The sequence below is a fragment of the Paracoccus homiensis genome, from assembly GCF_900111675.1.
Taxonomy (GTDB): Bacteria; Pseudomonadota; Alphaproteobacteria; order Rhodobacterales; family Rhodobacteraceae; genus Paracoccus; species Paracoccus homiensis.
The window spans coordinates 1-57,122 of record NZ_FOHO01000018.1 but is presented as its reverse complement, the minus strand read 5'-3'; the positions used below and the strand labels follow the sequence as shown (position 1 = coordinate 57,122).

At 62.3% G+C, this 57,122-nt stretch carries 49 protein-coding genes and 5 pseudogenes; 23 read left to right on the top strand and 31 right to left on the bottom strand.

Going from position 1 to position 57,122, the window contains the following annotated elements; all coding sequences use genetic code 11:
* Positions 1-291, top strand: a 291-nt coding sequence (locus BMX67_RS16925; protein ID WP_139206556.1) for an integrase core domain-containing protein, incomplete at its 5' end; no start/stop codon positions are given.
* Positions 292-905: 614 nt separating this feature from the next.
* Here BMX67_RS16925 and BMX67_RS16920 read toward each other — a convergent pair.
* A complete protein-coding gene (locus BMX67_RS16920; protein ID WP_090737493.1) occupies positions 906-3,461 on the bottom strand; it encodes an Rne/Rng family ribonuclease in 2,556 nt (851 codons plus the stop codon).
* Positions 3,462-4,155: 694 nt separating this feature from the next.
* On the opposite strand from BMX67_RS16920, the gene BMX67_RS16915 reads away from it, so the two are divergent.
* On the top strand, positions 4,156-5,052 hold the full coding sequence (locus BMX67_RS16915; protein ID WP_090737491.1) for an alpha/beta fold hydrolase: 897 nt from the start codon (positions 4,156-4,158) through the stop codon (positions 5,050-5,052).
* Here BMX67_RS16915 and BMX67_RS16910 read toward each other — a convergent pair.
* The 3 genes from BMX67_RS16910 to BMX67_RS16900 are packed head-to-tail and all read right to left on the bottom strand — an operon-like array spanning position 5,049 to position 7,565.
* Complete coding sequence (locus BMX67_RS16910) at positions 5,049-5,663, bottom strand: inner membrane-spanning protein YciB (protein WP_090737489.1); 615 nt, start codon at positions 5,661-5,663, stop codon at positions 5,049-5,051. The genes BMX67_RS16915 and BMX67_RS16910 overlap by 4 nt on opposite strands.
* Positions 5,664-5,675: 12 nt before the next feature.
* The gene (locus tag BMX67_RS16905; protein WP_090737486.1) at positions 5,676-6,575 is read right to left on the bottom strand and encodes a DMT family transporter; all 900 of its coding nucleotides are present in this window, start codon (positions 6,573-6,575) and stop codon (positions 5,676-5,678) included.
* A gap of 48 nt (positions 6,576-6,623) precedes the next feature.
* A complete protein-coding gene (locus BMX67_RS16900) occupies positions 6,624-7,565 on the bottom strand; it encodes a DUF1223 domain-containing protein (RefSeq protein WP_175479955.1) in 942 nt (313 codons plus the stop codon).
* 281 nt (positions 7,566-7,846) lie between these two features.
* Between BMX67_RS16900 and acnA the strand changes: the two genes are divergently transcribed.
* Complete coding sequence (gene acnA, locus BMX67_RS16895; protein ID WP_090737482.1) at positions 7,847-10,618, top strand: aconitate hydratase AcnA; 2,772 nt, start codon at positions 7,847-7,849, stop codon at positions 10,616-10,618.
* Positions 10,619-10,714: 96 nt separating this feature from the next.
* On the opposite strand, the gene BMX67_RS16890 is transcribed toward acnA, so the two are convergent.
* Both BMX67_RS16890 and BMX67_RS16885 read right to left on the bottom strand, forming a co-directional pair.
* On the bottom strand, positions 10,715-12,043 hold the full coding sequence (locus BMX67_RS16890) for an aspartate aminotransferase family protein (protein ID WP_090737480.1): 1,329 nt from the start codon (positions 12,041-12,043) through the stop codon (positions 10,715-10,717).
* Positions 12,043-12,810: a beta-keto acid cleavage family enzyme gene (locus BMX67_RS16885; RefSeq protein WP_090737478.1), complete on the bottom strand. Its 768-nt coding sequence runs from the start codon at positions 12,808-12,810 to the stop codon at positions 12,043-12,045. The genes BMX67_RS16890 and BMX67_RS16885 overlap by 1 nt, the downstream gene beginning before the upstream one ends.
* 101 nt (positions 12,811-12,911) lie before the next feature.
* On the opposite strand from BMX67_RS16885, the gene BMX67_RS16880 reads away from it, so the two are divergent.
* The 5 genes from BMX67_RS16880 to BMX67_RS16860 all read left to right on the top strand — a co-directional run bounded on the left by BMX67_RS16880 (position 12,912) and on the right by BMX67_RS16860 (position 17,504).
* Positions 12,912-13,799, top strand: coding sequence for a MurR/RpiR family transcriptional regulator (locus tag BMX67_RS16880; RefSeq protein WP_090737476.1), 888 nt, complete (start codon positions 12,912-12,914; stop codon positions 13,797-13,799).
* Positions 13,800-13,933: 134 nt separating this feature from the next.
* Positions 13,934-14,839, top strand: coding sequence for a siderophore ABC transporter substrate-binding protein (locus BMX67_RS16875; RefSeq protein WP_090737474.1), 906 nt, complete (start codon positions 13,934-13,936; stop codon positions 14,837-14,839).
* A 7-nt stretch (positions 14,840-14,846) separates the two neighbouring features.
* Entirely contained in the window at positions 14,847-15,800 is a 954-nt protein-coding gene (locus tag BMX67_RS16870) for an ABC transporter permease (protein ID WP_090737472.1), read from the top strand.
* The gene (locus BMX67_RS16865; RefSeq protein ID WP_217645899.1) at positions 15,790-16,749 is read left to right on the top strand and encodes an iron chelate uptake ABC transporter family permease subunit; all 960 of its coding nucleotides are present in this window, start codon (positions 15,790-15,792) and stop codon (positions 16,747-16,749) included. The genes BMX67_RS16870 and BMX67_RS16865 overlap by 11 nt, the downstream gene beginning before the upstream one ends.
* Positions 16,746-17,504 (top strand): iron ABC transporter ATP-binding protein, encoded by a 759-nt coding sequence (locus BMX67_RS16860; RefSeq protein ID WP_090737470.1) that lies wholly within the window; start codon positions 16,746-16,748, stop codon positions 17,502-17,504. Before BMX67_RS16865 ends, BMX67_RS16860 begins: the two co-directional genes overlap by 4 nt.
* Positions 17,505-17,565: 61 nt before the next feature.
* Here the strand turns inward: BMX67_RS16860 and BMX67_RS16855 are convergent, their stop codons facing one another.
* Complete coding sequence (locus BMX67_RS16855; protein ID WP_090737468.1) at positions 17,566-18,021, bottom strand: Phasin; 456 nt, start codon at positions 18,019-18,021, stop codon at positions 17,566-17,568.
* Positions 18,022-18,210: 189 nt separating this feature from the next.
* On the bottom strand, positions 18,211-19,989 hold the full coding sequence (gene phaC, locus BMX67_RS16850; protein WP_245739504.1) for a class I poly(R)-hydroxyalkanoic acid synthase: 1,779 nt from the start codon (positions 19,987-19,989) through the stop codon (positions 18,211-18,213).
* A gap of 494 nt (positions 19,990-20,483) precedes the next feature.
* On the opposite strand from phaC, the gene phaZ reads away from it, so the two are divergent.
* Both phaZ and BMX67_RS16840 read left to right on the top strand, forming a co-directional pair.
* Positions 20,484-21,830: a polyhydroxyalkanoate depolymerase gene (gene phaZ / locus BMX67_RS16845; protein WP_425438987.1), complete on the top strand. Its 1,347-nt coding sequence runs from the start codon at positions 20,484-20,486 to the stop codon at positions 21,828-21,830.
* Positions 21,831-21,903: 73 nt separating this feature from the next.
* Entirely contained in the window at positions 21,904-22,377 is a 474-nt protein-coding gene (locus BMX67_RS16840; RefSeq protein ID WP_090737464.1) for a pyridoxamine 5'-phosphate oxidase family protein, read from the top strand.
* Between the two features lie 147 nt (positions 22,378-22,524).
* On the opposite strand, the gene BMX67_RS16835 is transcribed toward BMX67_RS16840, so the two are convergent.
* The gene (locus BMX67_RS16835; protein WP_090737497.1) at positions 22,525-22,869 is read right to left on the bottom strand and encodes a DUF1636 family protein; all 345 of its coding nucleotides are present in this window, start codon (positions 22,867-22,869) and stop codon (positions 22,525-22,527) included.
* Positions 22,870-23,430: 561 nt separating this feature from the next.
* Here BMX67_RS16835 and BMX67_RS16830 point away from each other — a divergent pair.
* Positions 23,431-24,039: an SH3-like domain-containing protein gene (locus BMX67_RS16830; protein WP_090737462.1), complete on the top strand. Its 609-nt coding sequence runs from the start codon at positions 23,431-23,433 to the stop codon at positions 24,037-24,039.
* A 47-nt stretch (positions 24,040-24,086) separates the two neighbouring features.
* On the opposite strand, the pseudogene BMX67_RS19925 reads toward BMX67_RS16830, so the two are convergent.
* Positions 24,087-24,581 (bottom strand): annotated as a pseudogene (locus tag BMX67_RS19925) (transposase); the annotation flags it as partial.
* 778 nt (positions 24,582-25,359) lie between these two features.
* Between BMX67_RS19925 and BMX67_RS19805 the strand changes: the two are divergent.
* Positions 25,360-25,560: pseudogene (locus BMX67_RS19805) on the top strand (ATP-binding protein); the annotation flags it as partial.
* A gap of 78 nt (positions 25,561-25,638) precedes the next feature.
* On the opposite strand, the gene BMX67_RS16810 reads toward BMX67_RS19805, so the two are convergent.
* From BMX67_RS16810 to BMX67_RS16785, 6 genes are all read right to left on the bottom strand, one after another.
* Positions 25,639-26,556: a LysR family transcriptional regulator gene (locus BMX67_RS16810; RefSeq protein WP_090737456.1), complete on the bottom strand. Its 918-nt coding sequence runs from the start codon at positions 26,554-26,556 to the stop codon at positions 25,639-25,641.
* A gap of 35 nt (positions 26,557-26,591) precedes the next feature.
* Positions 26,592-28,370, bottom strand: coding sequence for a SulP family inorganic anion transporter (locus tag BMX67_RS16805; RefSeq protein ID WP_245739502.1), 1,779 nt, complete (start codon positions 28,368-28,370; stop codon positions 26,592-26,594).
* A 33-nt stretch (positions 28,371-28,403) separates the two neighbouring features.
* A complete protein-coding gene (locus BMX67_RS16800) occupies positions 28,404-29,870 on the bottom strand; it encodes a tripartite tricarboxylate transporter permease (RefSeq protein WP_090737451.1) in 1,467 nt (488 codons plus the stop codon).
* A 9-nt stretch (positions 29,871-29,879) separates the two neighbouring features.
* Positions 29,880-30,401, bottom strand: a complete 522-nt coding sequence (locus tag BMX67_RS16795; RefSeq protein WP_090737449.1) for a tripartite tricarboxylate transporter TctB family protein — start codon at positions 30,399-30,401, stop codon at positions 29,880-29,882.
* 29 nt (positions 30,402-30,430) lie between these two features.
* Positions 30,431-31,999: a sulfatase family protein gene (locus tag BMX67_RS16790; protein WP_090737447.1), complete on the bottom strand. Its 1,569-nt coding sequence runs from the start codon at positions 31,997-31,999 to the stop codon at positions 30,431-30,433.
* 111 nt (positions 32,000-32,110) lie between these two features.
* Entirely contained in the window at positions 32,111-33,058 is a 948-nt protein-coding gene (locus tag BMX67_RS16785) for a Bug family tripartite tricarboxylate transporter substrate binding protein (RefSeq protein ID WP_090737445.1), read from the bottom strand.
* A 260-nt stretch (positions 33,059-33,318) separates the two neighbouring features.
* On the opposite strand from BMX67_RS16785, the pseudogene BMX67_RS16780 reads away from it, so the two are divergent.
* Together BMX67_RS16780 and BMX67_RS16775 are read left to right on the top strand one after the other, a co-directional pair.
* Positions 33,319-34,101 (top strand): annotated as a pseudogene (locus BMX67_RS16780) (recombinase family protein); the annotation flags it as partial.
* 47 nt (positions 34,102-34,148) lie between these two features.
* Positions 34,149-34,562 carry a hypothetical protein gene (locus tag BMX67_RS16775; protein WP_342707928.1) on the top strand — a complete coding sequence of 138 codons (414 nt, stop codon included), beginning with the start codon at positions 34,149-34,151 and terminating at the stop codon, positions 34,560-34,562.
* A 264-nt stretch (positions 34,563-34,826) separates the two neighbouring features.
* Here the strand turns inward: BMX67_RS16775 and BMX67_RS16770 are convergent, their stop codons facing one another.
* On the bottom strand, positions 34,827-35,255 hold the full coding sequence (locus BMX67_RS16770) for an FKBP-type peptidyl-prolyl cis-trans isomerase (RefSeq protein WP_090737440.1): 429 nt from the start codon (positions 35,253-35,255) through the stop codon (positions 34,827-34,829).
* A gap of 386 nt (positions 35,256-35,641) precedes the next feature.
* On the opposite strand from BMX67_RS16770, the pseudogene BMX67_RS16765 reads away from it, so the two are divergent.
* Both BMX67_RS16765 and BMX67_RS16760 read left to right on the top strand, forming a co-directional pair.
* Positions 35,642-35,997 (top strand): annotated as a pseudogene (locus tag BMX67_RS16765) (IS110 family transposase); the annotation flags it as partial.
* 90 nt (positions 35,998-36,087) lie between these two features.
* Positions 36,088-36,549, top strand: coding sequence for a hypothetical protein (locus BMX67_RS16760; protein WP_090737438.1), 462 nt, complete (start codon positions 36,088-36,090; stop codon positions 36,547-36,549).
* 849 nt (positions 36,550-37,398) lie between these two features.
* Here the strand turns inward: BMX67_RS16760 and BMX67_RS16755 are convergent.
* From BMX67_RS16755 to BMX67_RS16710, 10 genes are all read right to left on the bottom strand, one after another.
* Positions 37,399-37,878: a hypothetical protein gene (locus BMX67_RS16755; protein WP_090737436.1), complete on the bottom strand. Its 480-nt coding sequence runs from the start codon at positions 37,876-37,878 to the stop codon at positions 37,399-37,401.
* Between the two features lie 3 nt (positions 37,879-37,881).
* Positions 37,882-38,652, bottom strand: a complete 771-nt coding sequence (locus tag BMX67_RS16750; protein WP_245739503.1) for a DUF3100 domain-containing protein — start codon at positions 38,650-38,652, stop codon at positions 37,882-37,884.
* 142 nt (positions 38,653-38,794) lie between these two features.
* Entirely contained in the window at positions 38,795-40,330 is a 1,536-nt protein-coding gene (locus BMX67_RS16745; RefSeq protein WP_090737431.1) for an aldehyde dehydrogenase family protein, read from the bottom strand.
* A complete protein-coding gene (locus BMX67_RS16740; RefSeq protein WP_090737429.1) occupies positions 40,330-41,241 on the bottom strand; it encodes an NAD(P)-dependent oxidoreductase in 912 nt (303 codons plus the stop codon). Before BMX67_RS16740 ends, BMX67_RS16745 begins: the two co-directional genes overlap by 1 nt.
* Before the next feature lie 128 nt (positions 41,242-41,369).
* A complete protein-coding gene (locus BMX67_RS16735) occupies positions 41,370-42,278 on the bottom strand; it encodes a LysR family transcriptional regulator (RefSeq protein ID WP_090737426.1) in 909 nt (302 codons plus the stop codon).
* Positions 42,278-43,417, bottom strand: a complete 1,140-nt coding sequence (locus BMX67_RS16730) for an amidohydrolase (RefSeq protein WP_090737424.1) — start codon at positions 43,415-43,417, stop codon at positions 42,278-42,280. Before BMX67_RS16730 ends, BMX67_RS16735 begins: the two co-directional genes overlap by 1 nt.
* A gap of 40 nt (positions 43,418-43,457) precedes the next feature.
* Positions 43,458-44,354, bottom strand: a complete 897-nt coding sequence (locus BMX67_RS16725) for a VOC family protein (RefSeq protein WP_090737421.1) — start codon at positions 44,352-44,354, stop codon at positions 43,458-43,460.
* Positions 44,355-44,433: 79 nt separating this feature from the next.
* Positions 44,434-45,132, bottom strand: a complete 699-nt coding sequence (locus tag BMX67_RS16720; RefSeq protein ID WP_245739500.1) for a serine O-acetyltransferase — start codon at positions 45,130-45,132, stop codon at positions 44,434-44,436.
* Positions 45,133-45,456: 324 nt separating this feature from the next.
* Entirely contained in the window at positions 45,457-46,089 is a 633-nt protein-coding gene (locus tag BMX67_RS16715) for a tyrosine-type recombinase/integrase (RefSeq protein WP_090737419.1), read from the bottom strand.
* Between the two features lie 336 nt (positions 46,090-46,425).
* Positions 46,426-47,187 carry a class I SAM-dependent methyltransferase gene (locus BMX67_RS16710; protein WP_090737417.1) on the bottom strand — a complete coding sequence of 254 codons (762 nt, stop codon included), beginning with the start codon at positions 47,185-47,187 and terminating at the stop codon, positions 46,426-46,428.
* 150 nt (positions 47,188-47,337) lie between these two features.
* On the opposite strand from BMX67_RS16710, the gene BMX67_RS16705 reads away from it, so the two are divergent.
* From BMX67_RS16705 to BMX67_RS16695, 3 genes are read left to right on the top strand one after another with little or no spacing between them, the layout of a single operon-like run.
* Positions 47,338-48,474, top strand: a complete 1,137-nt coding sequence (locus BMX67_RS16705; protein ID WP_090737415.1) for an ABC transporter substrate-binding protein — start codon at positions 47,338-47,340, stop codon at positions 48,472-48,474.
* A gap of 43 nt (positions 48,475-48,517) precedes the next feature.
* Positions 48,518-49,579, top strand: a complete 1,062-nt coding sequence (locus tag BMX67_RS16700; protein WP_090737413.1) for a FecCD family ABC transporter permease — start codon at positions 48,518-48,520, stop codon at positions 49,577-49,579.
* Positions 49,573-50,340: an ABC transporter ATP-binding protein gene (locus BMX67_RS16695; protein ID WP_090737411.1), complete on the top strand. Its 768-nt coding sequence runs from the start codon at positions 49,573-49,575 to the stop codon at positions 50,338-50,340. The genes BMX67_RS16700 and BMX67_RS16695 overlap by 7 nt, the downstream gene beginning before the upstream one ends.
* Before the next feature lie 270 nt (positions 50,341-50,610).
* Here BMX67_RS16695 and BMX67_RS16690 read toward each other — a convergent pair whose 3' ends face one another.
* Positions 50,611-51,108 carry a GNAT family N-acetyltransferase gene (locus BMX67_RS16690; protein WP_090737409.1) on the bottom strand — a complete coding sequence of 166 codons (498 nt, stop codon included), beginning with the start codon at positions 51,106-51,108 and terminating at the stop codon, positions 50,611-50,613.
* 178 nt (positions 51,109-51,286) lie between these two features.
* Between BMX67_RS16690 and BMX67_RS16685 the strand changes: the two genes are divergently transcribed.
* The 3 genes from BMX67_RS16685 to BMX67_RS16675 all read left to right on the top strand — a co-directional run bounded on the left by BMX67_RS16685 (position 51,287) and on the right by BMX67_RS16675 (position 53,394).
* Positions 51,287-51,919 carry a tyrosine-type recombinase/integrase gene (locus tag BMX67_RS16685; RefSeq protein WP_090737495.1) on the top strand — a complete coding sequence of 211 codons (633 nt, stop codon included), beginning with the start codon at positions 51,287-51,289 and terminating at the stop codon, positions 51,917-51,919.
* 289 nt (positions 51,920-52,208) lie between these two features.
* On the top strand, positions 52,209-53,147 hold the full coding sequence (locus BMX67_RS16680) for a DMT family transporter (RefSeq protein ID WP_217645897.1): 939 nt from the start codon (positions 52,209-52,211) through the stop codon (positions 53,145-53,147).
* 1 nt (position 53,148) lies between these two features.
* Complete coding sequence (locus BMX67_RS16675; RefSeq protein WP_090737405.1) at positions 53,149-53,394, top strand: Ada metal-binding domain-containing protein; 246 nt, start codon at positions 53,149-53,151, stop codon at positions 53,392-53,394.
* Positions 53,395-53,607: 213 nt separating this feature from the next.
* On the opposite strand, the gene BMX67_RS16670 is transcribed toward BMX67_RS16675, so the two are convergent.
* Entirely contained in the window at positions 53,608-54,546 is a 939-nt protein-coding gene (locus BMX67_RS16670; protein WP_090737403.1) for an alpha/beta hydrolase family protein, read from the bottom strand.
* Positions 54,547-54,586: 40 nt separating this feature from the next.
* A complete protein-coding gene (locus BMX67_RS16665) occupies positions 54,587-55,345 on the bottom strand; it encodes an SDR family oxidoreductase (protein ID WP_090737402.1) in 759 nt (252 codons plus the stop codon).
* A gap of 97 nt (positions 55,346-55,442) precedes the next feature.
* On the opposite strand from BMX67_RS16665, the gene BMX67_RS16660 reads away from it, so the two are divergent.
* Positions 55,443-56,354, top strand: a complete 912-nt coding sequence (locus tag BMX67_RS16660; protein ID WP_090737400.1) for an AraC family transcriptional regulator — start codon at positions 55,443-55,445, stop codon at positions 56,352-56,354.
* Positions 56,355-56,784: 430 nt separating this feature from the next.
* Here the strand turns inward: BMX67_RS16660 and BMX67_RS16655 are convergent.
* A pseudogene (locus tag BMX67_RS16655) lies at positions 56,785-57,122 on the bottom strand (transposase); the annotation flags it as partial.

The window sequence follows — 57,122 nt, the reverse complement described above, 5'->3', positions numbered from 1 at the left end:
AGGATTCGAGTCGACAACGGCCCGGAATACGTCAGTGGCACCCTCATGGAATGGGCCGACAACCGGGGCATTGCCTTGGCATACATCCAGCCCGGAAAGCCTCAGCAGAACGCCTATGTCGAGCGCTACAACCGGACGGTCCGGCACGAATGGCTGGACTTATACATTTTCGAAAGCATCGAAGAGGTCCAGAAGATTGCCACCGAGTGGCTCTGGTCCTACAACCATGAACGCCCGAACATGGGCAACGGCGGGATGACACCTGCACAGAAACTGAAGATGGCCGCATAAATTTTACGACCAAGCCCCCGCAAAAACGGGGGGATTACCCCTAGCCACCTACGAACTGCGCGATCTTTCCCGCATGAAGATCGAAGACCATCGGCATCGGTTTTTTGATAGCGCTCGCCCCTCCTGGCGCACGATCACAGACCGACTTGGGAAAAAGGTCGTTCCTCGGGAATGGTTCTATGTTCTGCCTGAACATGTGGCAAAGGCGGTAAGGCTCATAGAGGCCGTCACACTGCACCTCTGCCGCTACGACCCATCGGTCCAAAAGATCGTGTCGATAGGGGACCAACCGACAGCCCCAAAAACCTCGACAAAGGTTCGAAGAATTCGTCGATATGGCGCTGTCCGGCATTCTTTTGGCGCCGGCGCCACATTTTGTTGGGGAATCCCTCCGCCCAAAAACAGCATGTGGGTGCGACTTTGTCGTCGCCTCCCTCTCAAGTGAATGGCCCGCCATCTGGCGGGCCGTTTTCTTTTGGCGACCATGACGCGGCGGATAAGGCCACGTTCACGGCATCGGGCATGGAAAAACCCGGCCAGACGGATCCGGCCGGGTTTCAGGGATGGACATGCGGGGCACCTGGCCCCGCACCATCATGGATCAGGCGTTGCGTTCAGCTGCCAAAGCTCCACCAGCCGCGCCGCTTGGGCCGGGCGCTGTCATTGGCGGTGTCGGCGGTTTCGGGCTGACGCGGGCTTTCCTTGACAGGTTCCGGCGCAGGCTGGGAGGTCGTGACCGGTGCGACCTCTTCCGCCACATCTTCTTTTGCCACGTCTGCTTCTGCCACGGGGGCGTCAGCTGCGGCATCGGCCTTGGGCTGTTCCGCGACGAGTTCTGGGGCGGTTTCCGCAACAGGCTCGGCAACCTCGGCGGGCGAGGTGGCTTCGGGCCGTTCGTTCACACCCGGCAGTTCTTCGGCGCGGGCATCGTCCTTGCTGTCGCGCAGATCGACCACCTCGGGCAGGCCCTTCTCTTCGGTGTTCGCCTTGCGACGATTGCGCGAACGCGAGCGGCGCGCAGGCTTGGCCTCCTCTTCCACCGGGGCTTCGGCCTCGACAGGCGCGGCTTCCGGCTCTGCGGGGGCTTCTTGCCCGGCTGCCTCGTCGCCGCTGTCCTGTGCCTCGGACGCGGTGTCCTCACCGGCGCCATCCTCGGCCCGGTCGCCCGATTTCCGGCGACGACGGCGACGGCGACGACGCGAGCGTCCCCCTTCACCCCCGTCATCATCCGTTTCCGGCGCCTTTTCCTCGGCCTTGGTCTGGCTTTCGGTCTGATCCTCGACCGCGTCCAGATCGATGTCGATCTCGTCGCCCTCATCGTCGATCTGTGCCATCAGGTCCGCATCGACCGACAGCGCCGCGTGCGGCACCTCGGCCACGACGCGGGTCGCGGTCTTGAACTTCTCGATCGCGTAATCCGGCGAGATCAGCGTCGGATCAGCCTCGACCCGGACCGACAGGCCGTAACGCGCCTCGATGCCAGCGATATGTTCGCGCTTGGCGTTGATCAGGAAGTTCGTCACGGCAACGGGTGCCTTGACCAGAACCTCGCGCGAGCGTTTGCGCGTGCCCTCTTCCTCGATCGCACGCAGGATGGTCAGCGCAAGGCTGTCATCGCTGCGGATCAGGCCGGTGCCGTGGCAATGCGGGCAAGGCTGGGTGGTGCTTTCCAGCATACCGGGGCGCAGACGCTGGCGCGACATCTCCATCAGGCCAAAGCCCGAGATGCGGCCGACCTGAATACGCGCGCGGTCCGATTTCAGCCGGTCTTTCATCCGCTTTTCAACGGCGGCGTTGTTCTTGCGCTCTTCCATGTCGATGAAGTCGATCACGATCAGACCGGCAAGGTCGCGCAGGCGCAACTGGCGGGCCACCTCGTCGGCGGCCTCGAGATTGGTCTTCAGCGCCGTGTCCTCGATCGAGCCTTCCTTGGTGGCGCGGCCCGAGTTCACGTCGATGGCAACCAGCGCCTCGGTCACGCCGATCACGATATAGCCGCCCGATTTCAGCTGCACGACCGGGTTGAACATGCCCGCCAGATAGCTTTCGACCTGATAGCGCGCATAAAGCGGCATCGGATCGGCATAGTTCTTCACGTTCTTGGCGTGGGACGGCATGATCATCTTCATGAAGTCCTTGGCCACGCGATAGCCACGCTCGCCCTCGACCAGCACTTCGTCGATCTCTTTGGAATACAGATCGCGGATCGTGCGCTTGATCAGATCGCCTTCTTCGTAGATCGGCGCGGGGGCGACCGACTTGAAGGTCACTTCGCGGATCTGTTCCCACAGGCGCAGCAGGTATTCGTAATCGCGGCGGATCTCGGTCCGGGTGCGCTGGCTGCCTGCCGTGCGAATGATCAGGCCGGCGCCCTGCGGAACGTCAAGTTCCGACGCGATGTCCTTCAGTTTCTTGCGGTCGGCGGCATTGGTGATCTTGCGGCTGATCCCACCGCCACGCGCGGTGTTCGGCATCAGGACGCAATAGCGGCCGGCCAGCGACAGATAGGTGGTCAGCGCGGCGCCCTTGTTGCCACGCTCTTCCTTGACCACCTGCACCAGCATGATCTGGCGAACCTTGATCACTTCCTGGATCTTGTAGCGACGCGGACGCGGCTTTTTGGGAACGCGGATTTCCTCGCTGACATCTTCCTCGGCGACGGATTCGATATCCTCGTCCTTGTCGTTGCCTTCGTCAGCGGTGTCATCGCCCTCGGCGGTGTCTGCCTCGGCGGTCGGGGCGTCGGCATCCTCGGCCTTGGGCTGCGCGTCATCATCCGATGCCGCCTCTTCCGAAACAGCCTCGTCGCTGACGGTCTTTTCGGCCTTGGGGGCGCGGCGCTTCTTGGCGCGGGCGTTATCCTCGGCTTCCTGGGCTTCGGCATAGGCCCGCTCTTCGGCGATCAGCGCCTCGCGGTCGGCTGCCGGGATCTGATAATAATCCGGGTGAATTTCGGCGAATGCCAGAAATCCGTGGCGGTTTCCGCCGTAATCCACGAAGGCCGCCTGCAACGAGGGTTCAACCCGCGTCACCTTGGCCAGATAGATATTTCCCGATATCTGCCGCTTGTTTACAGTCTCGAAATCAAATTCTTCGACCTTGGTTCCGTCGACCACGACCACCCGAGTTTCCTCGGCATGGGTGGCGTCGATCAGCATTTTCTTTGCCATTTATGTAACTTTCGCACAGCCCACGGCCGGGCGGCGCCAAGGGCGTGCCCGGTGTCTGGACGGTGCATGATTGGGGCGCGAGGCGTTGGGCGGCGATGGCAGATGGGACGTGCAGGCTGTTCGCCCGCCCCGTCCCGTTCCTTGCCTTCACCGCGCGCGTCATCGCGTCTGTTCCTTGATGGGACCATAACCCTTGCGAGGCAGGCCCGTGAGTGACATCGCCCCGGCATGTTGCGCCAAGGGGCGGGGGTTTTCCGCGTGGCACATGCCGCCCGAATTATGGGGACCAGAGGTGCCGCGCTGCGAAACTGTGGGCGCCGTCGCATCCCTGTGCGGGATCTTTCAGCGCATGGTTCCAACATAGAGAGGTTCGCACCATAAATTCAATGGTGAAAAGCGGATGACGGGCAGGTGACGGTCCCTGCGTCGCATTTTCGGCGGTTTTTCGGTTGCGGTAACGGAAATTCGCGCCCCACGTTCATTCGCGCGGCCACATACGTTGCAGGGGTTGCGCGCGTCTTTCAGGCCGCGGGTTTCCGAAAATTTTAAATGCGCCCGACAAACCCTTGTTTCCGCAATCTTTACGCCCTTCGCCGGCACCCGGCCCCGGTTTCACGCAGATTTAACGCTTCTTTCACGGGAGTGTCGCAACATCGACCTATCCACAACGCAAGGACTGGACAGGAGGCGAAACATGCCGGTCGTCAGGGTCGATGCAGGAAAGGCTGCGCCGCAGTCCCTTTGGGACGCGACCGATGCCATGACTGACGCCGCCCCGATTGTCGTGATGATCCACGGCTATCGCTATTCGCCGTCGCGCCCGTCCCACGACCCCCATCGCCACATCCTGTCGCTTAGCCCCGATCAAAGCTGCCGCCGCGCCCTGTCATGGCCGCGCGCGCTTGGCTTCGGGACCGGGACTGCCGACGAGGGGCTGGCGGTCGCCTTTGGCTGGGAAGCGCGGGGCACATTGGGCGGTGCCTATCGCCGCGCCGAGGATACGGGCCGCGCCCTTGCCAATCTGGTTGACCGCCTGTCGGATCGCACTGGCCGCCCGGTCGCGTTGATCGGACATTCGCTTGGCGGTCGGGTCGCGCTGCAATCCCTGCGATTTGCGCCTGCGGGCAGCGTCGGGCGGGTGTGCCTGCTGACCGCCGCCGAATTCCGCGATCAGGCCGCGCAGGCATTGGACAGCCCCGCCGGCCACCGCGCCGAGGTGCTGAACATCACCTCGCGCGAAAATGACCTGTTCGACTTCGCGATGGAGCTGTGGCTGGGTCGCGGGCGGCGTCAGGCATTGGGGTTCGGGCTGGACCACCCGGCACGCAACTGGATCGACGTGCAGATCGACGATGGGCCGACGCTGGACATGCTGGCCCAGATGGGCTTTCCGGTTGAACGCAACCCGCTGCGCCTGTCGCATTGGACGCCCTATCTGCGCGGCGGATTGTTCGATTTCTATCGCACCGCGCTGAAGCAGCCCTGGGCGCTGCCGATGCCGGTGCTGCGCGCCCGCCTGCCCGGCCGGATCGCGCCGCGCTGGTCACGGTTGCTGGACGGGCTGCCCGAACAGGGGCTTGCGCGGGGTTAGCCCTGGTCCTTGCCGTCCTTCTGCAACGCGTGATCGCGATACAGCCGCGCATTCGCCATCAGGAACAGGAACAGGATCAGCGGCAGACCAAAGGTCTTGAAATAGACCCAACTGGTTTCCGACATGGTCCGCCAGACAACTTCATTGGCCAGCGCCAGCCCAACAAACAGCAGCGTCATCCGCAGGGTCAGCTTGCGCCAACCCTCGGCATCCATGGGCAGCGCCTCGGACAGGACCAGTTGCAGCCAGTTCTTGCGGGCGAGCAGGCTGAAACCCAGCAGCGCCGCGAACAGCAGATAGATCATCGTCGGCTTCATCTTGAAAAAGCGCGGATCGTTCAGCCAGATCGACAGCCCGCCAAAGACAACGACCAGAACCAGCGTCGCGATCTGCATCGGCGCCAGCTTGCCGGTCAGCCACCACTGAACCGCCGTCGCCACGATCAGGACCGGCACGAAGATCAGCGTGGCAAAGACAAAGCCGCTATAGTCCTGACCGAACAGCTGCACGGTATCACCCCGGAACAGCATGAAACTGGCAAAGAATATCAGCACCGGGCCCAGTTCCAGCGCGCTTTTGACCCACGGTTTCATGTCGTTCTTCGGCGGCATCGTCCTGTCACCCTATGCTGCGAATTCCACGATCACCGCGCCCGCGGCGATCAGCGCCATCAGGATCGCCCTGACCGGCCCCACCTTTTCGCCCAGGATCAGCCAGCCGACAAGGGCCGCGAACACGGTCGAGGTTTCCCGCAGGACGGCCGCCCGGCCGACATCGTCGATCCGGGTGGCCAGCATGATCGACCCGAAACTCGCAAAGGCGACCAGCGCCCCCAGCACGCCGCGACGGGCAAGCGGCATCACCTCGGCGCGTGGCAGCGCGATCAGGCGGCGCAGGTTCCACAGCGGCATGAACAGCGAATCCAGCACGAAAAACCAGGCCAGAAAGGTGAATGGGTCGGCGGCAAGCCGGATCCCCCAGGCATCATAGGTCGTATACAGCGCGACCAGCGCCCCCGTCAGGACCGCATAGCCAAGCGCAGGCAACAGGGTCTCGCGCCCGAGGACCAGCCGCCGCAGGTTATAGCCGGCAAGCCCGAAGATGCTGCCCGTCAGCAGCAGGACCCCCAGCCACTGGACCAGATTGAAATGTTCGTGAAAGACCAGCCCGGCGGCGATGACCGCGAATAACGGCGCAGAGCCGCGCACCACCGGATAGACCACGGTATAGGCCCCGCGCTGATAGGTCAGCGCCTGCGCGACCTTGTAGGCAATGTGGATCGCCATCGCACCCAGCAACGCCAGCCACAGATCCGGCGTCGGCCAAGGCACGACGAACAGCGCGATCGGCAGCGCCATCAGGCCATAGGACAGGTCGATCGCGGCCCGCGACAGCCAGGGATCGTGCCGCCCCTTCTGCAGGGCACCGAACAGCGCGTGAAGAAAAGCCGCCGACAGCGCCAGCATCGAGGCGATGCGCGCGCCTTCAGGCGTTCCGGCAATCGAAGTGACCCATTCGCTCATGCGCCGGACATTGCGCCCCTTTGCAGAAACTGCAAGGGCGAAACGCGATCAGTCCAGTCCGATCGCCGCCAGAATGGGCCCGGGCAAGCCCTTGGGCCCCATCTCGCGCTGCACAAGGATCACGTGGCGCGTATCGGCCGGAAAACGGTCGTCGGGGATGCCTTCGGGGCTGATCGTCAGGCGCAGCGGCGCGCGGCCATCCCAATCGGCAAGATGGTTCAGCGACAGGACGACATTGGTATAGGTCATCGCGCGGCCGCGGTTTTCCCCCTCTTCGATCTGGACCCGGCGTTCCGGCGCATAGCGGACCAGCAGCACATCGACCGGGCCACCCAGGTCGGACAGCGGCAGCACCTCGACCTGATCGCCGCGCGGGGTATCCTCGCGCTGAATGTTGACCAGCGCGGGAGACACGCGATTCGCGTCGATCAGCCCCATCAACTGCGCCGGTCCGGGTGCGACGGCGGTATCCTGCCCGTCGACGATCATCTGCGGCGTATAGACACCACGTTCACCCGCGACCTTGGCATAGCCCTGTTGGCGACGGCTGAATTCGGGCCGGGCAAAACTGTCGGGCCAGCCCAGGTAATCCCAGTAATCGACATGGAAGGACAGCGGCAGAACATCGGGTTGCTGTGCCAGACGGCCCAGCATGGCATCGGCGGGCGGGCAGGATGAACAGCCCTGCGAGGTGAACAGCTCGACCACCACGGGCGAAAAGTTTGGCGCCAGATCATCCGGCGGCGGCGGCATGTCGCCTGCGGAAAACCCGTTAAAGCTGGGCCGGGTGAATTCCTCGAAACGGTCCGCCTCGGTCGGCGCGGTGCGGCTGGGTTCGTCCGGTGCCGCGATCACCGGGGCCTGCACATCGTCGAAGGTCTTCAGCGACTCGGTCACGACATCGCCCGGATCATAGCTTTGCCCGAAGGCGGCGCCCGACAGACAGAACGCCAGCACAGGCCCCAGCATCCCTGCCGTCATCCTGGTCATCGCCGGTCTCGTTCCGTCCATGTGTCGGGCCGCTGTCATCATCGCCGTCTCGCGTTGCTTCGCCTTTCATCATGCATATCGGCTGGATGCGGACAGGAACAATCAACGCTTTGTTAGCCGGGCCGTGAATGGGGCACCGTGCCACTTGAGCCACAGTGCCGGCTATGGTATGCCATTGCATACAAACCACGACAGATGCCCTTGCACATGCCCCGTCATATAGGGCACATCAGAATGACGGACGCCCGACCCCATCCAATCTTGCAGACAGGGAGGCCCTGATGCCCATTCAGACCGGATCCGATACCGCAAAGACCCGCCGCACGCTTGAGGTCGGCGGTCAGAAGGTCGATTATTATTCCATCGATGCCGCGACCGAAGCCGGTCTTGGCGATTTTTCCAAGCTGCCCGCCGCGCTGAAGGTGGTGCTGGAAAACATGCTGCGTTTTGAAGATGACGGTCGCACCGTCAGCACCAAGGACATCAAGGCATTCGCGGAATGGGCGGAAAAGGGCGGCCAGAACCCGCGCGAAATCGCCTATCGCCCCGCCCGCGTCCTGATGCAGGACTTCACCGGCGTTCCCGCCGTGGTCGATCTTGCCGCCATGCGTGACGGCATCAAGTCCCTGGGCGGCGATGCGCAAAAGATCAACCCGCTGAACCCGGTCGATCTGGTCATCGACCACAGCGTGATGATCGACGAATTCGGCAATCCCCGCGCCTTCCAGTTCAATGTCGAACGCGAATATGAACGCAATCTTGAACGCTATACCTTCCTGAAATGGGGCCAGAAGGCGTTCCGCAATTTTCGCGTCGTTCCGCCCGGCACCGGCATCTGCCATCAGGTGAACCTGGAATATTTGGCCCAGACCGTCTGGACCGACACCGACCAGAACGGCACCGAAGTCGCCTATCCCGACACGCTGGTCGGCACCGACAGCCACACCACCATGGTCAACGGTCTGGCCGTTCTGGGCTGGGGCGTCGGCGGGATCGAGGCCGAGGCCGCGATGCTGGGTCAGCCGATCTCGATGCTGATCCCGGATGTGGTCGGTTTCAAGATCACCGGCGCGATGAAGGAAGGCGTGACCGCCACCGACCTTGTGCTGAAGGTGGTGGCGATGTTGCGTGCCCACGGCGTCGTCAGCAAGTTCGTCGAATTCTATGGCGACGGTCTGGACAACATGCCGCTGGCCGATCGCGCGACCATCGCCAACATGGCCCCCGAATACGGCGCCACCTGCGGCTTCTTCCCGATCGATCAGGAAACCCTGCGCTATCTGGAACAGACCGGCCGCGACAAGGACCGCATCGCGCTGGTCGAAGCCTATGCCAAGGCCAACGGCCTTTGGCGCGACGCCGATTACGCACCGGTCTATACCAGCACGCTGGAACTGGATCTGGCCGATGTCGTGCCCGCGATTTCCGGCCCCAAGCGCCCGCAGGACCACACGCCGCTGAACGAGTCCGCCGATGCGTTCCTGAAGATGGTGCGCGGCGTCCGCTTTCCCGACGTTCCGGAATCCGAGGAAACCGACTGGCGCGAAGAGGGTGGCGCACGCGAACCGGGCTATGTACCGGGTGGCCGCCACAAGGGCTTTTCCGAAGGCGAGGTCGAGGGCGAGGGTTACAAGCTGCATGACGGCAGCATCGTGATCGCCTCGATCACCTCGTGCACCAACACCTCGAATCCCTATGTGATGATCGCTGCCGGTCTGGTGGCGCGCAAGGCGCGGGAACTGGGTCTGGATCGCAAGCCCTGGGTGAAAACCTCGCTGGCGCCGGGGTCGCAGGTGGTCAGCGAATATCTGAACGCCGCCGGCCTGCAGGACGATCTGGACGCGATCGGGTTCAACCTTGTCGGCTATGGCTGCACCACCTGCATCGGCAATTCCGGCCCGTTGGAGCCCGCGATCTCGAAGTCGATCAACGACAATGACCTGATCGCCGTGTCGGTCCTGTCGGGCAACCGCAACTTCGAAGGCCGGATCAGCCCGGATGTGCGCGCGAACTATCTGGCCTCGCCGCCGCTGGTGGTGGCCTATGCGCTGGCGGGCGACATGAATATCGACCTGACCCGCGATCCGCTTGGTACCGACAAGGACGGCAACCCGGTCTATCTGAAGGACATCTGGCCATCGTCGCAGGAAGTGTCGGACATGGTCCACAGCGTCGTCACCCGCGAGATGTTCCAGTCGAAATACGCCGATGTCTTCAAGGGCGACGCACGCTGGCAGGGGGTCGAGGTCACTGACAGCGAAACCTATGACTGGCCGTCCAGCTCGACCTATATCCAGAACCCGCCCTATTTCCAGGGCATGTCGCAGGAACCGGGCACGATCAGCGATATCAAGGGCGCACGCGTTCTGGCACTGCTGGGCGACATGATCACCACCGACCACATCAGCCCCGCCGGGTCGTTCAAGGAAACCACCCCGGCAGGGAAATACCTGACCGATCGGCAGGTGCCGCCGCGCGAATTCAACAGCTATGGCTCGCGTCGCGGCAACCACGAGGTGATGATGCGCGGCACCTTCGCCAATATCCGCATCAAGAACGAGATGCTGGATGGCGTCGAGGGCGGCTATTCGAAGGATGTGAACGGTCAGCAGGCCTCGATCTATGATGCGGCCATGTCCTATCAGGATCAGGGCACCCCGCTGGTCATCGTGGGCGGTGCCGAATATGGCGCGGGGTCGTCGCGCGACTGGGCGGCCAAGGGCACCAACCTGCTGGGCATCAAGGCCGTGATCGCCGAAAGCTTTGAACGGATCCACCGTTCGAACCTGGTCGGCATGGGCGTGATCCCGTTCGAGTTCACCGAAGGCGCGACCCGCAAGACGCTGAACCTGACCGGCGACGAGGTCATTTCGATCGAGGGGCTGGAAGGCGACTTCAAGCCGCTGGCGCTGGTCGATGCGACGATCAAATATGCCGATGGCACCGAAAAGGCGATCAAGCTGAAGGCCCGCGTCGATACCGAGGTCGAGATCGAATACCTCAAGAACGGCGGCGTTCTGCACTATGTGCTGCGCAATCTTGCCGCGTCCTGATCGCGGGCGGGCGACGCCTGCCTGACGTGACAGACATCACAGCCGCCGGGGTGATCCGGCGGCTGTTTTCATGTCGGTGCTGTCCGTCGCGCCGGGCTACAGCGCCCCTATCACGCCATCGACCGCGCGGCCCAGACGGTCGACCATCAGATCCAGCTCCGCCTCGGAGGCGATGAAGGGCGGGGCCAGCAGGACGTGATCGCCGTTGCGCCCATCGCGGGTGCCGGGCATCGGGTAGCAGACAAGCCCCTCGGCAAAGGCGGCCTTTTTCAGCCGCCCCGCCAGCCCAAACGCCGGATCGAAGCTTTGCTTGCTGGCCCGGTCGGCGACCAGTTCCACCCCCAGGAACAGCCCGCGCCCGCGAATATCCCCGATATGGGCATGCTGCCCGAAACGCGCCTGCAACGCCGCCCGCGCATGATCGCCGCGCTGACGGACCTGGGCGATCAGGTCCTGTTCCAAAATCTCTTGCAGCACGGCCAGTCCGGCCGCCGCCGCGACCGGATGCCCGACATAGGTATGCCCATGCTGAAAAAAGCCGGTGCCCTGCGCGATGCTGTCATAGATGCCCGCGCTGCACAGCATGGCGCCGATGGGCTGATAGCCGGCGCCCAGCCCCTTGGCGATGCACAGGATATCCGGCGCGACCCCGTCGGCGTCGCAGGCGAACAGATGGCCCGTCCGCCCCATGCCGCACATCACCTCGTCAAGGATCAGCAGGACGCCATACCGGTCACAGATCTCGCGAACGCGCCTGAAATATCCGGGCACGGCGGGCACCGCGCCCAGTGTCGCGCCCACGACCGGCTCGGCGATGAAGGCCATCACGCTGTCCTCGCCCAGACGCAGGATTTCGGCCTCCAACTCATTCGCGACGCGCTGGCCATACGTCTCGGGTGTTTCGTCGTCCCGACGTTCCGCATAGTCATAGCAGGGGGCGATATGGCTCATCTCGACCAGCAAGGGGCCGAATTGCTGCCGCCGCCACGCATTGCCGCCCGCCGACAACGCGCCGATCGTATTGCCGTGATAGCTTTGGCGGCGGGCGATCAGGTGGCGGCGCTGGGGCTGGCCGCGTTCGACATGATATTGCCGCGCCAGCTTGATCGCGCTTTCGACGGCCTCGGACCCGCCGGACACGAAATAGACCCGATCCAGATCGCCCGGCGCCTGAGAGATCAGCAGATCGGCCAGACGTTCCGCAGGATCGGATGTGAAGAAACCGGTATGCGCGAAGGCCAGTTGGTCGACCTGCGCCTTGACCGCCTCGCGCACGCGGATGTTGGAATGTCCCAGGCAGGACACTGCCGCGCCGCCCGATCCGTCGAAATAGCGTTTGCCGTCGCTGTCGATCAGAAAGCAGCCCTCGCCGCCAACGGCGGTGGGCAGCGTGGCGTGACAGTGGCGGGGGAATACATGGCTCATCACGGTTGCCTTTCAAGCAAGGATCGCAGCGCGGCGACCGAGGCCGCGTTGTCGGGATAAGGGGTGCCGTCGGCATCCGTCAGGCTGTTCTCGAAACCGACGCGCAGTTGGCCGCCCTGCGTGGCCGCCGCCGCTAGGCAGGCATGTTCGCGGGTGCCAAAGGCACAGACCATCCAGTCGCGCGCATCGGGCAGCGCGGCACGGAACGGAGCCAGATCGGCCGGGCTGGATTGCTGATTTTCGCGGTAACGGCCCAGAACGAACAGAACCTGATCCTGTTCGGGCGCAATGATGCCCGCATCCCGCCACGCAACCATCTGCGCGATATCGGCGGTGTCATACAGGATATGCTGGACGCGAATGCCCTGATCGGCGCACAGACCATAAACCTGCCCCGCCAGTTCCGGCGCCCGCGCGATTTCCCGGACCGAGACCGAGGCCCAGTGCGGCCGCAGATCGCGCAGGCAGGCCAGCTGGGCCGCGACATCAAAGACGCCCGCGGCCTCGGTCGTGATCTGTACCGTCATCTGCGGCACATGCGCGGCGATTTCGGCCAGCGCCTCGCGATAGCGTCCGGCATCCAGACTGTGCCCGCCTTGCCCGTCACGCACATGCAGGTGCAGCGCATCGGCCCCCGCGCGATGACAGGCGACCGCTGTAAGGGCGATCTGATCGCTGGTCACCGGCAGGGCGGGATGATCCCCCCTGCCCCGGCGTGCGCCATTTGGCGCGACCATGATGAAGGGCCGATTGACGGGATGGGTCATGTCGCGATGTCGCTTCCGGCTGCTGAAAGATCGTATAACCGTTGCGAAAATAACTTAAACCGTCAATACAGGCACAAAATAACAGATGTTATGAAAATGTGATGGACCCTTCCCTGCGCATCCGCACCCTTGCCCGCCTGAAAGAGGCGATGCCCGACCTGTCGCGTAGCCTGCAACAGGCGGCGAAATACGTGATCGACAACCCGTCCGATTTCGGGCTGGATTCCATCCGTGACACTGCGGCGAAATCCGGGGTCAGCACCTACACGCTGGTTCGGCTGGCAGAATGGGCGGGTTTTCAAGGCTTTGACGAATTTCGGAATCCGTTTCGGCAGGCGCTGGTTTCGGCGGCGGCCGGGGGCGATCCGCCCGATTGGGTACACAGCCTGCGGCAATCGGGCGGGTCGGGCGGGGTTCAGGCGGATGCCGCCGAAAACGCCATCGCCATCGTGCAGCGGTCCCTGCGTCGGATCAGGCCGGATCAACTGGATCGCGTGGTGACCCTGCTGACACAGGCCCCGGCGGTCTATCTGACCGCGATCCGCGCCAGCTTTGGCCTGGCATATTACCTGCATTATGTCGGGCGCATGGCGCTGCCGCGGATGCAGTTGATCCCGCGGCAAATGGGCAGCGCGATCGACGAATTGCACATGGCCCAACCCGGCGAAGTGCTACTGGCGATCACCTTCACCCCCTATTCGCGCGAAACCATCGAAGCCTGCGCCTTTGCCCGCCGGAAGGGCCTGAAACTGATCATGATTTCCGACAGTGATATTGTCTCGCCCGAATTTCAGGCCGATGAAACGCTGATCGCCTCGGTCCTGTCGACCCATGATTTCGGCTGCTATTCCGGCGCGATGGCGGTGATCGAAACGCTGATCGCGGCCCTGGTGGATCGTGGCGGCGCAGCCGCGCGTGACCGAATCGCATCCTATGACCAGTTACGGCAGGAACGGCAGGATTACTGGAGCGCGACGAAAAAACGCTAGTTTTTCGCGATCCGCGCTGCGGAAACACGGAACCTTGCGCCGCCCTGGTCCGTGGGCGGATTGCACATGCGGGAAAACACTGACAATAAGCGTCGGAAATATCCTGATCGCCCGACGAAATCTGGAAACCTTTCATGACCCGCATTGCAGCCCCCCTTCTGACCGCGTTCCTGACCATGGCCGCGACGACCGGCGCACAGGCGCTGGAACTTGAACATTCCCAAGGTGTGACCAAGCTGGACGGCCAGCCGGAAAAGGTGCTGATCCTTGATATCAACGCGCTGGACATTGCCGATGCGATGGGTGCCGAACCGGCGGGCGTCTTGAACAGCAATCTGCCCGACTATCTGTCGCGCTATGGCAGCGACGAATTTCTGAAGGTCGGCAGCATTTTTGAACCCGACTACGAAACCATCGCCGCCAGCGACGCCGACCTGATGATCGTCGGCACCCGCAGCGCGCCTGCGTTTGAACAGATCTCGGCGATTCTGCCGACCGTGGATCTTAGCCTTGGCGACGATCTGTTCGCCTCGGTTCAGCACAATATCGGCGTTCTGGGCCAGATCTTCGGCAAAGAGGACAAGGCCCAGGACATGATCGCCGAATTGCAGGCAAAGGTCGATCATGTCAGCCAGCAGGCGCCCCATGCGGGCACCGCGCTGATCCTTGTGACCAATGGCGGCAAGCTGGGCGCCTATGGCCCGACCTCGCGCGTGGGGTGGATCCACAGCAAGCTGGGCTTTGCGACGGTCGAACAGGGGATCGACGACCGCTTTCATGGCGGCGATGTGGTGTCCTATGAATATGTTCTGGAAAAGAACCCCGACTGGCTGTTCGTGATAGACCGCGATGCCGGCGTCGGTGAGGCCGGCCAGGGTGCCAAGGCCGCGCTGGACAATCCGCTGATCGCCCGGACCAGGGCGATGCAGTCGGGTCAGGTCGTCTATCTGGATCCGCATGCCGCCTATATCACCTTCGGCGGCTATACCGCGCTGAACACGCTTCTGGATCAGCTGTCCGCCGCGCTGTCCCGGTCCTGATGATCCGATGCCGGTGCTGGCGATTGCCATAGCGATCAATCTTGGGCTGGCCGCGCTGAGCCTGTTCGTGGGCGTGTCGCAGGTCAGCCTGTCGGGCCTGTGGGCCGGGCAGGACGATCAATGGCTGGTCCTGATCGAAAGCCGCCTGCCCCGCATGGCGGCGCTGATCCTTGCCGGGGCGACCATGGCCATCGCGGGCGTGCTGACGCAGACCCTGATCCGCAACCGCTTTGTCGAGCCCTCGAATACCGGCATGATGGAGGCTGCGGGCCTTGGCCTTCTGTTGATGATGCTGCTGTTTCCCGCTGCGCCGATCATCGCGAAAATGGCCGTGGGCACCGTGTTTGCAATGGCCGGGACCGCGATCTTTCTGGCGATCCTGCGCCGCGTGCCGATGCGCGACCCGATGCTGGTGCCGCTGATCGGCATCATGCTGAGCGGGATCATCTTTGCCGGGTCCAGCTTTGTGGCCTATCGCTTTGACATGGTCCAAAGCCTGCTGGCCTGGACACAGGGCGATCTGTCGGGCGTGATGCGCGGGCGTTACGAATTGCTGTGGCTGGCCGCGGTCGGCGCGGGTCTGGCATGGTTTGCGGCCGACCGCTTTACCGTGGCGGGGCTGGGCCGCGACATGGCCTCGTCACTTGGGCTGTCGCATGGCCGGGTGGTCGCGCTGGGGCTGGCGATCGTGTCGCTGGTGACGGCCATCGTCGTCGTCTCGGTCGGGATGATCCCGTTTCTGGGGCTGATCGTGCCGAATATCGTCAGCCTCGCGCTTGGCGACAACATGCGCCGCGCCATCCCCTGGGCCGCAATCGGGGGCGCAGGGCTGGTACTGTTTTGCGACATTCTGGGGCGCGTCATCATCATGCCATACGAGGTGCCGGTGGGCACGATCATGGGCGTGATCGGCAGCGCCGTGTTCCTGTGGCTGATCGCGGGGCGGCGTCGTGCCGCGTAACCGCCGACCGCAACTGGCGCTGGCGGCGCTTGGGCTGCTGACGGCGGGGCTGATCCTGGCCTTCATGACCGTGGGTGCCAAGGGCAACTGGGATTTCATCCTGCCTTTCCGGGGGCGCAAGCTGCTGGGCCTGGTGATCATCGCCCATGCCGTCGCCTGTTCGACCGTGCTGTTTCAGACCGTCACCTCGAACCGCATCCTGACGCCCGCGATCATGGGCTTCGATTCGCTGTTCGTGCTGTGCGCGACCCTGCTGGTGACCGCCTTCGGCAGCACCGCAATGGCCGGGTTCGACCCACGGCTGATCTTTGCGGCCAATGCGGTCCTGATGGTCGCGGCGTCGATGGCGCTGTATCGCTGGCTGTTTCGCGACGGGACCGAGGATCTGCACCGGATTCTGCTGATCGGCGTGGTGGTCGGGATCCTGTTCCGCAGCCTGGCCGAGTTTCTGCAACGGATGCTGGATCCGAATGAATTCATGGTCCTGACCGACATGATGTTTGCCAGCTTCAATGCCGTGCCGCTGGACCTGCTGGGCGTGGCCAGCCTGCTGGTCGGGCTTGTGACACTGTGGCTGATCCCGCGACTGCCCCGACTTGACGTGATGGCCCTGGGCCGCCCGGTCGGCATCAATCTGGGGCTTGATTGGCGACGCGAGACGATGGCCGTGCTGGTCGCCATTTCGGTGCTGGTTTCGGTCTCGGTCGCGCTGGTCGGCCCGATCCTGTTCTTCGGGCTGATGGCTGCGGCGCTGGCGCATCTGGCGGTCGGCAGTTCGGCCCATCGCCATGTCCTGCCCGCCGCCAGCCTGATCGCCGTCAGCCTGCTGGTCGGTGGTCAGATGCTGCTGGAACGCGTCTTTGCCTTCGACACCGCCCTGCGCATTCTGGTCGAGTTCGCAGGCGGCATCATCTTCATCACCCTTCTGGTCGCGCGAGGCCGCCGATGATCCGCATTCAGAACATCACCAAATCCTTTGGCCGGACGCAGGTCTTGCAGGATGTCTCGCTGGACCTGCCCGAGGGGGGCGTGACGGCCTTGATCGGGCCGAATGGCGCGGGAAAGTCCACATTGCTGTCGATCATCGCGCGGCTTGCACCGGCGGATGGCGGACGGGTCAGCATCGACGGGCTGGACGCGCATCAGGCCCCCAGCGCCGATCTGGCGCGATTGATCGCCATGCTGCGGCAGGACAACCACCTGACCGCGCGACTGACCGTGCGCGAGCTGATCGGCTTTGGCCGCTTTCCGCATTCGGGCGGTCGCCTGAACGCCGCCGATCAGGCCGCCATAGATCGTGCCGTCGCCTATCTGGATCTGGCCGAACTTCAGCATCGCTTTCTGGATCAGCTATCGGGCGGGCAGCGTCAGCGCGCCTTTGTCGCCATGACCATCGCGCAGGAAACCAAATACCTGCTGCTTGACGAACCCCTGAACAATCTGGACATGAAACATGCCCGCGCCATGATGCGGCTGTTGCGGCAGATATCGCAGGATCTGGGCAAGACGGTTCTGGTCGTGCTGCATGACATCAATTTCGCATCCTGCCATGCCGATCGCATCGTCGCGATGAAGGACGGGCGCATCTTCGCCACGGGAACGCCCCGACAGATCGTCGCGCCCGAGGTGCTGGCCGATCTGTATGAAACCGATATCCCGGTCCATGACATCGACGGTCGCCGTATCGCGGCATTCTATGACTAGGCATGAAAAAAGGGGCGGTGAACCGCCCCTTTTTCTTTCGGGTAAACCGATCGCCCGAAACTTACTTCGAAGCTGCAGCCGTGGTGGCTTTCTTGACGGCAGCCTGCGTGTCGCGGGTCGCCTTTTCAGCGGCTTTCTGGGTTTCCGAAGCCATGTCCTTGCCAGCGGTCAGCATCAGATCGACGGTGTCCATCTGAACTTTCTTGGCGACTTCGGCGAAGGAAGCCATGTGCTCGGCAGCGACTTCAGCCGAGGCCGACGCGAAATCGGTCATCGCCTTGGCGTAGTCCGAGGGCTCTTCCTTGGTGGCGGTCAGCTCACCCATGCGGGCGATGGTGTCCTTGGCCCACTGGGCCGAAATCTCGGTCGAACGCTCGGCAGCGGTCAGCGAAACCTTTGCCAGCTTTTCGGCCAGTGCGGTCTGCGACTTGACGGCATCCTGCATCGAGCTGGTGTCGACCGGGAAGTTGGCCATCATGTCCTGAAAGGTTTTTGCGAAATCGGGGGCTTTTGCCATGTCGTTCACTCCTAATTCGTCGCGGCGACTGGGAGGAAGGAAAGGGCGCCGCGTAGTTCCGTTTCCATGCAGACAATATGAATGCTGCACCGCAGCATTTCAAGTGTTTTGCGCTGCGGTGCAGAAAAAATTTGGGTTTGTCAGGCTGGCCGCGCAAGCCGTTGAGCACGCGAAAAAATTTACGCGACTTCACCCTGCGCGTTCATGGACATAGCTGCCCGGCGCGGCTTCAAGGCCCTCTTCGGGGCTGCGTGCGGGCACCATCCGGCCCGCCCTTTCGGCCAGCCATGTCCCCCAGCTGGGCCACCAGCTGCCGGCATCGAAGGCTGCCGATTCGCGCCAGGCCTCGGCTCCGTGACGGAAATCGCGGCCACCGGTGTAATGCCCGTATTTCTTGCGCGTCGGCGGATTGACGATGCCGGCGACATGGCCGGATTCCGATAGAAGGAAGGTCTTGTCATCGGACCCCATCTGGGCCACCCCGCGCCAGCAATCGCGCCAGGGCGCGATGTGATCGCCTTCGCACGCGACCGCGCAAAGCGGCACCTTCACATCGGAAATATGCAGGCGATGCCCCATCAGGTCAAAGCCGTCCCCCGCGAACAGGTTCTGCTGGCAAAGCCCGCGCAGATACTGGATCGCCATCCTGCCCGGCAGGTTGGTGCTGTCGCCGTTCCAGTACAGCAGGTCAAAGGCCGGCGGCGCCTCGCCCAGCATATAGCTGCGCACGGCAGGCCCCCAGACAAGGTCATTGGCGCGCAGGAAGCTCATGGTGCGTGACATCAGGGGGGCGCGCATCAGGCCGTGACGCTCGACCTCTTCGGCGATGCCGTCCACGAAATCGTTCTGAAGGAAATTGACGAATTCGCCCTGCTCGGAAAAATCGGTCAGCGTGGTGAAAAAGGTCGCGCTGTTCACGCGGTCATCGCCGCGCTTGTTCAACAGCGCCAGCGCCATCGACAGCGTCGTGCCCGCGATGCAATAGCCGACCGCGTTCAGGCGGTGCTGGCCGGTCAGGTCGCGCACCTTGTCCATCGCGTCGATATAGGCCGCGATGTAATCCTCGATCCCGGTGTCGGAATAGCTGGCATCCGGGTTCTTCCAACTGACGACGAACAGGCTGTGCCCCTGCCCCACAAGCCAGCGGATCAGGCTGTTCTGGGGCTTCAGGTCCAGAATGTAGAATTTGTTGATCCAGGGCGGAAAGACGATCAACGGCAGTTCATGCACCTGATCGGTGGTCGGCGCATACTGGATCAGCTCGAACAGGGGCGTGCGATGCACCACACGGCCTTCGGCGGTGCCGATATTCTCACCCACCGAGAAGGCGTCCCTGTCGGCCAGCGACACGATCATCTCGCCGCCATGTTGTTCGACATCGCGCACCAGGTTTTCCAGCCCCTTGACCAGGCTTTCCCCTTCGGTCTGGACGGCACGCTCCAGCGCGTCGGGGTTGGTCGCCAGAAAATTCGTCGGCGACATCATGTCGATGATCTGGTTGGTCAGCCAGTCCAGCCGCCGCCTTGCGGTGCCATCTGACAGATCCAGTTCGTCCGTCGCGCGTTTCAGCGCCTCGGCATTGGTCAGGTATTGCCGCTTGACCAGCTTGAAATAGGGATGACTTTGCCACAGCGGGTTCTGGAACCGCTTGTCTGCGGGGCTGTCATCCTCGGGCGCGTGAAAGCTGCCCTTGGCCAGTTCCATCTGCGCCTTGGTATAGTTTTTCAGCGTCTCGCCCCAGTAGTTCACCTGCTGTTCGATGACGCGGGCGGGCTGTTCGGCCAGCATCTTCATCCAGGCGCTGGTCGCCGTCATGGCCAGTTCCGGCCCCGGCCCCTCGACCCCCGGATTGGGCATCTTCCGCTCGCTGAGCGCGGAAAACAGCCGATGGCTGAGGGCCTCGATCCGTTCGATATTGTCGGCCAGCTTCTGGGCAGCGGGCGCAGTTGCCCCCATCTGCTCGGCCATGGCCTGCGGATCCAGTGGCGAAACCGGGTCCTGTTCCCGTGCCGCCTCGCTTGCGCTGACCGATGCGGCCTTCGACATCTGGGCTTCGGGCTGAACGGCGGCGGATTTGCGGCGCGGCGCGCGCGGTTTTTTCGGCGCAGGTGCCGCCTTGTCCTTGGTCGTGCTGCCTGTCCGCGCGGCGGCGGCCTTGCCCCCGCCCTGTCGTTTTTCGGCACTGCCCGAGGTCGCGGCGGGTTTCGTGCTTGCCGCGCGACGACGTGCCGGTGCCTTTTTGGCAGGGCTTGGGTCCGGCGTTGCAGGCGCTGCGTCAGCGTCCCCCGTGCCCGCATTCGAATTGCTGGACTGGTCTGGACGACGTGCCATGAATCGGCTCCCCCTTATTCAACCTTGATGATACCCAGCATGCCGTGACGGGGTAAAGCAAGCTTTTCTCTGGATTTTGCACCCCGATCCCAAGTAACCTTGTTGCTGCAATGCAGCAAAGGTGAACAGCCATGCCGATCAAGGGTATCAAGGGCGTCGTTTCTTATGATGCGATGGAAACGATCCGGAACACCAATGAATGGTTGGGGGCCACGGCCCGGGCCCTTGGCTCTTACCCCATGTTTGCGCTGAACCCCCACCCGGTGTTCAAACTGATGAGCGCGTGGGGCCGCGTCACCGAACGCAGCTTTGCCCGCATGGTGATCAAGCCCGATTGGGAAATCCCGCCCATCGCGGGCGAGGACGGGCAGGATCACATCGTATATGTCGAACCGGAAATGCGCCGCCCCTTCGGCGATCTTGTGCATTTCCGCGTCGCGCGCCGCACCCCCAGCGCGCGCAAGGTGCTGCTGGTCGCGCCGATGTCGGGGCATTACGCCACGCTGATGCGCTCGACCGTGACCTCGCTGCTGCCCGATTGCGAGGTGTATGTGACCGATTGGCACAATGCCCGCGACATTCCCGTCAGCGAAGGCAAGTTCGATATCGAGGATTACACCCGCTATCTGGTGGACTTCATCCGTCATCTGGGCCCGGACACCAATGTCATCGCCGTCTGCCAGCCCGCCCCGCTGGCGCTTGCCGCGGCGGCGATCCTGGCCGAGGACGACCCCAAGTCCCAGCCCCGCACGCTGACCCTGATCGGCGGTCCCGTCGATCCGGACGCCGCCGCGACCGAGGTCACCGATTTCGGCAACCGCGTGACCATGGGCGAACTGGAACATATGATGATCCAGTCCGTCGGCTTCAAATATCGCGGTGCCGGGCGCATGGTCTATCCCGGCCTCGCGCAGCTGTCCTCGTTCATCGCGATGAATGCCGAAACCCATGCCAAGGCGTTCACCGACAAGATCTTCAACGAGGCCCGCGGAACCGCGACCGAGGGCGACAAGCACAACAAGTTCTACGATGAATATCTTGCCGTGATGGACATGACGGCCGAATTCTATCTGTCCACGGTCGAACGCATCTTCAAGAATCTCGAGATCGCGCAGAACCGCTTTACCGTCGAGGGCAAGCCCGTCGATATCGGCAAGATCACCGAAGTCGCGGTGATGACTGTCGAGGGTGCCAATGATGACATCTCGGCCCCCGGACAATGCGTCGCCGCCCTGGATATGTGCACCGGCCTGCCCGACAGCAAGAAGGCCCAGCATCTGGAACCCGGCGCGGGCCATTACGGTATCTTCGCCGGCAAGTCATGGCGCCTGAATATCCGCCCGCTGGTCCTTGATTTCATCGACGAACATGCCGGCACGCCCGAGGAAACCCGCCCCAAGCGCCGCCGCAAGACCGGCGATCCCAACCCCGATTGCGGCGCGCAGGACCCGATGGACAGCGGCAAGATGGCCGTCTGACCGGCAGGAACTTTCGACCGTCGGTCAGGTTGATCCCGTGAACGCCGCACATGCAGCGGCAGAAAGGATCGACATGACCGACAATCTTGAAAAATTCTGGGGCCGCCTCGACGACATCAACACCGGGATGCTGGGCGCAACCAGCGATCTGCGCCTTGTCCCGATGTCGCATTATGTCGACCGCAAGACGGGCTGCCTGTGGTTCATCACCGCCAAGGGCACCGAGCTTGCCACTCAGGCCGCGTTGGGCCCGAAGGACGCAATCCACATCGTCAGCGATGCGCGCGAAGGCCTGTACACGCGCATCCACGGTCAGCTGTCCCTGTCGGAGGACCGTGCCAAACTGGACGAGCTGTGGAATGCCGTTGCCGCCAGCTGGTTCGAGGATGGCAAGCAGGACGAGGATGTGCAGCTGCTGCAATTCCGCCCGACCAAGGCCGAGGTCTGGACCACGGACGGCAGCCTCGCCTTCCTCTACGAAATCGCCAAGGCACACCTGACCGATCAGAAACCCGACATGGGCGACCATTTCTCGGTTGCGCTGTAACAAGTATCGTGGCCCAATCGTGCTGGGACTGCACCTCATGAACCCAGAACGATAGACTGGCGTAGCTTTAAAACTCCGACAGCGGGCGCAACGCCTGTCCATCAAAGCCGTCGAAGTGCGACCCTCGAAGCGGGTCGGTTCGGTGATCTAGGTGGGCAGGCGCCCCAGCAGGCAATGCCGCAACCGCCCGACAGGCCGGGCATCATTTATGGCGCCGCCGGGGCTGTCACGGTACAGGCGGATCAGTGTGACAAGATTTCCCAGATCGGTCGCCGCATCAACATCCGCGAACAGATAGGACATCTTGCCCGGACAGGTCAGCGACACCGCGATCGGCTTGCCGCAGGAAAGCATGCAGCGGGAATCGACGACTTCAATCATCCCGAATTCGGCCGATGTCGAAAGACGGGCCCGCAGCCGTGCTGCAAGGTCCGGTCCGGCAGGGGCCGCATCAACATCCGCGCAGCTGCGGCAGATGAAGATCTTGTGCATTCTTTCGGTCGCCACGGGCTTGCGCGTTCCATCTGCCAATTGCATCGACCCCGACTATCCGGATCGGCGCACCACGGGGTCAAGACGAAACCTGCCGATCGCATCCTGTCATGGGCAAACAGACAGTTGCCACAGCCCCTAATGTGCGATCTTATATGGTGGCGGCGGCCGCAAATTTTCACGACGTGCAAAACGCCAAGCCGTCGCCCGCCCGGATCCGCAGAAAAAGATTGCTGCCTATATTTTCAGCATCAAGCAAACTTGCATCACGATACGTCCTCAATACCACTGATTTTTTTTCGTTACTTATCATAATTCTGCTAAATATTCCAATTTTCAGGCAGATTCCGGGCCGAGATGCGCGCCAGCCCCATCCGGTGACGCCGTTTCCGGTGCATCCTGGAATTTTTTCTTGTTGGACCTGCAACCTCATGCCACGATTGATGACAGATCGGTGATAAATCGGTCTTTGAAATAAGCGCGACAAGCGCATGGCAAAGTGGCCCCCACGTTCTCTTGGAACATGGGGGCCTTTTTTATGCTCAGCACGGAGGAGCGACGATGAAGTTGCAACAATATCTGGGCGGTCTTGAAAACGTGGGCCCCGTCAGCACGGAAAAGCGGGTCTTCGTGGAAGACTGGGAAAAACAACTGTTCGGTGTCCACATGTGCATGATGGGAACCGGCATCTGGGCCTGGCCGCATCTGCGCGTGAAGGCAGAGGGCATGAGCCCGCTCGACTACTTCAAGTACCGCTACTACATCAAATGGCTTGGCGGCATGTGCGCCTATCTGATCGAGCGGAACTATATCGACCAGGCCGAACTGGACGAACTGACCGATTATTACCTTGAAAATCCGGACGCGCCGATGCCCCAGAAAGGCAACCCGGCAATCACCGACCGGGTCGTCGACTACATGTTCACCGGCGACGATCCCTATCGTGATGTCGCGCTGAACCCGGTCTTCAAGGTCGGCCAGCAAGTGCGGGTACTGGACCCTGCATCTGCCGTGCATACCCGTCTGATCGGCTATCTGCGCAACAAGGTCGGTGTCGTCGAAGAGGTCTATCTGGTGTCGCCCGTGTCGATGTTCATCGGGGCCTGTTTCGCCTTCATCTCGACCAAAGGGTTCGAATTTCTGGTCGACCGGCCCAAGGCGGCGGTCTGAGGCCGGTCTGAGCTACTTCCCATCTCTTGGACAGGATCTGGCGTAAATTAAGCTACTCTTTGCACCTGCTGATCGGGGGGGGTGATATCATTTCTCTGCCAGTAGGCCAGCGCCGGAGGCTTGCCGCCCAGGGCTGAATGCGGGCGCTGGTGGTTGTAGAAGGTCATCCATTTCCGAATGGCCGCCTTTGTCTCCGAACCGGTCTCCCAGGCATGCAGGTAGACGCACTCGTATTTGAGAGTGCGTCACAGCCTCTCGATGAAGATGTTGTCGAGGGTGAGCTTGCGAACGTCCTTCCCATCCATCGATATGCGCACGCCAGATCGTCGGAGCCGGTCCGTCCAGGCAAAGGACGTGAACTGGGACCCTTGATCCGTATTCATTATCTCTGGCGGGCCGAACTTGTGGATGGCCTCGGTCAGCGCCTCGACACAGAAGTCGGCCTCCAGCGTGTTCGAGATCCGCCAGGACAGGACCTTGCGGGTGTGCCAGTCCATGATCGCCACGAGGTATAGGAACCCGCGTCGCATGGGCAGGTAGGTGAACCCATGCGCGTCAATAGCGGCAACGTTTCGATCGACATGACTTTGCACGATCAGAAGCGCGTCTGCGAGCGTCGTCGCATTGGCTTCCATTAATGTGCCGACGCCTTCGACCAACGTCGTCGACAGCGGCTTCGCCCGCGCCCGCTCAGCGCATAGGATAGGCAGGAGCAGTCGCTGCTGCGACGCCTCGTGGAAGTCGCTGAGCGATTGCGCGTAGCGTTCCGTCTGAACCCGGTCAGCGCTCTGAAACGCCGTCGCGTTGATCTTGAATTCGATCACGCCGACGACGCCGGGCGCGAGCACAACCGCATCGATCCGTTTTGCAAGCCGCAGCAACGGGATTTCGAGGAGGAGCTGCCAGTCGTCGCAGGGCGAGCCTAGCTTTGCGAAGCTTTCCTTCAGGATCTCGATTTCGCGCTCCCAGGCGCGAAGTTGCTCGGCCTCCGCGGCGGCGTGGAAGGCAACGTGGCGAGATGACAGCCTGCCGATGATCGCGTCATCTTCGGTGATGCGAAACTCTGAGATAGGCGCAGCATAAAATGAACGGCCCGTGCGACGACCGAAGGTTTGCGGTTGGTCAGCCTCGTCCAGGTCAGGGGATAAGCTCATCGCGTCTTAAGCCACTTGCTAAAAACCCATGAAGTCATGGAACTTAGCATAGGTCGCAAGTGGACGGACTCACAAGAGCAACGATTTACAGAAGGCTACTGCCTCGCGTGGTCTCGCATCACCGCGTAGTCTGCCAGCATCTCGGCGATTGCCGACCCTTCCGGAAAGCGTCGTGGTTACCACGAACCCGAGCCTCAGCGGATGGGCCAGCGTCTTTGGCGACGCTAAGATGACCACCGCGCTCCTCTAGCAGCTGACCCATCACTGCCATGTCCTGGAAAGCGGCATCGTTAGTTATCGCTTCAAAGCCGGCTCTGAAACCGCGAAAAGGAAGAGCAAGGAAACACCGACATTGACCCCATCATGAAAACACCGACGTACTGACAGGCGGGGCAATTATCGATGACAATGCTGGGTCAGCTCTCCGTGACGGCCAGCACTCAGGTCAACATGAACCCGCGCCGCGTTCCACCGCTCTCCTCACGTGTCGCAGAAAGGCGATTTCAAGAGCGGACCTGCTGTGAGAGGCGCGCTGGATAATCCCAATTGGGCGCAGAAAGGCGGTGCTGTCGAGTGGCAGGAAGTCGATGGCATGGGCGTGACCCGACAACACCGTCGGCAGTCGCGGCATGACGGTGATCAGATCGGAGCCGGCGACCGCCTTGTAGGCGGTCTCGGTCGAATCCGTGTCGAGCGCGACTTCGAGCGACGTGACCCCGAACCGCGCAAGCCCGTCTTCGGTCTGGATCCGCAGATAGCTGCCACGGGAATGGACGACCCAGCGTTGCGTCTCAAGATCCTGCGGCAGGATTTCACGCTTGCGCGCAAGCGCATGGCCCTTGCGGCAGACGATGCCTAGCATGTCCTCGGCCAATGTTTCGGACTCGAGCTGCACGTCTGTGGCATGCGGACGCGACGGCCCGATGACCTGGTTGACCTGTCCGGTCGACAGTTGCGTCTCCAACTCCGCAAGCAGACCGACGCGCAACTCGACGCGACAGCCCGGATGCGTAGACAGGAACTCTGTCAGGATCGGCGCCAGAAAATTGTCGGCCAGCGATGGCGGCGTGCCGATCAGCAGGCTGCCCGCCTGGCCGGTTGCGATATGCTGCGCATAGGCCTGCGCCTGTTCATCGGCGGCCAGCATCATCAGCCCGAAGCGAGCGAAGGTCGTACCGAGCTCGGTGGCGACGGATTGCCGTCCGATCCGTTCAAAAATCGGCGCGCCAAGGCGTACTTCGAGCTTCTTCATGTTCTTGCTTAGCGCCGGTTGTGCCACGCCCAGCTTAGCCGCCGCCGCCCCGTAGGAACCGCACTGCACGATGGTGGCCAGCTGAATAAGATGTTTCGGGTCAATCTGCATAGCAGGGTCCTTGGGCAGGGCAATGCCGCGCCACGCTACACTGAGCGCGCCGGTCCGTCATCATTTGACGCGCCGCACGGGCGCTGTGCGCATTCATGGAACACCCGCAATCCGCATGTGCGGCAAATGTCCTCGCTCAGGGTTGGAGCCGCCTTTGCGATAGCGGAGGTCTTGTTGGGGTGCAGGTGATTGCGCCCCAACACCTGCATCACGCCCAACCGAACCAGTTGGCGCAACACCCCGGGATAGGTAGCGATAATGCGGAAATCGCCGCCGCGATCGCGAGCCCGCAGGATCTCGGAAATCAGGAGATCCGCGCCGGCCATATCGATCTTTTCCGTCCCCTTGAGCTCCAGAATCAAGTTCGTCTGGTCAGGGCGCTCAGCATCCATCTTACGCAGCGACATCTCGATCGCGTCCCCCGAGGCAAAGAACACCGGCCCATGCATCCGCATCATCCTCAGCTGCGGGCATTGCGGCAGATTGAACCTGTCCGCATTCTTGAAGCAGCGATGACCATCGACATAGGTCGGGGCACCGACCCCTACGAAGGGATGCGCACTGTCGTAGAGAAACAGCACCAGCGAGGCGATAACACCTGCGACGATGGCAAGCTCCAGATGCGTGAGGATGCCGGTCAGGAAGGTTGCGGCAAGGATCGCGGTCTCGGCGCGGCTGCGCAGGATATGACGGATCTCGGCGAAATTGATCAACCTCCAAGCGACATAGAGGATTATGCCCGAGATGGCCGGGACGGGAATGTATTGAACCAGCGGCGCGAGGATTAGCAGAAGGGCCAGCAAGAACGTCGCGGCGAGGATCGCCGCCAAGGGTGTCCGCGCCCCAGATTCGGCGTTGAGGCCGGAGCGTGTGAACGAGCCGGAACCCGCGTAGCACTGAAAGAGCCCTCCGATGGCGTTCGAAAGGCCCTGGCCCACGATCTCTTGGTTTGCGTCAAACTTCTCGCCGCGGCGGACGGCAAAAGACCGCCCGATCGAGATCGCTTCAAGCAGTCCGACAAACGCAATCGTGGCGGCAGCAGGCAACAGATCAATAATCTGGGACGGGCCCACGTCGGGGATCAGGAAACTGGGAAGCACCGCCGGAAGCTCAGAGAACATTGCGACACTTCGGGCCGGTGCGTCCAGGGCCCAGCCCATGGCAGCCCCGGCGGCCAGCGCCACGATATAGGCTGGCATGCGCTTGTCGATGCGTTGGATCGCGAGGATGCAAAGCAACGTCACGGCGGCAATGACGACGGCGGTGGGTTTCGTTCCGCCGATGGCGCTGATCAGGCGAGAAAGGCGCTCGAAGACGCCACCGCCGCCCGCGACCTCGACGCCCAGCGCGCCGCCGAGTTGCGAGACCCCAATTAGGATGGCGGCAGCGGCGGTGAAGCCCACGATCACCGAGTGCGAGATGAAGGCAATCAGCCCTCCCAGCCGCGCCAGTCCGGCGGCCAACTGGATCATTCCGACCATAACGGTGACGGTGAGCGCCATGGCGATGTAGGTCTCGGTCCCTGGCACGGCATAGGTCGAGATCGCGGTGAACATCACCGCCGAGATTGCGGTGGTGGGCCCCGAAACCATGACACTCGAAGAGCCCCAAAACGCCGCAACCGCAGTGGTGATAATCGCGGTGAACAGCCCGTAGTGAGGCGACAACCCGGCGATAATTGCGAAAGCCATGCCCTGCGGCAAGACGATGGCGGCATTGGTCAGTCCCGCGAGTGCATCGGCGCCAAGGGTGGCGCGGTCGACCCGCGCCATCCAGGGCCGACGTAGATAGAGCATCGACAGGCTGTCAGTCACGAGAGTGCTGCCTCTGGTTTGGGATCATGCCAGCTAGCGTGCCTTCATCCGGGCTTGCACCAGAGGCCAAATGGCCAGTACCAGCGTCAGTACGACGAAGAATAGTGAGATCGGCCGCGTCAAAAGTGGTGTCAGGTCGCCATCGTAGAGCATAAGCCCCGAGCGCAGTTGCTTCTCGGCCAATGGCGCGAGGATATATCCCAATACGAAGGGTCCGATCGGGAACCCGCCACGCCGGAACAGAAAGCCCAGTACGCCGAAGACTATCATCACCCAGACGCTCGACATGCTGTTGGACAGCGAATAGACGCCAATCACGCAGCAGACTATGATGGTCGGAAACAGGTACGCCCGCGAAATAGTGGCGATGCGCGCAATCGGCCGCACCCCAGCAAACATCAGCGCTGCCATCATGAAGTTGGCGACCAACGCCGCGGCGATCACGCCATAGGCGATCTCGGGCGAATTGGTGAACAGTAACGGCCCGGGTTGCAGGTTGTGTATCACCAAGGCGCCGATCAGGATCGCGTCGATGACGCTGCCCGGAATGCCCAGCGTGATCAGCGGGATCAGCGCGCCATTGACCGAGGCATTATTCGAGGCCTCTGCCGCGACGACCCAGGCCTCTTCGCCGGTGCCGAAGGTCTCCGGATGTTTTGAAAAGCTCTTGGCGGTGGAATAGGCAACGATGGCTGCAATCGCGCTGCCGACGCCAGGCAGGACGCCGATCCAAGTGCCGATCAGCGAGGACCGCACCACGTTGGAGCCGTGCCTCCTCACGTCGCCGGCCGAGGGCATGAATTCGGTCAACTTGCCGCCCTGCTGCCGGATCGGAACCTCTTTCTTCAGGACATCCTCGATGATCTGGCTGATCACGAAGACCCCGAGCAGAACCGGCAAAAGGGAAAACCCGCCGCTGAAGCCGTCGACACCAAAGGTCAGCCGCATCACGCCAGAGGAGGCATCCGGCCCAACCATCGCCACCGCCATACCGAAGAGCGCGATTAGCAGCCCCTTGACCAGCGTGCCCTCGGCAATCGTCGCGATCAGCACCAGGGCCATCAGAACTAGGGTGAAGAGCTCATAAGGGCCGAATTTCAGGGCAAAATCTGCAAGCGGAGGCGACAGCAGAGCGAGAAACAGCCAGGAGACGATGCCGCCGACAAAGGACGCCACGATTCCCAGCGACAGGGCGCGGCCCGCCCGGCCCTGCTGCGCCATCGGATAGCCATCGAGAACAGTCATCACCGCCGAGGGCGTGCCCGGCATCTTGAGCATTACCGCAGTGATCAGCCCGCCGCTGACTGAGCCTACATATATCGACACTAGAAGCATCAGTGCCAGAACCGAGTCCATGTAGAAGGTGACCGGCAACAGAAGCGCGATCAGCATAGCGCCGCCCAGCCCGGGAATGGCGCCCACGACAATGCCCAAAAGCACGCCGAGAAAGATGAAGAACATCGGCGCCGGGGCGAAGACGTTGATGAAAGCTTCAAGCATGAGACGTTCCTATTCCGGCAGGACCACCGACAGCACGTCGGTGAAAATGTAGGTCAGGGCAAAGCTCAGTACCACGGCGATGGCCGCCACGGCGATCAGCCTGCGTGGCGATCCATCCGACATCGCTGCCCCCAGGGCTGCGAGGAACACCAGCGTTAGCCAGATGAAGGGAATGCCGCCGAATGTCAGAGCCGCGAGGTAGATCAGCGTGATAAGCGAAACAAGCAGTAGCTTGACGAACTGCGGTGCGTCAGTGCCCTCGGCCCGCGGAATGCCGCGTTCGCCAGCGCCCAGCATGTTGCGCCTGCGCTCGGCCGTTTCGGCACCCACCTCGCGCACCAGCGCGGCGAGTCGCACTGCTAGCAGAACGAGCATCAGATAGGCGATGTAGCGCGGCAGGCCGGCCGGGCCCAGCGGGTCAAACATTGGCGCGGGCAGCGCCGCTGCGCCGACCAGCAGGGCAATCCCCGTGGCCAGCAGCAGCAACAGGCAGATCGCCTCACCGCGGCGCTCTTCGATCAAGTATTTCATCACTGTGCTCCTCCCAAGGCGCGGCAGTCTCAGGCCCGACAGGTGGGCAAGGGCGCGCGGTCCTGCAGGTTGATCATCTCGACCACCATGTTCTGAACCAGGCGGGCCTGCTCGGCCGCATGGTCCGGGTGATCCCAGAGGTTTGTCACCTCATCTGGATCGTTTTTGAGGTCGTACATCTCGTTCCAGTCTTCGCCATGCCTCAGGGTAATGCGCCAGTCCTTTTCGACATAGGTGCGGATCCGCTGCGGCCGCTCGAAGGCCGCCATCACCCGCTGGCTGTCCTCTTCGACGATCAAGCCCTGACGGTCGACCGGCTCCAGCACGGTGCTGCCCTGACAGCCGGTGAACGGCTGGATGCCGGCGCGTTCCAGAAAGGTCGGCCCGATGTCGATGGCGCTGCGCAGTGCGCTGTCTGCCTTGGCCTCTGGGCTGCGCGGATCTGCCCAGATGAAGGGGACGCGTATCAGCCCCTGATAGTGCATCAGCAGCTTTAGCATCAGGCCATGGTCGCCCATGTAATCGCCGTGGTCCGAGGTGAAGACCACGATAGTATCCTCAGCAAGTCCCTGCTCCTCCAGCGTCCTGAGCACCCGGCCCACAGCATCGTCGATCATGGTGATCGAACCATAGGTCAGCGCGATGATCTCGCGCGCCTCGCGCTCGGTGACAGCAAAGGGATCCTGACCCACCCGGGCCTCAGGAGCCTCGGCCAGTTGCCGGCGGAGGTTGCGGATTGGCGGGATGTCGCCCTTGCCGAAGGAGGCGGGTAGCTCGATCTCGTCAGGGTCGTACATGTCCCAGTACTTACCCGGCGGTGTGAAGGGATGGTGCGGATCGGGAAAGGACATCATCAAAAAGAACGGATCGTCCTCCTTGGTGCGGGCCTTCAGGAAGTCCTGACATTCGTTTGCAATCCAAGCGGTCGGGTAATGCTCTTCGGGAATCTGCGTCCGCCATGCTTGGGGCGCACAATAGCGGTCATCGTCAATGGCCCCCTCCGGGCCACGCAGCGCCTCGAGTTCGGGGTGGTTATTCTTGAGCCAGACGGCATAATCTCCGGTCACCAGGTCGGCGTGATCGTCGGCGATCTTGACCTCGTCAAAACCATAGAACGGCGTGCGCACCCTATGGGTGGGGTCCCGCTGCCAGCGCAGGGCGCTTTCTTGGTCATAGGCTTCACCGATGCGCTGGCGCTTGACGGCTTCGCGCAACTCTTCGGAGGCCAGTTCCAACCCTGGCTTGTGCTGTCGTTTCGCGGTGGCAGGCAGCCCGGTCATGCCCTGCAGGTGTGACTTACCGATCAGCGCAGTGTCGTAGCCCTTGTTGCGCAACAGCTCGACAAAGGTGGTGTGATCAAGCGACAACGGAATTCCGTTGTGCCGCCCGCCATGCAGGCTGGGCATACGCGAAGTCAGGATACTGGCACGGTTGCACATGCAGATCGGGTTGGCGACGTAGAACCGGTCGAACCGCGTGCCGCGTGCCGCGAGGCTGTCGATGTTGGGCGTCTTCACGACCGTGTTGCCATAACAGCCGAGGTGATCTGCACGGTGCTGATCGGTCACGATGAACAGGAAGTTGGGCGTCTTGGTCATAATCTCTCCTGGCAATGGAAATAAGGTGCGCTGCCCTCTCACTCAGAGAGGGCGCGCCGTCGGACGGCCCGTCGTCCCGAATACCACACCTGCGGATGTCTGCCTGTCGGCTTAGCGGAGCTCGCCTGCGACCGCGGACAGGTCCTCGTAGATTGCGGCCAGATGAGTATCCAGCGCGTGACCAGCGAGGAACTTCGCTTCGTCGCCCTTGGCTTCAACGGCTTTGACAAATGCTGCGTCATTGGTGACCTGCTCGAACACGCCCGCCAGCATCTCAACCACGACCTCCGGAGTGCCCGCAGGCGCATACCAGACGTTGTCCAGGCACGAGATGACGTCATGCCCAAGTTCTTTAGCCGTCGGCACTTCGGGCAGGTCGCGGTGGCGTTCCTCGCCATAGTAAACCACCCCCGCTAGCTTAGGATTACGGGTCACCGGCGTCGGCACCACGACTGCGGTCTGGGTGTGGTTGCCGAGGATGGAAGCGATGCGGTCGGCCCCTCCGCCCGCGTTCACGTAGCCCACTTTCATATCCGCCGCCTTGGCGAACATCGCTGTGGTGAAATGCGCGATACTGCCGACCAGCGTGGCTTCCTTTACGCCACCGGGATCGGCCTTGGCCTGATCGATCCAGTCCTGCGCATTTGCCACGCCGGAGCCTTCGGCGGTCGCGGTCAGCAGGCAGGAGAAGTTGGTCTCGGCTACCGGCACCATGTCGGTGTAACTGAAGTCCAGAGTGCCCATCAGTTCCGACGTCATCATCGTCTGGTGGATGTAGAGCAGGGTATAACCGTCTGCATCGGCAGCCTTGGCCTGCCGCATACCGATGGTCGCCGCGCCGCCCGGTACGTTGACCACCACCATCGGCTGCTCGAGCAGGGCCATTTCCTCAATGCGCTTGATGACCAGTCGGGCCATGACGTCGCCTTGGCCGCCAGCGGCAAATGGGACGATGACCTGGATCGGTTTTTCCGGGAAACCCTGTGCCGCGACAGCTCCGGCGAATGTGTTGGAAAGCGCGAGCGCGACGGCCGTCGTGGTGAAAAGACCCTTGGACATACGATTTCTCCTCCCGAGCGTATGTGTTCTCGACTTCTTCTAAGCGCGCTTCACTTGCCGATCCAATAACATATGCCGAAATTGCATGCCAAAATGGAATGTTTTTCTGGATTGCTTTCTGTGTCCCTGGTGAGCGACAGCAGCGGAAATACGAACCTTTCCACCAAAGGCAGAGATTCCTGAACAGTATCAGCGCCTGATGCTCGGTCGGGTGAGAGGTGGACATGTCGCTCTCAAAGCTGGGTCGGGGACCCGTAGAGGCAGAGCAGGTACGCCGAATATTCGACCGCTTCATCGAGCTTGGGTCCTGCACGGAACTTGCGCGCGAGACGGCAGGACAGGGGGTCCGCACCCGACGTGGCAATCCGATCGACAAGAAAACCATCTATCGCATGCTGAACAACCGCACCTATATGGGCGAGGCGGTCCACAAGGGCAACTGCTATCCTGGCGAACACGACGCGATCATCGACCGCCAGACATGGGACAGGGTTCACACCATTCTGCTGGAGAGCCCGCGCAAGCGCGCTGCCCGCACACGCGCCAATACGCCCGCACTGCTGAAAGGTCTTTTGTTCGGCCCGGACAATGCTCCGTTTTCACCTACTCATACCCGCAAGCAAGGAAAGCTCTATCGATACTACGTCAGCCAGACTGTCCTGAAGCAAGGTGCTGGGTCCTGCACAGTAGGCAGCGTCTCGGCTGGGGAAATCGAGTCGGCAGTGATCAATCAGTTGCGCGCCGTGTTCCGTCAGCCGGAGATCGTTGCAGGAACCTGGAAAACTGCGCAACTGCAGAATGTCGGGCTCTCCGAAGCTGACGCTTTCAAGGCGATCCGTCAGTTTGATGCTCTTTGGGACGAACTGTTTCCCGGCGAGCAGGCTCGAATCGTGTCGCGGCTTGTCGACCGCGTCGAGGTAGGTTTGGACGGGTTGCAGCTCCATCTTCGGGTCGAGGGCATGAGCGGACTGGCCGAAGAGCTGAAAGCCCGTGGGACAGGTCAAGCGGCATCACGCGGATTGGATCCACCGATGAAACCATAACCCTGAACGTACCATTTCGGATCGTCAAGCGAGGCGGCCGGAAGGCAATGGTTTTACCCGACAGCCTGCCCGCGCAGATCGAAGCCCGGCTGCGTGACACGTGCACCATACAAAAAGCACTTGGTCGAGCCTTTCGCTGGAAGAAACTGCTCGAATCCGGCGAATTCGCAACAGTCAGCGATCTTGCTCGGTACGAGGCTATCGCGTCGTCCTACATGACGCGAATTCTACGACTGACACTTCTGGCGCCGGACATCGTTGAGACATTGCTCGAGGGGAACGCCAAGCGACACCCCCCCTTAGCCAGATTGTTGGAGCCTTTCCCGTCCGACTGGCGTGATCAGAGAAAGCACTTCATGATGTCACCCCGTGAACAAGTTTGCGCAAGCCTGCCTTATGGGATCGGCGAAAGCGTCAGATCTTCGGACAGCTCGCGTCGAGCGCGGCAAAATAAGCTTTGATTTCAGCTTTTATGCCGTGCGCTGAACCTATCACCAGCAGGCCCCTGCCCTGTTTGCCAGATCAGCCTGCTAAAATACGCAGTCCTGCCCAGCCGCGAACCGGCGATTTTTGGGTGTGCTGCGACGGAACTAGTAGCACGTGAATGGGAACGCTCGTCTCGCACTTGCGGACAGTGTTAAAACGCTGGTCAGCGTTCGCGACGGCGAACAGCCTCAATAGCCGATCGCCATCGCGCTTTCACAACTGGGACCCGGGGGCTTGCCTCAGGCGATAGCGACCAGTTCGACATCGAAATTCAGGGCTTTGCCGGCCAGCGGGTGATTGGCGTCAAGAAACACCTCGTCATCGGTCACCTCGGCAACCACGACATTAACAGCCTGCCCGTCCTGGGTTTGGACTTGCAGCTGCGTACCCGGTTCCGTCGGGATATGATCAGGGATATTGGCGCGGTCGACGGCCTGCACGCGATCAGCCTGATGCTCTCCATATGCCTCTGCGGGTTCCACGCGCACCGTGCGCTTTTCGCCCACTTCCATGTCTTTCAAGCCGGCCTCGAGGCCCGGGATGATCTGACCCGAGCCGAGCTCGAACGAGAGCGGGTCGCGGCCTTCGGAACTGTCGAAAACCGTGCCGTCATCAAGAGTACCCTTGTAGTGCAGATGCAGTGTGTCGCCCGGTTTCGTCTGTGCCATGTGGCATGTCCTTTCCTAGATTGTCGCTATATCGAGGCCGCGCATCACGCGGATCATTCGATCACTCGCAGCAAAAGCTGGGGATCATGCAACCGGATGTAAACCACTACGAAAAATTATGTGGTCTTGAGCCGTTTCTGATCCGGCGCAAGTCCAGAGCGCGCTGCCAAGCTGGCCGCTGAGCGCCGCGCGCGTTTTATAAGGGGCCTAGAACGCTGTCGGTGAGAAGCCACCAAGGCCAGCGCAGGGCGCTGCCGGAATCCGCATCCCGCAGGAAGATCAGGGCCTGCGTCAGGATCAGCGTAGGCGATGGAGTGGACGCCCCCCGGCGGCATCGATGTGCCATGATGACAGGTGTTGAAGCACCGCTACAGAGAAGAGCGTCCATGGGCGAAGTTAGCATCATCGGCCTTGATTTGGCCAAGAACGTGTTTCAAGCGCATGGTTCCGCAGCGGACGGATCGGTGGTCTTCCGCCGCAAGCTGTCGCGCGCGGAACTGCTGAAGTTCATGGCTGCGCAGCCGCTGTGCGTGGCAGCGATGGAAGCCCGTGCCAGTTCGCATCACCGGGCCGGGCAATCGGCGATCTCGGCCACGAGGTGCGGCTGATACCACCCGCCTACGTGAAGCCGTTCGTAAAGCGCCAGAAGAACGATATGGCGGATGCAGAGGCGATCGCAGAAGCGGCGGCGCGTCCGACGATGCGGTTTCTCGCCGGGAAGAGCGAGAGAGCGGCCCAGAGACAGCGTTGATCTCCGCAGCTCGCGCTGTAGGCCCATATTATCAGTACGGGACTTGAAGAAAGGCACGAGAACGATCAGCATTGAAGCAATGTGGTCAAGGAGTTCACGTTGGCATGCGAGATATCTTGGGCAGAATATCAGCTTCTGTTCGAAACCTACGAGAGCTTTAACCAGCAGGCCCTGACCATCAAGGGCTGGTCCGTGACAATTGGCCTTGCTACGATTGTTGCAATTTATTCACAGATGGTTGGCCGGCTGGGAAAAACGGCCCTGTGGATAGCATCGCTGTCAGTGATCCCGTTTTGGTGGATGGATGCTTACTGGAAGAGCTTTCAGAATGCCTATTTAGGGGCGCTAAAGACACTTGAAGCTGAACCAACCTGTGCCATCACGGACAAGCCCACGCTCTCGTTGATCGGTCTTTGGGAGCAAGAGTATGTCAGTTTGGATTTCGTAGGCCTGCTCTTCGTTCCGAGCGTCGCGCTGCCTCATGCAATCATATTGGCGGTCGGCATCTATCTTGTTCATAGACATCCACCCACGCCTCAATAGTGGCTACGACATCGCGTTAAGACGACGGGCTTTAAGGGTTTATAGAGGCGTTGCCGCGGCGTTATTGCAGAACCAGACCGGTGAAGGATTCACATCGGAAATCCATGCGGTTAGGCGAACACCATGAGCAAGCCGACTTCACAAGGGTCGGTTCATTTTGGGTCTGAACCCCATTCCACTTGAGGTAGCTTAGTACCGGACCTTCACTACACACCGCCAGAGCGCCCGCCGCGGTCCGACCTCCACGCCGCTTTTTCTCTCCGACTGTAGAATGCTGCGCCTGCGCGGTGCGATGGCTTGGATTGGTACCTGTCATGCGGCGGAGTGGCAGCCGCCTCAGCCAAATGAGCCAAGTCAGCGTCAGCGCTCGGCCCGGAGGAACGGAGATCACGATTCGAGGTCGCCTGCCTTTCGCACGGATCACCGTCAACCTGAAGCAGTGCCTTGTTCTTAGCCAATTGCCGTAAACGATCGTTTTGTCACTCTCGGAGAAGCGACAAAAAACATTGAAAAATCTTCAACCACAAACCCTTGGCAAAACTCTGGTTGATTTTGTCATCTTTCTGTCCATCGCTCACAGACTGGACTTTCGTTCGAGACGAAGAAACGGTGAGTACGGGCTCTTGGCGTCGATGCCGGGTCGCGACACTGGCGGCAGCTATGCGGACTTTCCTGCCATTCGCCGCGACGTTTCGATCTGTGCCGCGCTCGCGAGAGGTTTTGGTGGAAGGGTGGAAAGCGGATTTCGCTGCGACGACCACAAGATAGGACCGCAAGTCATATGCTGCCCCACGGCGTATGGATGCCACAGGCCGTTGAGCGCGGCCCGTGGCAGAGATCAGGGCCTGATCAGAGGAACACCTGCGCCACGAGGGCCGAGCCCACGTAGGTGCCGGTCATCACCAACACGGCGACCACGGCGATCTTCCAGCCTGAGGCTTTGGCGATCTCGATCTCGCGCTTGGCGATCGCGATGCCGGCATAAGCAAGGCAGGGCGTGGCCAGCGTCAGGAAATTCACGTGGCTGACCTTGTCGAGGACCCAGGCGCTGCCCGGGGTCCAGGGCATGGTGGCGAGAATGCCGATGGCGGAAATCCAAGCCACCGAAGGCAGCTTGAACGGCATGAACTTGGTCAGCAGCATACCGATCATGCACATCACCCACAGAATGATCAGCCCGACCAGCCCTTGCGGCACGGTGTTATCGGTCGCCACGGTGTTGCCGACAAGTGCAATGGCGCAGACCACTGCCAGCGCTGCGGCATGGGCGCCAAGGCCCAGCCGCGGTTCCTCGTTCAGAGCAATGTCGTCAGTGCGGATGTCATTCATGGTTCAGGCTCCGGCTTTCGAGGGTTCTTTGCGGCCCAGCAGGTCGTAGAGTTTCTCGGTCAACGGCAGCGCCACGAAGACGCAGAGGTAGAGACCGGTTGCATAGGTCAGCACGTTTGACGCGCCGGCCAGCGCAAGGATCTGCTCTTCCATTTCGGGCACTGCGTGTACCAGAGCACCGGAGCAGGCCGCCATCATGCTGCCCGAGCCGATGCCGCAGGCCATGGCCAGCGCCTCGATCGAGAAGGCGCCGCTGGTTGCAAGGATCGACGCAAGGATGGCAAAGATGAACGTGCCGAAAAGCGTCCCGATGACATAGACGCCCATGACGCCGGCGCCCTCTTGGCTTTTCAGACCATACTTGTCGGCGATGATCGCGATATTGGGCTCGCGTGCCACCGAGAAACAGGCACCGATGGATTCGCGGCCCATGCGCAGCACAAGCACGGCGATCGGGAATGCCAGCACGATGGTGCCGAGGTTGCCGAGTTCTTGCAGGATCAATGCCGGACCGGCGGCGACGATCTGCTCCATTGAGGGGCCGATGATCGTGCCGAACTTGGCGATGAAGGGCATGATCGCAATCACGATCAGCGGCGAGGCGGCGTGCACCTGGCGATCCCGGATAAGCGCGCGTGCGCCCGAGATCACGTTGGGGTTGATCAATAGTGCCATGACGAAGGCATAGAGCAGGGGCAACAGCAGGATCGAGCCGATGCCGATAGGCACAGCGATGACGCCGACAAGCTCGGCGATCACGGTGATGACCAACACGCTGCCATGCAGGCGCCAGTCGGTCAGGATGTCTTTGATGGGCATGAGGAACCTCTCTGCTGTGCCCTTCGAGGGGCGTGTTGGCCGGGACCGGGCGCTTACCCGGTCCGCAGCTTCATGAAAAGACGGATCTCGGGATGCGTCAGCCCGGCGCGTAGCCAAAGCCCTGCGCCGGGGTCGCGGCCGTCTCGACCCAGACGGACTTGGTCTGCGTGTAGGCGGCCAGAGCCTCGCGGCCCGACGAGCGACCATAGCCCGAGCGTCCGAAGCCACCGAATGGCGACATGACGTTGATGGTCTTGTAGCTGTTCACCCAGAAGGTGCCCGCCCGGATCTGCGCCGCCATGCGGTGCGCCCGGCCGACGTCCTGCGTCCAGACCGCGCCGGCAAGACCGTAGGGCGTGCTATTGGCCAGCGCGACGGCCTCTTCCTCGGTGTCGAACGGCAGGACCGAAACCACCGGACCGAAGACCTCTTCATTGGCGATGGTCATCTGCGGTGTCACCCTGTCGATCACGGTGGGGGCAAAGAAGAAGCCGCCGCTTTCCGCAAGTGCCTCGGGCTTGCCGCCCCCGCTGGTGATCTCGGCGCCCTGCGCCCTTGCTTCGCGCACCATCTCATCGATCTTCGACCATTGCCGGGCGTTGTTGACCGGTCCGATCTGCGTTGCCGGGTTCATCGGCGCGCCGACGGGGATGTTGCCTGCGGCAAGGCTCAGCTTCTCGACCATCCGGGCATGAACGGATCTGTGCACCAGAAGGCGCGATCCCGCCACGCAGCTTTGCCCACAGGAGGCGAAGATGGCTGCTTGCGCCCCCACCACGGCACGGTCGAGATCAGCATCGCCAAAGACGATATTGGCCGACTTGCCGCCCAGTTCCAGTACCGAGGGAACCAGCCGTTTCGCCGCCGCACCCGCAATCTTGGTTCCCGCCTCGGCGGAGCCAACGAAGACCACCAGCGCCGTTGCCGGATGCTCGATCATCGCCTGGCCGGAGTTCGGACCATCGCCGGCGATGACGTTGACGAGGCCCTTGGGCGCGCCCGCCTTCTCACAAAGGATGCCGACCACGATAGACGACAGCGGCGTCAGCTCGGACGGTTTGATCATCACGCCGTTGCCCGCACAGATCGCCGGGGCCACCTGCCAACAGCAGGTGAACAGCGGCGCGTTCCACGGCGTGATCTGGCTGACCACCCCGAGTGGCTCGTGCCGGGTATAGTTAAGGTGCGTCGAAGGGACAGGGATCACGTCGCCTGTGATCTTGTCGCACCAGCCGGCGTAATATTCGAACATCTCGGCCATGCGCGCTGGTTCACCGGTGGTGTCGCGGATCGGACGGCCCGAGGAAAGGGCTTCCAGCTCCGAAAGGGCGGCGGCATTGGCGCGAAGCTGGCGGCCGATCTCGAACATAACGCGGCCGCGCTCGGAGGCGGTCTTGGCGAACCACTCTCTTTGCGCGCGGGTCGCGGCCTCTGCGGCTTGTGCAACAACCTCGGTGCCGGCGTCCTTGTAGCGGGCAAACACCTTGCCAGTCGCGGGGTCGGTCAGCTCCAGCCCGTGCCCGGTGCCCGGCACCAGTGCGCCGCCGACCCAGGATTGCACCTCGGCCGACCCGGTAAGGGCCTTTAGAAGTTCCGCCACGCGGGCTTCGGTGTCGATGATGTCTTTAGCCATCACTTGCTGTCCTTATAACTCGGGCGATCCGCCGCGGGATCGCCCATGTGCATGAAATCGTCAGCATCCTTCAGGCCCGAGTTTTCTTCGGCCCAGAGCTCCGCCACCAGGTCGGCCACTGGCATGGCGCAACCGACGCTTTGCGCCAGCTCGCGGGCAAGCCGCACATCCTTGCGCATCAGCCCAGTGCTGAATCCGCTGTCGAAGCTGCGCGGCAGCACCCAGTTGGGGTAGTGGATTTCCGAGATTGCGCTGCGCCCGGTGGCCGAGTTGATGACCCGCAGCGCGTCTTCGGCACCCACACCTGCCGCCTCGGCCAGCCGCAGCGCCTCGAGCGTGGTGACCATGTGACTCGCGACCAGCATGTTGTTGACCAGCTTCGCGACGTTACCGGCGCCGCTGGGGCCGACATGCAGGATCTTCGCCGCCATCGCCTCTAGAGCAGGCATCGCCGCGGCGACCCATTTCTCGTCGCCGCCCAGCATCACCGAAAGCTGCCCCGAGGCCGCGCCCGCGGGGCCGCCGCTGACCGGTGCGTCGAGGAAGCCATGTCCCCGTTCGTCAAGCGCTGCGGAAAGTTTGCGGCTAACCTCGGCTTCGGAGGTGGAAGTGTCGATGATGACCCTGGCCCGGGCATTTGCGCCAAGCTGTCCCGCGTCCTGAGCCGCGGCGATGACGTCTAGGACATGCGCCGCAGTAGGAAGCGACAGCACGATCACCTCTGCCGCGGCGAAGACATCCTCGGCGGTTGCCATCGGCGCAATACCCGCCTCGCGGGCACGGTCCTGCGCCGCGGGGGAAGGATCATGGCCTGCGACCTCGAACCCGGCGCGGAGAAGGCTTGACGCCATGCCGAAACCCATGGACCCAAGTCCGATCACCCCGGCCCATCTGCCTGTTTCTGTCGCCATGTGATCTCCTGTACTGTGCGCGGCCAGCCAGTTTCGGCCAGCGTTTTACACAGCTAACCGGAAGATCAGTGTTCACAGATAGGCGTCATGTTGCGCACATCGCGTTGCCTTGATGTCAACACCAAGCATTACCGGCGGAAGGCCACCATGCGGCCGGACAGAAAGGAGGCCACTAGGTCCACCGATTTTGGCAAGCGACGACGTGCCCGCACCATCAGGTGCGTGCTGACCCGGTGCAGGGCCGGCTCGTTCAGTTCGATCACTGCCAGATCGCCGCGATCTGCCTGAATTGACGCAGAAAATCGCGGCAGGAAGGTCACGCCCATCCCCGCGCTGACATAGCGGATCAACAGCGCGATGGAGGCAGTCTCGACGTGTACCCGCAGCGCCAGACCGCGGTCGGCGGCGACCTGCCCGACAAGGTGTCGTATGGCGTGACGGGCGTCCAGCATGGCAACGGGATGCTTCAGCACTTCGGCCAGCCCGACACTCTGCCGACCCGCCAATGATGAATTCGCAGGCACAACCGCGCAAAGTGGCTGACGCCCCACGGCCAGCGAGCGGATCGCCTCGGTCACCAGCGGATTATAGGCGATTCCGATATCGGCCTCTCCCTCGATTACGCGGCGCTGTAACTCATCGGTGCCGGCATGGTCGATGGCAAAGCGCAGGTCGGGTTGCAGGCGACTGAGTTCTGACAGGCCGTTCTCCATGAGATCCGCAGTGAACCCCTCGCCAAGCGCGATGCGCACGGTCTGCGTGCGTCCCGATCGGTAGCGGCCGATCTGGTCCAGCAGGAAGGTCTGCTCGTCCTGAAGGTGCAACGCGTGCTCGCGCAGCAGTTCCCCGGCCTCGGTCACCGTGACACCCTTTGAGCTGCGCTCGAACAATGTCACGCCAAGCCGGACCTCGGCCTCTGCGATCTTGCGAGAGATTGCCGAGGGCACGACGTTCAACCGATCTGCCGCACGGCGGATCGATCCCTCCTGCGCGACCGCGAGAAACTCGCGCAGGAAGCGGTTGTCAAACGCGTCCATCAGCGTTGCGTAGCACGGCGGGCAAGGCGCACCCAGAATTCGGCGCCGACGGGCAGCACCGCATCGTTGAAGTCGAACTTCGCAGAGTGCAGCCCAGGGTTCTCGCCCTCGCGTGCGGCACCCAGCCAGAGGTAGGCGCCGGGCACCTCGTTCAGCATGAAGGCGAAATCCTCGGACGCCATGCTCGGGCCGGCCATCGACGTGTCAAGCCCCATGTCCGTCGCGACTTGGCGGGCAAGCGCGGCTTCGGGGGCAGTGTTGATCGTGGCGGGATAGCGGCGCTGATAGTCGATATCTGCGGTGCAACCCTGCGCGGCGGCCTCGGCGCTTGCGAGCCGGCGGACGCGATCCTCGATGATGTGACCCGCCTCGGCACCGAACCAACGGCAGGTGCCGCTCACAACCGCGCGGTCAGGGCAGACATTATAGGCCGAGCCGCTGTGGATCTGCGTGACCGAGACGACGCCGGGTTCAAGAGGCGACAGCGCGCGTGCAGGGATCTCTTGCAGCGCAGCCGCAGTGCGCCCGGCAGCGGCGATCACCCCATCGGATTGCTCGGGCATGGCACCGTGGCCGCCCTTGCCAAGGATCTCGATATCGAAAACCGAGAAGGCCGCCATCATCTTGTCGTCGCGCGCCACGAAGCGACCCGGCGCAAGGCCAGGCCAGTTGTGAATGCCGAAGACCTTGTCGACCGGGAACTGCGTGAACAGTCCCTGTTCGACCATGACCCGTGCACCGCCCTCGCTCTCCTCGGCGGGTTGGAAGATCAGCGTGATCGTGCCGTTCTCGACGCCCTTCGCCGCGATCTGCCGCGCGGCCAGCAGCAGCATGGCGGTGTGCCCATCATGGCCGCAGGCGTGCATCTTGCCGGGGATGGTCGAGGCATGGGCCGCGCCTGTCGCCTCGACGATTGGCAGCGCGTCGATATCGGCGCGCAATCCGATCACCGGCGCCCCCTGCCCCATCTGCGCTACGACGCCGGTGCCCGCCAGACCGCGATGCACCCGCCAGCCCCAAGCGGTAAGCAGTCCGGCGATCATCTCGGAGGTCCGGTGCTCTTCAAAGCCCAATTCGGGATGGCGGTGCAGATCGTGACGCCAGGCGATGGCTTCGGCGATGTGGTCTTGGTCGAACATGAAGTCTCCTTCGGGACGCGTTTGGGCGTTTCGTCTTGTGTCAGGGTGCCGCTGGCGCCTCTTGAAAGGTCAGCAGGATGCCGCCCAGCTTTGACGGCTCAGTCAGGACAAGCGCGCCGCCGATCTCACGAGCTGCGAAGCCGCCGGTCTCAACGAAGGGGCGCACCCGATCCAACGCCTGGCAGGCGACATCGAGCGAGATCACCGAGGGTGCGCCGTCAGGGGCAAGGTCATCAGGCAGCAGGCCAAGGACAGCACGGGCGGCCTCCCGGTCCAGTACCCGCCAGTGCCCCTTGGCGGTCGCGACGTCGAAGCCCCAGGCGGTGGAGGTCACTGACCCGGGGCCATGCAACGTGGCCAGCCAGTCCTGCACCGCAGGCTGGTCTTGTCGCCGGGCGAGGATCGTGGCCGAGACAAAGCCATGCGCGCCATTGGGGTGGTCCATCCATTGCGGAAATTCGATCAGGTCGCGGCGGTGTTGCTGGCAGGCGAACATCGACAGGCGCGGCAGGCCGGGCCGGGTGAAGATCTTCAGGGTCGTCGCCGTGCGATCCGCCATGCCGTCATCCCGCACAACGTCCCGACCGAATTCGATGGTTCCCTCGCAATGCCCGCCGCGTGCCACGATCACGGCCTCATCCGCAGCAGCATCGCTTGAATTGAGCGCAGAAAGCGGGACGCCTTCGCGCTCCTCCAGCCAGTGCTGGACATGGCGACCGAATCGGAAATCTCCGGCCGGGTATCCGTCAAGCAGGCTCTCGTCGCCGATACCTACCAACTCCAGCAATTGGTTGCGGAAGATCACCAACGCTGTGGATGTACCCCACGGATGCATCCCCGGTGGTTTAATGAGAAAACCCAGCTTCAGGTAGGTCTCACGCGCCTCGGCCAGATTGCGCACACAGACCAGCGGATGGTCGATCCCCAGCGAGGTCATCCCGCGCCACCTTTCAGTTCTGCCAGCGTGACAAAGCCCGCGAACCGCCCGGCGCCGCGATCGGTCCCGCGCGGCCCGGTCACCACGTGGCCGGGGGCACATCCTTGGTCACGATTGCCCCGGCCGCCACCGTTGCCCCTGCGCCCACCTCGACCGGGCCAAGGATCTTGGCGCCCGCACCAACCACCGCGCCACGGCGCAGCTTGGGGTGCCGACCTTCACCCATATCGACGAAGTTCGAGCCCAGTGTCACCCCATGCCACAGGCTCACGCCCTCTTCGATCACCGCCGTCTGTCCGATCACCAGCCCCAACCCGTGATCGAACCAGACGCCCCGGCCAATGCTTGCCTGCGGCCAGATCTCGATCGAAAGCGCACGGGTGAACTGGCTCTTGATCGCCAGCGCGAGGTCCTCCCCCCCGGCGATCCAGAGCGCCCGGCTGACCCGGTAGGACAGCAGCGCGTGATAACCGTTGGCGAAGAGAAGCACGCGCGGGGCCCCGCCGGGCTGGTCGTCGCGCGCTGTGGTGAGCAGCAGGTCATCGAGCGCCGTGTCCAGCACCTCGACCTCCCGGCGAAAGAGCTCAGCCGTCACCCCGCGCAGCCAGTCCCGCGCGCAGCCCTCGGGCAGGCAGGCGGTCAGCGCAGCGGCCATCAGGCTCGACAGATCGGTCAGCGCGCCAGCTTCGATCCCAAGCAGCACTGACAGCCCCGGCTCTTCGGCGAGTCGGTTAAGGGTGTCAGGCAGAAGCGTCTGCCGCAGTGAGTTCCGGCTCATGGGGTCTCGCGGGTGGTCGAAGGGGTCCCATGAAGCTGCCCCGACTACAGTGCTTCACACAAGAGCGAAAATATTGTTACCGTGTTGCCCTGAGGAGAACACGAAGATCACCGCACAGGGCACGGTTTCTCCTGAGTCTCATTGGCCATCGCCGTCATTGAAGGCGGACCCGATGCCCTTGATCACGTATCGCAATATCGTGGCGAGTATCGGGGCGGCTGCACCCAAGGGCCAAGGGAATGCCCTGAAGGATCGCGATCCGGGCCTTCCCTTTGCAGGGCATGCATGGCGGCTTTGGACCGTCCGCGAAGACGGCCCAAGTTTTCAGATTTCAATGGCCTCTGCAATCGCAAGGGCATCTTCCAGTTCAACGCCCAGATGCCGGACGGTGCTGTCCATCTTGGTGTGCCCAAGTAGGAGCTGGACCGCCCGCAAGTTGCCGGTCTTCCTGTAGATCTGTGTGACTTTTGTCCTACGCTTCGAATGCGTACCGTAGGCGCTATCTTCTAAACCGATCGACGTCACCCAATCCCGGACGATCCGCGCATACTGGCGAGTCGAGATGTGCAGCCGTGCATGGAATCGACCGGGCCAAAGGTATTCAGAACCGACCATGAGCGGCTCCCGCATCCATCTTGCGAGAGATGCCCGCGTGCCTTCAGAAATTTCAAAGCGCACAGGTTTCTGCGTCTTACTTTGCAAAACCGAAGCGCGCTCCTTGATCTGTCCGGATGCCATGACATCCACGACCTTTATCTTCACTAGATCACAACCGCGCAACTTGCTGTCGATGGCAAGATTGAAAAGTGCAAGATCGCGTTGGTTTTGAGCCAGCTCCAGCCGAACCCTGATTGCCCAGACGTGTTTTGGTTTCAGCGGCCGCTTCTGACCGACGATGCGGCCCTTGTTCCATGCTGGGCGAAGCGCGCGAATGGCTGGAAGATTTTGTGTTTGCATGACTGATCCTCCGATCCGCCATGCCCTCCCACAACGACAACCCGACGTTGACTATGCCACGTTATCACAGGATGCTGCGTCGGATCTGAGCCCAAAATGCCCCCTTAAATCGTTGGAGGCTTCGCAGCGGCAGCATGGGCGCGCTTGCCTTGACGGCCCTGAGCTGCCGTTCACGGAACAGCCCTTCGCCGCATTGCAGCTTCCCCGAACCGGTCATCGATCACTTCGCTTGCCATGGTCTGACGGGCAGGGTCAGCCGTGGGGGGGCGAAGCTGCCGTTGTCGCTCTACAGCCCGCCGATTTGAAACTGCTATGGAATCGTCCGCGTTCGGCACGCTACTCCGCGCGGAGGGGTTTCAACGCGCAGATCGCATAGCGATGTTCAGAACGCCGAAGCAGCGACTTGCGCCACCCGAGCTGTGACGCCTGGGCCCTGTGAATCGCCTCAAGCCTGGTGTCCACTCGGGCAGTCTCGAAACCGGCCTCGGTGAGCAATGCGGACACCTCTCCGGCACGAGCGCCCTGAGAAAAATGCACCCGTGACAGGATGTCCTGATGCCGTGACATCTCGCCATGGGGGTTTGTCGGCATGATGCGCCCCATGAGTCGCGCCAGCCAGCTCTTGGTGACGAAGTCGCCATCGACGATCAACAGCTGCCCACCCGGGACCAGCACCCTTTTCCATTCTGCAAAGGCGGCGGCGGGGTCGACAAGGGTCCAGACAAGGTGGCGGGTGACGATGACATCCATGCTGTTGTCGGGCAGCATCGTACGCTCGGCATCGGCCTGCAGGAACGTCACGCCAGGCAGTTTCGCCCGCGCTCGATCGAGCATCGGCTCGGCCCAGTCGAGACCGGTGACAGTGAACCCCATCCCCTGGCACAGCCGGGCAATTTCGCCGGTTCCCGAAGCGAGATCGAGCAACCGCCGACCATTCGCTTCGCCTAGATGACGCCGGAACAGGGCGCGCCATGCGACCATTTCGGAACCGTCCGAGATCTTGTGGCCGGGGTCGTTGTCAAAGGTGGCGGCGCGGTCGGACCAGTAGTCCCTGATATCGTCACGCAGGTCGCGATTGGTGTGGCTTGCAAGGGTCATGACGCGCCTTCCGATGTTATGCCGTTGCAATTGAACGGCAGCGCAGCGATGTCAATTGTCAATGCTGACTGAAACTGTCGGTCACTATGTTGACTGAATTAGTCAGCCACTATAAGGCGGCGGCATACTGATCCAACCGGGATTCCTGTCATGACACTTCGAGCCTATCTCGGCGCTTCCGCGCTGAGCCTGCTTGCAGCCAGCCTTGCGCAAGCCGATCCGATTACCCTGACCGACATTGCCGGTCGCGAGGTCACGGTCGATGCGCCGGTCGAGCGCGTGATCCTGGGCGAAGGCCGGCAGGTGTTCTTCACCTCGGTCCTCGACGGCGACGATCCGTTCGAACGCGTCGTGGGCTGGCGCGACGACCTGCAACAGGCATCGCCCGAAAGCTATGAGGCCTATGCCGAGAAATTCCCGCAGCTGACCGAAATTGCGACCTTCGGCGGCTTCAAGGACGGCACCTTCGACATTGAACAGGCGGTTTCGCTGAACCCCGATGTCCTGCTGATGAACCTGGAAGCCAAGCAGGCCACCGACGAGGCCGGCTACGAGGAAAAGCTCGCCAAGGTCGGCATTCCGATCGTCTATGTCGATTTCCGCGAGAAGCCCTTCGAGCATACGCCGAAATCGATGGAGATCATCGGCCAGCTTTTCGGCGAGGATGACCGCGCCGCCGAGTTCAACGCCTTCTATTCCGAACAGATGGCCCGCGTCACGGACGTGATCGAGGCTCAAACCGACCTCGAGCGGCCGCTGACCTTCGTGGAACGCGCCGCGGGATACTCCGAGGACTGCTGCATGTCCTTCGGCAACGGCAACTTCGGACGGTTCGTCGAACTGGCGGGCGGTGAGAACATGGCCTCTCCCTTCATCCCTGGCACCTTCGGCACGGTCAATGCCGAGCAGGTCATCGCTTCGGACCCGGACGTGATCGTTGCGACCGGTGGCAACTGGGAAGCCTATGTTCCCGGTGGCGCCTGGGTTGGTGTCGGGCCGGGTTCGGATGAGGACGAAGCGCGCCGCAAGCTGGCTGCCCTGCTTGAGCGTCCGGCCTATACCGGCGTCAAAGCGGTGGAAAACGGCCGGGTTCACGCGATCTGGCACCAGTTCTACAACACGCCCTACAGCTTCGTTGCGGTCCAGCAACTGGCCAAATGGATCCATCCGGACCTGTTCACCGACCTCGATCCCGAGGCGACGCTGGCAGAACTGCACGAACGCTTCCTGCCGGTCGATTACCGCCCCGGCTACTGGGTGTCGCTGGGCGACGCCGAAACCGACTGAGACCAGCGGGCGGCCCAATGGCCGCCCCATTTGCGAGGACAGCATGTCAAGCGTCGCAACCGAACCCGCGCGACACGCGGGAACCTATCGCGGACTGGTCGCACGTCGGCTGGTCATCCTTGCCGGTCTGGCGGGGCTCTTGCTGCTGTCGGTTGCCGTCGATGTCTCTCTCGGCCCCGCGCGCTATTCGCTGGCCGACGTGCTGCGAACGATCCTGGCACCCGGTGGGGCGGATCTGCAGATGCGTGTCGTGGTCTGGGACATCCGCATGCCGATGGCCCTGCTGGCCGTGACCGTGGGGGCCAGCCTGTCGCTGGCCGGGGCACAGATGCAGACGATCCTCGCGAACCCGCTGGCCAGCCCCTTTACGCTGGGCCTGTCGGCGGCGGCCAGTTTCGGCGCAGCGATGGCGATGGTGCTGGGCGTGACCCTGTTCCCGGCGGCGATCGGGCTGATGGTGCCGGTCAATGCTTTTGTGATGGCGATGGCGGCCTCACTGCTGATCTTCGGCCTGTCGACGCTGCGCGGTGTGACGGTGGAAACCATCGTCCTTCTGGGCATCGCGCTGGTGTTTACCTTCAATGCGGCACTGGCACTGCTGCAATATTTCGCGTCCGAACAGGCTCTTTCGGCGGTGGTCTTCTGGACCATGGGCAGCCTCACCAAGGCCACCTGGGGCAAGGTTGCGATCACCGCCGCGATCCTAGCGGTCTGCACGCCGCTCTTCGCGCGCCGAGCTTGGGCGCTGACTGCGATCCGGCTGGGCGAAACCCGCGCCGCGGCGATGGGCGTACCGGTCAAGCGGCTGCGGCTGGAGGCGTTGTTCCTCGTCTCCCTGCTGGCGGCCGTGCCCGTGTCCTTCGTCGGCACCATCGGGTTTATCGGCATCGTCGGCCCACATGTCGCGCGACTGCTGCTGGGCGAAGATCAACGCTTCTTCCTCCCCGGTGCGATGCTGTCGGGGGCCGTCATCCTGTCGGCGACGTCGGTCCTGTCGAAGGCGCTGTTGCCCGGTGCCGTCCTGCCGATCGGCATCATTACCGCTCTGGTCGGCGTGCCGTTCTTCATGGCGCTGATCCTCACGAAGGGACGCAAGGCATGGTGAGGCTGGCGCTTGAACAGCTTGGAGCACGCTACGGGCGACGTGAGATTCTGACCAACGCCTCGACACCGTGGCTCGAGGGCGGGGCGCTGACGGCGCTGGTCGGTGCGAATGCGGCAGGCAAATCGACGTTGTTCCGGCGTATCGCCGGCCAGCTGCGCGGGACCGGCAGCGTTCGGCTGTCCGATGCCACAGACAGCGACCTTCGCTACATGCCGCAGGACACGGCGATGACCGCGGCTCTGACGGTGTATGAGTCCATCATCCTGGCCCTGAAACAGGGCTCAGGCGGCTGGCGTCTGTCGGCAAAAGAACTCGCGGCCGTGGATGATGTCTTGCACCGTTTCGGCATCGCGCATCTGGCAGAGCAGCAACTCCCCGAGCTTTCGGGCGGCCAGCGGCAGTCCGTGTCGATCGCGCAGACGCTGGTTACCCGGCCGAAGGTCGTGTTGATGGACGAGCCGACCTCGGCGCTCGACCTTTACCGCCAGTTCGAAATCCTCGACGCGCTGCGCAGATACGCCGCGGAAACCGGGGCCGTCGTCATCCTGGCGCTACATGACCTGAATCAGGTGATGCGGACCTGCACGACAACGATCGCCCTGGCCGGCGGCAGGATCGTCGAAACCGGGCCGACGCTGGAGGTTCTGACGCCCGACCTGATCCGCCAGCTTTACGGCATCGACAGCAGGGTCGAACGCTGTTCGCAGGGCTGTCCGATGATGATCGTCGACGGACCCGCTGCACAGCTTCTTACAGCTTAATTGGCCTTTTTTGGATTTGCTCGGCTGAAGTCTATCGCACCACTTGGCGGTGATCATGTCGTCATCGATAATGTTCTAAAGACTGAGTGAAGAAATCAAATTAGCTCTAAGCAGGCGGGGGGCTAGGCGATTGGTGAAAGCGGCCCTTGTCTGCCGTTGGTCGGGGTCGTCATCTCTGCAGCGCAGCTTCCCCAAACCGGCCATCGGTGGCATCGCGCAGCATGATCTAGCTCGAGAGCGTCCGGAATGCGGGACCAAGCGGTCATTCAGCTACGACAATCTTCGAACCATGATCAGTTCGTCGACTTCTCGGCCGCTTTCGATCAGCGCCCGAGGAATCCTACCCACTTGCTCAAAGCCATGGCGCTTGTAAAAGCGAATAGCATGGACATTGTGATCGCTGACGTTCAACTCAAGCTGGCGAATACCATTCCCTAGGGCGAAAGCTGTAAGCTCTTTCAAGAGTTTGTCCGCTAGTCCGCCCCCGCGCTCGCTTTCACGCAGATAGGCCATGATCAGCGTGGCACGATGCGCCTTCTTCTCACCGTGCTGGAGCAACAGCCCCATAAGTCCAACGGGCTCATCCCCTCTCAGCACGGCGTAAACGGGGTTCTTCAATCGGCTAAGCCACTCTGCGTCAGGCAGCGACAACCAGTCTGCTTCTGTGTTGGCGAAAGCCGAGGGAGCACGGCGCAGAGACTCCAAGCGGATCGCTTTAAAGAGCGGTAGTTCTGCTGCACCGAGCTTAACTATCTGCACGTCGTCCATAGATCTCACCCCCTTCAAACTGGTGCGGCCATTTGCACGAAACGTGGAACACGGCAAGGCCCCGACGGCTGCGAAGGGCTCGGAGCAGACCTTCGCGGTGGGCTGGCTTGATGTGGTATACTGTGTCACCAACATGAGGTTGGTGTCGAGGCTGGGCGAGGAGGTTGGAGAACAGAACATGCCGACTGCCAACTTACCTGCCATCCGCGCTTGCCGCCCTGCCTGGAACAAGGGGCGCCTGATCGGTCAGAAACGCCCACTTTTGCCGAAACATGTCTGGGCCATCCGCGTTCGCCTGGAGATCGCCGGGAACCATCGCGACCTTGCCCTCTTCAACTTGGCCGTCGACAGCAAGCTCCGTGGCTGCGACTTGGTGAAACTAAAGGTCGTCGACGTCTACGCTTCCGGCCAGGTCAAGGAACGTGCATCGATCATTCAAAGCAAGACCCAACGGCCGGTCAGGTTTGAGATCACGGAAGGAACGCGGAAATCGCTGTCGCGCTGGATGGAAGAGCCGTTGATGGTCGGCTCGGAATTTCTCTGGCCGGGCCGTTTCCATGAGCGCCTGCACATCTCGACACGGCAGTACGCTCGTCTCGTTCGGGATTGGGTGTCATCTATCGGCCTGGACCCCACATCCTACGGAACTCACTCCATGCGCCGGACGAAGGTCGCAGAGATCTATCGGAAGACGGGGAACCTGCGCGCCGTTCAGCTTCTTCTGGGACACACCAAGATGGACAGCACGGTCCGGTATCTGGGCGTGAACCTAGAAGACGCGCTTGCCATCTCCGAAAGTGTTGAAATCTAATGGACCGGGCCGCCGTCACAGGCGGCCCAAAGCCGACATTGGCCAGGATCACCATTGCCGCAGCGCGGCTTCCCCATACCGGACCTTCATGGCACCGCGCAGCATAGTCCAGGGCCCCAAGGTCAGCGGTGCGGGACGATGCGGTCATTCGGTGATTTAAGAGCAAGAAGCGGGTCGCGCGGTAGCACCTTATAGCGGCACAATCCCGACATAAGGGGAATGAAACGCCCGAAATGAGTGCCCAAAGTGTGTTCGCCGCGTCTAACGTTCCTCGAAAACTGGAGGAACAATGCAGCAAAGCGCATCAAAGAACCGCACTATGACCTCGTTGGAATGGGCTATGTTGCTAGCCCTTGCCACGGTGTGGGGCGGATCGTTCTTTTTCAACGAGTTAGCGGTGCGGGAACTGCCCGTATTCACCGTGGTCGTATCTCGGGTGGCATTGGCCGCAATCATTCTGTTGATGATCATGCGCCTCCGAGGCGAGCGTTTACCGCATGACCGGCGGGTCTGGGCAGCCTTCTTCGGCATGGGCCTTCTGAACAATGCGGTCCCCTTCATTCTGATCGTTTGGGGACAACAGCACATCGCCTCAGGTGTGGCATCGATCCTGAACGCCTCTACGCCATTGTTCACCGTCATGCTGGCTCACCTTCTGACCAGTGATGAACGCATGACTGTGGGCAAATTCGTCGGTGTGCTGATCGGTTTTACCGGAGTCGCGGTGATGATCGGACAGGATGCGATGCGCGATCTGGGCACGGGCGTCATCGCACAGTTCCTTTGCCTCGCGGGTGCAGTGTCCTACGCCTTTGCAGGAATTTACGGGCGGCGTTTCCGCGCCATGGGCATCAGCCCCATGGGCACCGCGACAGGACAAGTCATTGCATCAAGTCTGATCATGCTCCCGCTGGTGATGGTTCTGGATCGGCCATGGACGCTGCCACCTCCCAGTCTGACAGCTATCGGAGCACTGGTCGGCGTGGCCGCGATTTCAACCGCTCTGGCCTATGTACTCTACTTCCGCATTCTCGCCACGGCAGGGGCCACCAACCTGCTGCTGGTGACATTTCTAATTCCGGTCAGCGCGATCCTGCTTGGAACACTCTTCCTCGAAGAAACCCTGCTCCCGCGCCATTTTTCGGGGATGGCGCTGATCGGTGCAGGTCTGGCGGCAATCGACGGGCGGCTACTGCGGGCCACAACCAGCATACGAAAGGCGCCATAGAATGAGTATCGACGATCAACGCTGGAAGGCCATTGAAATTTGCGATGTGAAGGCGGCAGGAGCTTTCGTGTACGGTCGGGAAAGCGACCAGATCTATCATTCCCCCATTTGCCGCAACCGACCGCGCCGTGATGAAATCAGGTTCTTCGACACGCCAGAGGCAGCGCGGCAACAGGGCTTCAAAGCCTGCAACGATTGCTACCCGGATCAGGCGGCGTGGCTGGTAGGGGTCAGCCGCTGGATGTAACGACCGTCCGCAAAGGGCTCCTCGCGTCGATCTGCCGGCCCTGGTGCCGCGAACGGCGCGGGGCAGCCCCTGACTCGCGCACTCGGCCCTCAGCGGCCGTTGGTTAGCCGGTTTAGCGGTGCGGCTTCACCGAACCGGACGTTCGTTCGGCGTGCAGCATCTCCATCGACCTCGTGACCGCTGTGCGGACCACTCTGTCCCTGAACGGGGCGTCTATCTTGATGTGATTTCCGCAATTGATGCCGCGTTTTCTTCGAGTGCAAACTTGCTTTGTGTCCAGGCGGCGGGCTCGATCGCGAAGGTGCTCCTCAACCAGGCCAGCGTCAGCCGGCGTGTGGACTCGAGCGCGTCCGGGTCCTCTGCTTCGGTTTCGCGCGCGTCCCACCCTGCGATGCCACCCAAGCCATGGCCGACGCCGTTGATCGTCAGCAGAGCCTCGGCCCCGGGGGCCTCAAAGAACGGATCGGCGTGCCAATCGGGGCCGCGGGGCGTGAAATGCGGGTCGTCGTCGGCACCGCAAACCACGAGCGTCGGGGTGCTGATACCGCTGAAATCCACATCGAAGAACGGAAAACGAGCGGCATTCTCGGGTGTCAGGTCCGCACCGCCACGACCCGGAGAGGCCAGAAGGATGCCGGCACGGATCCGCGGATCGGAAAAGTCCTCACCCTGTAGCCGTGCGCCAAGCAGCAGGCTGCAGGTGTGCCCGCCAAGGGAATGCCCGGCCACCGCAATCCGGTCATGGTCCAGCCGCCCGGCCGCGGCGGGAGCTTGTCTCTCGACCTCGGCCAACTGGTCGAGGATGGCGCGCATTTCCGCCACCCTCTCGCGCCAGAAGAAAGGCCCACCGTGCAAATTCGGGTCGAGCCCGCCGACCCGCGAACTGGCGTGGGTCGGCTGGATGACGGCCACGCCCCGTTCGGCCCAAAACTGCACAACCGGGGCATAGCCGTCCTTGGACGGGATGTAGTTCGAGGGACCGAAGCCATGCGACAGGATCACGATGGGTAGGTCCCTGCCGGCAGCAGGTATCGTCAGGCGCATCTCAAGCGGCTGGCGACCGGGCATCGGCAGTTGGATCGGCGTATAGGCGACGGTGATCTCAGGCTCTGGTGTCGGCAGGGCGCGGGAGAAAGTGATCAGTCTGTTCATGGGTGTCTCCGCTCGAGAGAAGTATCAGCATGCGGATGCATCACGCCGTGGCGAGGCCGGCTTCGCGGAACCAGGTCTGTGCGTCCGCGCCTGCAGGCAGCTTCATGGGCGCAGTCTCATCCGTGACGGCACGCCAGACGGCCTGAGCGACATCCTGCGCCTCGGTCTTCTCGGTCGCGGACTGAAGGCTGTGAAAATAGGCTTGCACGAAGGGGCCGTAGGCCTCGGGCACATCCATGCCCATTCGCGCCACCGCATTGCGTCCGAAGGATGTCGACGGTGCGCTGCCGGGCAGGACCAACCGGGCACGTATCCCGAATTCAGCAGCCTCAAGCGCGAAGCTTTCGGTAAAGGCATTCAGCGCGGCCTTGCTGGCACTGTAGATCGACAGCGCAGGCAACGGGCGCAGCGTCACGCTGGAACTGACGTTGACGATGACGCCACTGCGGCGCGCGCGCATGGCGGGCATCACGGCGCGGGTCATGGCCATGGCGCCCAGCACGTTGGTCTCGAACAGCTCACGGGCCCGGGCGATGTCAGCGCCTTCGAGCACGTTGAGCATGCCGACACCGGCGTTGTTCACCAGCGCATCGATCTCGCCCGCGTCGGCAATCGCCGCTGCAATGCTTTCGGGGTCGGTGACGTCCAAGGCCAGCACCTGCAGCCGGTCGGACTCGGGCAGCCCTTCGACGGAGGGACTGCGCATCGTGGCGATGACATCCCAGCCCTGATCGAGGAACTGCAGGGCAATGGCCTGTCCAAAACCGGAGGAACAACCGGTGATGAGGATACGGGGCATTTGAGCTCTCCTTGTCTTGTGTGACAGAGAGATAGACGGCAGAACTCGGCCTGGGTATACAGAGAAGTCCACAATCGCCCATAGATCGTCCGAACAGATGCTCGACAGCCCCTCAGATCCTCTTTCCAGTGTCGTCACCCTGCTCAAGCCTGCGGTCTCCGTCTCCAAGATGGTCGAAGCAGGTGGCCATTGGCTGGTGGAGCGTCATGACACGGCCAGCCCCTTCTACTGCGCGATGGTCGAGGGGCGGTGCCGGCTGCATGTCATCGGGCGCGATCCGGTCACTCTGAAGGCTGGCGATTTCGTGCTGATCCCTCACCTGCAGGGCTTTAACATGTCCAGTGAGGTGCCCCCGCCGCCCCATGTGCCCCAGCTGCCGCTTGAAACTGGCCCCGGACAGTTCCGGCTTGGCGCGATTGAGGCCCCGGTCGATATGCGCGCCCTCGTCGGGCATTGCAGCTTTGACACGCCGGCCAGAAGCCTTCTGGTGTCACTGCTGCCGGAGATGATCCATGTCTCTGATCAGAACCGCCTGACGACCCTGGTGCCGGTGATCCACGAGGAAACCCGCGCCGACCGTCCGGGGCGCGGATTGATCCTCGAGCGATTGCTGGAAGTTCTTCTGATCGAGGCCCTGCGCTCTGATCAGGCGACGACCCTGCCACCCGGGCTGTTGCGCGGCCTGTCGGATCCGCAGCTCTCGGCCGCGTTGCAACGCATCCACGCCGAGCCGGACAGCCCGCTTTCCGTGTCAGAACTGGCGAAAGCTGCCGGCATGTCGCGCTCCGGCTTTTTCGAGCGGTTCCGCAGGCAGGTCGGCCGCGCGCCACTGCAATACGCCATCGAATGGCGCATGGCCTTGGCCAAGACCTTGCTGCGGCAGGGCGGGCTGACCATTTCCGAGATCGCCCTGAAGGTCGGATACGGGTCCGCCAGCGCCTTCGGCTTGGCCTTTGTCCGTCACGAGGGCCTGTCGCCCGGCGCATTTGCGAACAAGATTCGTGGTTAGAACCAGACTACGCGTCATGAACCCTTTGGCAAGATAGAGTTGGCACTCCACGCGAACCCGCCGCTCTGCCAACCTCGCTGACAGTCACTCGCGGCCCTTGTCTGCCGTTGGTCGGGGTCGTCATCTCTGCAGCGCAGCTTCCCCAAACCGGCCATCGGTGGCATCGCGCAGCATGATCTAGCTCGAGAGCGTCCGGAATGCGGGACGAAGCGCTCTTTCGCCGCAGCTGCTCCAAGGTCAGCTTCGACGAAGCCGTTCAAAAAGCATCTTTTAGAACACTTGTCGAAATACCCCGATGGGCACCGCCAAACCCCGTTCGAAGACAAATGCGTCTTTATAGGTTTCTGCATCTTTTTACCTTAGACCAACCCAAGGTGACTCTGTTGCACAAATCGGGTGATGGCCGAGGTTCCCCCTTTCCCGGACGGACTTATCCCACAGCTTCCGTGACGGGTATGCCGAGCGCGGTGTATCCGTTCAGGACGGCGATTCGGACCTAGAGTTCAGCGACCTGACGGTCGAAGTCCCGCGCCATGAGCCGCTGCCCCAGCAACTTCACACAATGCATCTTTGTCTCGACGCGGCTTCGGCGGTGGTATCCGCTCCATCGTCGCCAGAGCGCGCGGCCCAGGTATTTCACCGCGCGCAGGGCCTCGTTTCGCGCCACGGCTCCAGCGGTGATCGTCTTCCAGGGCTTCGCGTTCTTGCGGGGCGGGATGACGGCATGGGCGCCGCGGTCGGCAATGGCGTCGTGGCACTTACGTGTGT

Coding starts and splice junctions, on each gene's coding strand:
- BMX67_RS16920 (WP_090737493.1), bottom strand. CDS start 3,461: ATGGCAAAGAAAATGCTGATCGACGCCACCCATGCCGAGGAAACTCGG.
- BMX67_RS16915 (WP_090737491.1), top strand. CDS start 4,156: ATGCCGGTCGTCAGGGTCGATGCAGGAAAGGCTGCGCCGCAGTCCCTT.
- BMX67_RS16910 (WP_090737489.1), bottom strand. CDS start 5,663: ATGCCGCCGAAGAACGACATGAAACCGTGGGTCAAAAGCGCGCTGGAA.
- BMX67_RS16905 (WP_090737486.1), bottom strand. CDS start 6,575: ATGAGCGAATGGGTCACTTCGATTGCCGGAACGCCTGAAGGCGCGCGC.
- BMX67_RS16900 (WP_175479955.1), bottom strand. CDS start 7,565: ATGACCAGGATGACGGCAGGGATGCTGGGGCCTGTGCTGGCGTTCTGT.
- acnA (WP_090737482.1), top strand. CDS start 7,847: ATGCCCATTCAGACCGGATCCGATACCGCAAAGACCCGCCGCACGCTT.
- BMX67_RS16890 (WP_090737480.1), bottom strand. CDS start 12,043: ATGAGCCATGTATTCCCCCGCCACTGTCACGCCACGCTGCCCACCGCC.
- BMX67_RS16885 (WP_090737478.1), bottom strand. CDS start 12,810: ATGACCCATCCCGTCAATCGGCCCTTCATCATGGTCGCGCCAAATGGC.
- BMX67_RS16880 (WP_090737476.1), top strand. CDS start 12,912: ATGGACCCTTCCCTGCGCATCCGCACCCTTGCCCGCCTGAAAGAGGCG.
- BMX67_RS16875 (WP_090737474.1), top strand. CDS start 13,934: ATGACCCGCATTGCAGCCCCCCTTCTGACCGCGTTCCTGACCATGGCC.
- BMX67_RS16870 (WP_090737472.1), top strand. CDS start 14,847: ATGCCGGTGCTGGCGATTGCCATAGCGATCAATCTTGGGCTGGCCGCG.
- BMX67_RS16860 (WP_090737470.1), top strand. CDS start 16,746: ATGATCCGCATTCAGAACATCACCAAATCCTTTGGCCGGACGCAGGTC.
- BMX67_RS16855 (WP_090737468.1), bottom strand. CDS start 18,021: ATGGCAAAAGCCCCCGATTTCGCAAAAACCTTTCAGGACATGATGGCC.
- phaC (WP_245739504.1), bottom strand. CDS start 19,989: ATGGCCGAGCAGATGGGGGCAACTGCGCCCGCTGCCCAGAAGCTGGCC.
- phaZ (WP_425438987.1), top strand. CDS start 20,484: ATGCCGATCAAGGGTATCAAGGGCGTCGTTTCTTATGATGCGATGGAA.
- BMX67_RS16840 (WP_090737464.1), top strand. CDS start 21,904: ATGACCGACAATCTTGAAAAATTCTGGGGCCGCCTCGACGACATCAAC.
- BMX67_RS16835 (WP_090737497.1), bottom strand. CDS start 22,869: ATGCACAAGATCTTCATCTGCCGCAGCTGCGCGGATGTTGATGCGGCC.
- BMX67_RS16830 (WP_090737462.1), top strand. CDS start 23,431: ATGAAGTTGCAACAATATCTGGGCGGTCTTGAAAACGTGGGCCCCGTC.
- BMX67_RS16810 (WP_090737456.1), bottom strand. CDS start 26,556: ATGCAGATTGACCCGAAACATCTTATTCAGCTGGCCACCATCGTGCAG.
- BMX67_RS16800 (WP_090737451.1), bottom strand. CDS start 29,870: ATGCTTGAAGCTTTCATCAACGTCTTCGCCCCGGCGCCGATGTTCTTC.
- BMX67_RS16795 (WP_090737449.1), bottom strand. CDS start 30,401: ATGAAATACTTGATCGAAGAGCGCCGCGGTGAGGCGATCTGCCTGTTG.
- BMX67_RS16790 (WP_090737447.1), bottom strand. CDS start 31,999: ATGACCAAGACGCCCAACTTCCTGTTCATCGTGACCGATCAGCACCGT.
- BMX67_RS16785 (WP_090737445.1), bottom strand. CDS start 33,058: ATGTCCAAGGGTCTTTTCACCACGACGGCCGTCGCGCTCGCGCTTTCC.
- BMX67_RS16775 (WP_342707928.1), top strand. CDS start 34,149: ATGGTTTTACCCGACAGCCTGCCCGCGCAGATCGAAGCCCGGCTGCGT.
- BMX67_RS16770 (WP_090737440.1), bottom strand. CDS start 35,255: ATGGCACAGACGAAACCGGGCGACACACTGCATCTGCACTACAAGGGT.
- BMX67_RS16755 (WP_090737436.1), bottom strand. CDS start 37,878: ATGAATGACATCCGCACTGACGACATTGCTCTGAACGAGGAACCGCGG.
- BMX67_RS16745 (WP_090737431.1), bottom strand. CDS start 40,330: ATGGCTAAAGACATCATCGACACCGAAGCCCGCGTGGCGGAACTTCTA.
- BMX67_RS16740 (WP_090737429.1), bottom strand. CDS start 41,241: ATGGCGACAGAAACAGGCAGATGGGCCGGGGTGATCGGACTTGGGTCC.
- BMX67_RS16735 (WP_090737426.1), bottom strand. CDS start 42,278: ATGGACGCGTTTGACAACCGCTTCCTGCGCGAGTTTCTCGCGGTCGCG.
- BMX67_RS16730 (WP_090737424.1), bottom strand. CDS start 43,417: ATGTTCGACCAAGACCACATCGCCGAAGCCATCGCCTGGCGTCACGAT.
- BMX67_RS16725 (WP_090737421.1), bottom strand. CDS start 44,354: ATGACCTCGCTGGGGATCGACCATCCGCTGGTCTGTGTGCGCAATCTG.
- BMX67_RS16720 (WP_245739500.1), bottom strand. CDS start 45,132: ATGAGCCGGAACTCACTGCGGCAGACGCTTCTGCCTGACACCCTTAAC.
- BMX67_RS16715 (WP_090737419.1), bottom strand. CDS start 46,089: ATGCAAACACAAAATCTTCCAGCCATTCGCGCGCTTCGCCCAGCATGG.
- BMX67_RS16710 (WP_090737417.1), bottom strand. CDS start 47,187: ATGACCCTTGCAAGCCACACCAATCGCGACCTGCGTGACGATATCAGG.
- BMX67_RS16705 (WP_090737415.1), top strand. CDS start 47,338: ATGACACTTCGAGCCTATCTCGGCGCTTCCGCGCTGAGCCTGCTTGCA.
- BMX67_RS16700 (WP_090737413.1), top strand. CDS start 48,518: ATGTCAAGCGTCGCAACCGAACCCGCGCGACACGCGGGAACCTATCGC.
- BMX67_RS16695 (WP_090737411.1), top strand. CDS start 49,573: ATGGTGAGGCTGGCGCTTGAACAGCTTGGAGCACGCTACGGGCGACGT.
- BMX67_RS16690 (WP_090737409.1), bottom strand. CDS start 51,108: ATGGACGACGTGCAGATAGTTAAGCTCGGTGCAGCAGAACTACCGCTC.
- BMX67_RS16685 (WP_090737495.1), top strand. CDS start 51,287: ATGCCGACTGCCAACTTACCTGCCATCCGCGCTTGCCGCCCTGCCTGG.
- BMX67_RS16680 (WP_217645897.1), top strand. CDS start 52,209: ATGCAGCAAAGCGCATCAAAGAACCGCACTATGACCTCGTTGGAATGG.
- BMX67_RS16675 (WP_090737405.1), top strand. CDS start 53,149: ATGAGTATCGACGATCAACGCTGGAAGGCCATTGAAATTTGCGATGTG.
- BMX67_RS16670 (WP_090737403.1), bottom strand. CDS start 54,546: ATGAACAGACTGATCACTTTCTCCCGCGCCCTGCCGACACCAGAGCCT.
- BMX67_RS16665 (WP_090737402.1), bottom strand. CDS start 55,345: ATGCCCCGTATCCTCATCACCGGTTGTTCCTCCGGTTTTGGACAGGCC.
- BMX67_RS16660 (WP_090737400.1), top strand. CDS start 55,443: ATGCTCGACAGCCCCTCAGATCCTCTTTCCAGTGTCGTCACCCTGCTC.